This window comes from Curtobacterium poinsettiae (genome assembly GCF_047226435.1).
Taxonomy (GTDB): Bacteria; Actinomycetota; Actinomycetes; order Actinomycetales; family Microbacteriaceae; genus Curtobacterium; species Curtobacterium poinsettiae.
In genome coordinates this window covers 169085-226755 of the sequence record NZ_CP178434.1, presented here as the reverse complement: position 1 = coordinate 226755, position 57671 = coordinate 169085, and the positions used below count along the sequence as shown (strand labels likewise).

The 57671-nt window shown below is 69.5% G+C and carries 53 protein-coding genes, 1 tRNA gene and 1 pseudogene (2 of these 55 running past the window's edge); 29 read left to right on the top strand and 26 right to left on the bottom strand.

The features are described from left to right. A protein-coding gene (locus tag ACL00U_RS01095; protein WP_140449172.1) for a copper homeostasis protein CutC crosses the window boundary here: on the top strand, positions 1 to 64 show its end. It extends 674 nt beyond the left edge of the window; only the last 64 of its 738 coding nucleotides appear in the window; its start codon lies beyond the left edge, outside the window; its stop codon occupies positions 62 to 64. Between the two features lie 108 nt (positions 65 to 172). On the opposite strand, the gene ACL00U_RS01090 is transcribed toward ACL00U_RS01095, so the two are convergent. Beyond that, positions 173 to 1354: a Fic family protein gene (locus ACL00U_RS01090; protein ID WP_412873725.1), complete on the bottom strand. Its 1182-nt coding sequence runs from the start codon at positions 1352 to 1354 to the stop codon at positions 173 to 175. 204 nt (positions 1355 to 1558) lie between these two features. Beyond that, positions 1559 to 2203 carry an ATP-binding cassette domain-containing protein gene (locus ACL00U_RS01085; protein WP_412873724.1) on the bottom strand — a complete coding sequence of 215 codons (645 nt, stop codon included), beginning with the start codon at positions 2201 to 2203 and terminating at the stop codon, positions 1559 to 1561. A gap of 50 nt (positions 2204 to 2253) precedes the next feature. Here ACL00U_RS01085 and aztB point away from each other — a divergent pair, with 50 nt between their 5' ends. From aztB to ACL00U_RS01065, 4 genes are read left to right on the top strand one after another with little or no spacing between them, the layout of a single operon-like run. Further along, positions 2254 to 3147: a zinc ABC transporter permease AztB gene (gene aztB, locus ACL00U_RS01080; protein ID WP_017887599.1), complete on the top strand. Its 894-nt coding sequence runs from the start codon at positions 2254 to 2256 to the stop codon at positions 3145 to 3147. Continuing rightward, positions 3144 to 4352, top strand: a complete 1209-nt coding sequence (locus ACL00U_RS01075; RefSeq protein WP_412873723.1) for a hypothetical protein — start codon at positions 3144 to 3146, stop codon at positions 4350 to 4352. Before aztB ends, ACL00U_RS01075 begins: the two co-directional genes overlap by 4 nt. Next, positions 4349 to 5251 carry a metal ABC transporter solute-binding protein, Zn/Mn family gene (locus ACL00U_RS01070; protein WP_412873722.1) on the top strand — a complete coding sequence of 301 codons (903 nt, stop codon included), beginning with the start codon at positions 4349 to 4351 and terminating at the stop codon, positions 5249 to 5251. The genes ACL00U_RS01075 and ACL00U_RS01070 overlap by 4 nt, the downstream gene beginning before the upstream one ends. A gap of 26 nt (positions 5252 to 5277) precedes the next feature. Beyond that, entirely contained in the window at positions 5278 to 6456 is a 1179-nt protein-coding gene (locus tag ACL00U_RS01065; protein ID WP_412873721.1) for a hypothetical protein, read from the top strand. A 127-nt stretch (positions 6457 to 6583) separates the two neighbouring features. On the opposite strand, the gene ACL00U_RS01060 is transcribed toward ACL00U_RS01065, so the two are convergent. The 4 genes from ACL00U_RS01060 to ACL00U_RS01045 all read right to left on the bottom strand — a co-directional run bounded on the left by ACL00U_RS01060 (position 6584) and on the right by ACL00U_RS01045 (position 11874). Beyond that, a complete protein-coding gene (locus ACL00U_RS01060; RefSeq protein ID WP_259494968.1) occupies positions 6584 to 7921 on the bottom strand; it encodes an ABC transporter substrate-binding protein in 1338 nt (445 codons plus the stop codon). A gap of 61 nt (positions 7922 to 7982) precedes the next feature. Beyond that, complete coding sequence (locus tag ACL00U_RS01055; protein WP_235517738.1) at positions 7983 to 8933, bottom strand: carbohydrate ABC transporter permease; 951 nt, start codon at positions 8931 to 8933, stop codon at positions 7983 to 7985. Continuing rightward, entirely contained in the window at positions 8930 to 9844 is a 915-nt protein-coding gene (locus ACL00U_RS01050) for a carbohydrate ABC transporter permease (protein WP_017887606.1), read from the bottom strand. The genes ACL00U_RS01055 and ACL00U_RS01050 overlap by 4 nt, the downstream gene beginning before the upstream one ends. Next, a complete protein-coding gene (locus ACL00U_RS01045) occupies positions 9841 to 11874 on the bottom strand; it encodes a beta-galactosidase (protein WP_017887607.1) in 2034 nt (677 codons plus the stop codon). Before ACL00U_RS01045 ends, ACL00U_RS01050 begins: the two co-directional genes overlap by 4 nt. 213 nt (positions 11875 to 12087) lie before the next feature. Between ACL00U_RS01045 and ACL00U_RS01040 the strand changes: the two genes are divergently transcribed. After that, positions 12088 to 13110, top strand: coding sequence for a LacI family DNA-binding transcriptional regulator (locus ACL00U_RS01040; protein ID WP_017887608.1), 1023 nt, complete (start codon positions 12088 to 12090; stop codon positions 13108 to 13110). Positions 13111 to 13195: 85 nt separating this feature from the next. On the opposite strand, the gene ACL00U_RS01035 is transcribed toward ACL00U_RS01040, so the two are convergent. Together ACL00U_RS01035 and ACL00U_RS01030 are read right to left on the bottom strand one after the other, a co-directional pair. Next, a complete protein-coding gene (locus ACL00U_RS01035; protein WP_031260007.1) occupies positions 13196 to 13552 on the bottom strand; it encodes a VOC family protein in 357 nt (118 codons plus the stop codon). Positions 13553 to 13637: 85 nt separating this feature from the next. Beyond that, a complete protein-coding gene (locus tag ACL00U_RS01030) occupies positions 13638 to 14252 on the bottom strand; it encodes a GNAT family N-acetyltransferase (protein ID WP_259494964.1) in 615 nt (204 codons plus the stop codon). 232 nt (positions 14253 to 14484) lie between these two features. Here ACL00U_RS01030 and ACL00U_RS01025 point away from each other — a divergent pair, with 232 nt between their 5' ends. Then, entirely contained in the window at positions 14485 to 14946 is a 462-nt protein-coding gene (locus tag ACL00U_RS01025) for a DUF4383 domain-containing protein (protein WP_017887611.1), read from the top strand. A gap of 200 nt (positions 14947 to 15146) precedes the next feature. Then, positions 15147 to 15968: an aldo/keto reductase gene (locus tag ACL00U_RS01020; protein WP_412873720.1), complete on the top strand. Its 822-nt coding sequence runs from the start codon at positions 15147 to 15149 to the stop codon at positions 15966 to 15968. A gap of 71 nt (positions 15969 to 16039) precedes the next feature. On the opposite strand, the gene ACL00U_RS01015 is transcribed toward ACL00U_RS01020, so the two are convergent. The 3 genes and pseudogenes from ACL00U_RS01015 to ACL00U_RS01005 form a co-directional block, all read right to left on the bottom strand. Then, positions 16040 to 16555: a DUF4265 domain-containing protein gene (locus ACL00U_RS01015; RefSeq protein ID WP_262164260.1), complete on the bottom strand. Its 516-nt coding sequence runs from the start codon at positions 16553 to 16555 to the stop codon at positions 16040 to 16042. Continuing rightward, positions 16509 to 17240, bottom strand: a complete 732-nt coding sequence (locus tag ACL00U_RS01010) for an HNH endonuclease signature motif containing protein (RefSeq protein ID WP_412873719.1) — start codon at positions 17238 to 17240, stop codon at positions 16509 to 16511. Before ACL00U_RS01010 ends, ACL00U_RS01015 begins: the two co-directional genes overlap by 47 nt. 114 nt (positions 17241 to 17354) lie before the next feature. After that, positions 17355 to 17471 (bottom strand): annotated as a pseudogene (locus ACL00U_RS01005) (hypothetical protein); the annotation flags it as partial. Positions 17472 to 17529: 58 nt separating this feature from the next. Here ACL00U_RS01005 and ACL00U_RS01000 point away from each other — a divergent pair. Beyond that, entirely contained in the window at positions 17530 to 17739 is a 210-nt protein-coding gene (locus tag ACL00U_RS01000; protein WP_412873718.1) for a hypothetical protein, read from the top strand. A 12-nt stretch (positions 17740 to 17751) separates the two neighbouring features. On the opposite strand, the gene ACL00U_RS00995 is transcribed toward ACL00U_RS01000, so the two are convergent. Continuing rightward, positions 17752 to 18129: a hypothetical protein gene (locus tag ACL00U_RS00995; protein WP_214518877.1), complete on the bottom strand. Its 378-nt coding sequence runs from the start codon at positions 18127 to 18129 to the stop codon at positions 17752 to 17754. A 181-nt stretch (positions 18130 to 18310) separates the two neighbouring features. On the opposite strand from ACL00U_RS00995, the gene msrA reads away from it, so the two are divergent. The 13 genes from msrA (at position 18311) to ACL00U_RS00930 (ending at position 32077) form a co-directional block, all read left to right on the top strand. Beyond that, positions 18311 to 18832, top strand: coding sequence for a peptide-methionine (S)-S-oxide reductase MsrA (gene msrA, locus ACL00U_RS00990; protein WP_017887623.1), 522 nt, complete (start codon positions 18311 to 18313; stop codon positions 18830 to 18832). 289 nt (positions 18833 to 19121) lie between these two features. Further along, a complete protein-coding gene (ppk2, locus tag ACL00U_RS00985) occupies positions 19122 to 20030 on the top strand; it encodes a polyphosphate kinase 2 (protein ID WP_017887624.1) in 909 nt (302 codons plus the stop codon). Between the two features lie 161 nt (positions 20031 to 20191). Beyond that, positions 20192 to 21841 (top strand): APC family permease, encoded by a 1650-nt coding sequence (locus tag ACL00U_RS00980; RefSeq protein WP_017887625.1) that lies wholly within the window; start codon positions 20192 to 20194, stop codon positions 21839 to 21841. 15 nt (positions 21842 to 21856) lie between these two features. After that, on the top strand, positions 21857 to 22696 hold the full coding sequence (locus ACL00U_RS00975) for an urea amidolyase associated protein UAAP1 (RefSeq protein WP_071249809.1): 840 nt from the start codon (positions 21857 to 21859) through the stop codon (positions 22694 to 22696). Further along, positions 22696 to 23406, top strand: a complete 711-nt coding sequence (locus tag ACL00U_RS00970) for an urea amidolyase associated protein UAAP2 (protein ID WP_071249811.1) — start codon at positions 22696 to 22698, stop codon at positions 23404 to 23406. Before ACL00U_RS00975 ends, ACL00U_RS00970 begins: the two co-directional genes overlap by 1 nt. Then, positions 23403 to 27122: an urea carboxylase gene (uca, locus tag ACL00U_RS00965; RefSeq protein ID WP_412873717.1), complete on the top strand. Its 3720-nt coding sequence runs from the start codon at positions 23403 to 23405 to the stop codon at positions 27120 to 27122. The genes ACL00U_RS00970 and uca overlap by 4 nt, the downstream gene beginning before the upstream one ends. Continuing rightward, entirely contained in the window at positions 27119 to 28819 is a 1701-nt protein-coding gene (gene atzF / locus ACL00U_RS00960) for an allophanate hydrolase (RefSeq protein WP_194589842.1), read from the top strand. Before uca ends, atzF begins: the two co-directional genes overlap by 4 nt. A 26-nt stretch (positions 28820 to 28845) precedes the next feature. Beyond that, positions 28846 to 29538: a TetR/AcrR family transcriptional regulator gene (locus ACL00U_RS00955; RefSeq protein ID WP_194589843.1), complete on the top strand. Its 693-nt coding sequence runs from the start codon at positions 28846 to 28848 to the stop codon at positions 29536 to 29538. Between the two features lie 57 nt (positions 29539 to 29595). Continuing rightward, positions 29596 to 30189 (top strand): biotin transporter BioY, encoded by a 594-nt coding sequence (locus ACL00U_RS00950; RefSeq protein WP_194589844.1) that lies wholly within the window; start codon positions 29596 to 29598, stop codon positions 30187 to 30189. 85 nt (positions 30190 to 30274) lie between these two features. After that, positions 30275 to 30856, top strand: a complete 582-nt coding sequence (locus ACL00U_RS00945) for a hypothetical protein (protein ID WP_194589845.1) — start codon at positions 30275 to 30277, stop codon at positions 30854 to 30856. Next, a complete protein-coding gene (locus ACL00U_RS00940; RefSeq protein WP_071249819.1) occupies positions 30853 to 31383 on the top strand; it encodes a DUF6611 family protein in 531 nt (176 codons plus the stop codon). Before ACL00U_RS00945 ends, ACL00U_RS00940 begins: the two co-directional genes overlap by 4 nt. 49 nt (positions 31384 to 31432) lie before the next feature. Continuing rightward, positions 31433 to 31774 (top strand): hypothetical protein, encoded by a 342-nt coding sequence (locus ACL00U_RS00935; RefSeq protein WP_056071586.1) that lies wholly within the window; start codon positions 31433 to 31435, stop codon positions 31772 to 31774. Positions 31775 to 31858: 84 nt separating this feature from the next. Beyond that, positions 31859 to 32077, top strand: a complete 219-nt coding sequence (locus ACL00U_RS00930) for a hypothetical protein (RefSeq protein ID WP_412873716.1) — start codon at positions 31859 to 31861, stop codon at positions 32075 to 32077. 55 nt (positions 32078 to 32132) lie between these two features. Here ACL00U_RS00930 and ACL00U_RS00925 read toward each other — a convergent pair whose 3' ends face one another. Further along, positions 32133 to 33605 (bottom strand): hypothetical protein, encoded by a 1473-nt coding sequence (locus ACL00U_RS00925; RefSeq protein ID WP_412873715.1) that lies wholly within the window; start codon positions 33603 to 33605, stop codon positions 32133 to 32135. Next, positions 33602 to 37342, bottom strand: coding sequence for a hypothetical protein (locus ACL00U_RS00920; RefSeq protein ID WP_056071583.1), 3741 nt, complete (start codon positions 37340 to 37342; stop codon positions 33602 to 33604). The genes ACL00U_RS00925 and ACL00U_RS00920 overlap by 4 nt, the downstream gene beginning before the upstream one ends. Before the next feature lie 238 nt (positions 37343 to 37580). On the opposite strand from ACL00U_RS00920, the gene ACL00U_RS00915 reads away from it, so the two are divergent. Further along, positions 37581 to 38762, top strand: a complete 1182-nt coding sequence (locus tag ACL00U_RS00915; protein ID WP_140449143.1) for an MFS transporter — start codon at positions 37581 to 37583, stop codon at positions 38760 to 38762. Positions 38763 to 38932: 170 nt separating this feature from the next. After that, positions 38933 to 39778: a ScbA/BarX family gamma-butyrolactone biosynthesis protein gene (locus ACL00U_RS00910; protein ID WP_412873714.1), complete on the top strand. Its 846-nt coding sequence runs from the start codon at positions 38933 to 38935 to the stop codon at positions 39776 to 39778. Here the strand turns inward: ACL00U_RS00910 and ACL00U_RS00905 are convergent. Further along, positions 39765 to 40412: a ScbR family autoregulator-binding transcription factor gene (locus ACL00U_RS00905; protein WP_056071576.1), complete on the bottom strand. Its 648-nt coding sequence runs from the start codon at positions 40410 to 40412 to the stop codon at positions 39765 to 39767. The two genes, ACL00U_RS00910 and ACL00U_RS00905, sit on opposite strands and share 14 nt — an antisense overlap. A gap of 3 nt (positions 40413 to 40415) precedes the next feature. Between ACL00U_RS00905 and ACL00U_RS00900 the strand changes: the two genes are divergently transcribed. Continuing rightward, a complete protein-coding gene (locus ACL00U_RS00900; protein ID WP_307357777.1) occupies positions 40416 to 41315 on the top strand; it encodes an NAD-dependent epimerase/dehydratase family protein in 900 nt (299 codons plus the stop codon). Here ACL00U_RS00900 and ACL00U_RS00895 read toward each other — a convergent pair. Continuing rightward, positions 41297 to 42256, bottom strand: coding sequence for an EamA family transporter (locus ACL00U_RS00895; RefSeq protein WP_412873713.1), 960 nt, complete (start codon positions 42254 to 42256; stop codon positions 41297 to 41299). The two genes, ACL00U_RS00900 and ACL00U_RS00895, sit on opposite strands and share 19 nt — an antisense overlap. Positions 42257 to 42354: 98 nt before the next feature. On the opposite strand from ACL00U_RS00895, the gene ACL00U_RS00890 reads away from it, so the two are divergent. Continuing rightward, complete coding sequence (locus ACL00U_RS00890; RefSeq protein WP_140449141.1) at positions 42355 to 42852, top strand: MarR family winged helix-turn-helix transcriptional regulator; 498 nt, start codon at positions 42355 to 42357, stop codon at positions 42850 to 42852. Between the two features lie 52 nt (positions 42853 to 42904). Here ACL00U_RS00890 and ACL00U_RS00885 read toward each other — a convergent pair whose 3' ends face one another. From ACL00U_RS00885 to ACL00U_RS00855, 7 genes are all read right to left on the bottom strand, one after another. After that, the gene (locus ACL00U_RS00885; protein WP_412873712.1) at positions 42905 to 44602 is read right to left on the bottom strand and encodes a phosphatase PAP2 family protein; all 1698 of its coding nucleotides are present in this window, start codon (positions 44600 to 44602) and stop codon (positions 42905 to 42907) included. Between the two features lie 909 nt (positions 44603 to 45511). Then, a complete protein-coding gene (locus ACL00U_RS00880) occupies positions 45512 to 46777 on the bottom strand; it encodes an MFS transporter (protein ID WP_262160739.1) in 1266 nt (421 codons plus the stop codon). Then, complete coding sequence (locus ACL00U_RS00875) at positions 46777 to 47925, bottom strand: ATP-grasp domain-containing protein (RefSeq protein WP_412873711.1); 1149 nt, start codon at positions 47923 to 47925, stop codon at positions 46777 to 46779. Before ACL00U_RS00875 ends, ACL00U_RS00880 begins: the two co-directional genes overlap by 1 nt. Continuing rightward, a complete protein-coding gene (locus ACL00U_RS00870; RefSeq protein WP_042536951.1) occupies positions 47922 to 48443 on the bottom strand; it encodes a peroxiredoxin in 522 nt (173 codons plus the stop codon). Before ACL00U_RS00870 ends, ACL00U_RS00875 begins: the two co-directional genes overlap by 4 nt. Next, a complete protein-coding gene (locus ACL00U_RS00865; RefSeq protein WP_042536949.1) occupies positions 48440 to 49717 on the bottom strand; it encodes an ATP-grasp domain-containing protein in 1278 nt (425 codons plus the stop codon). The genes ACL00U_RS00870 and ACL00U_RS00865 overlap by 4 nt, the downstream gene beginning before the upstream one ends. After that, the gene (locus tag ACL00U_RS00860; RefSeq protein ID WP_263136975.1) at positions 49710 to 51212 is read right to left on the bottom strand and encodes an aminoglycoside phosphotransferase family protein; all 1503 of its coding nucleotides are present in this window, start codon (positions 51210 to 51212) and stop codon (positions 49710 to 49712) included. The genes ACL00U_RS00865 and ACL00U_RS00860 overlap by 8 nt, the downstream gene beginning before the upstream one ends. 1 nt (position 51213) lies before the next feature. Then, complete coding sequence (locus ACL00U_RS00855; RefSeq protein WP_042536945.1) at positions 51214 to 52494, bottom strand: SidA/IucD/PvdA family monooxygenase; 1281 nt, start codon at positions 52492 to 52494, stop codon at positions 51214 to 51216. Between the two features lie 407 nt (positions 52495 to 52901). Here ACL00U_RS00855 and ACL00U_RS00850 point away from each other — a divergent pair, with 407 nt between their 5' ends. Further along, positions 52902 to 53087: a hypothetical protein gene (locus ACL00U_RS00850; protein WP_042536943.1), complete on the top strand. Its 186-nt coding sequence runs from the start codon at positions 52902 to 52904 to the stop codon at positions 53085 to 53087. A gap of 370 nt (positions 53088 to 53457) precedes the next feature. Here ACL00U_RS00850 and ACL00U_RS00845 read toward each other — a convergent pair whose 3' ends face one another. Further along, positions 53458 to 54171 carry a hypothetical protein gene (locus ACL00U_RS00845; protein WP_156155258.1) on the bottom strand — a complete coding sequence of 238 codons (714 nt, stop codon included), beginning with the start codon at positions 54169 to 54171 and terminating at the stop codon, positions 53458 to 53460. Positions 54172 to 54934: 763 nt separating this feature from the next. Next, positions 54935 to 55024: transfer RNA gene (locus tag ACL00U_RS00840), tRNA-Ser, on the bottom strand. Positions 55025 to 55167: 143 nt separating this feature from the next. On the opposite strand from ACL00U_RS00840, the gene ACL00U_RS00835 reads away from it, so the two are divergent. Both ACL00U_RS00835 and radA read left to right on the top strand, forming a co-directional pair. Then, positions 55168 to 56175 (top strand): SGNH/GDSL hydrolase family protein, encoded by a 1008-nt coding sequence (locus ACL00U_RS00835; RefSeq protein ID WP_412873710.1) that lies wholly within the window; start codon positions 55168 to 55170, stop codon positions 56173 to 56175. A 10-nt stretch (positions 56176 to 56185) separates the two neighbouring features. Beyond that, positions 56186 to 57547, top strand: coding sequence for a DNA repair protein RadA (gene radA / locus ACL00U_RS00830; protein ID WP_017887660.1), 1362 nt, complete (start codon positions 56186 to 56188; stop codon positions 57545 to 57547). A 4-nt stretch (positions 57548 to 57551) separates the two neighbouring features. Here the strand turns inward: radA and ACL00U_RS00825 are convergent, their stop codons facing one another. Then, a protein-coding gene (locus tag ACL00U_RS00825) for an SseB family protein (protein WP_017887661.1) crosses the window boundary here: on the bottom strand, positions 57552 to 57671 show its 3' portion. 264 nt of this gene lie beyond the right edge of the window; the window shows 120 of its 384 coding nt (coding positions 265-384); its start codon lies off the right edge, out of view; the stop codon is at positions 57552 to 57554.

Sequence of the window (57671 nt, the reverse complement as noted above, 5' to 3'; positions counted from 1 at the left end):
TTCCGCGCACTTCGTCACCGACGCCGAAGTCGTCACCGCCGCACGGCGCGCGCTCGACGCCTGACCAGTTCTGGGCCCGCAAGACACCGGTGTTCGCCGGTTGCACACCCGCAGACCGCGGTTCGAACGACGAACACCGGTGTTCAGCGGCCCCTGACCGCCTGAGCCCGCGTCACCCCCGGCGACCGGACCGCGCGGCGAACGCGTCGAGCGCCGAGAGCACTTCGTCGTTGCGGTACAGGACGCCGTGCCGGTACTCGTTCTTCGACAGCAGGATGCCGGCGTCGACGAGCTTCTGGAGGTGCGGGTACACGTTCCTCGTCACGACACCCATCTCGGCGGCGAGCACCGTCGCGTTCAACACGGGCTGCCGTGCGACCACGTCGAGCGCGTCCCAGACGCCGGAGTCTCGTCGAGCCTCGATCCGGTCCTGCCAGCTCCTCCGGATCCGTCGGATGTCCTCGACGAGCTCCGTCGCGTTCCCGATCGCGGCGAACGCGGCTTCGGCCACCCGCCGGATGATCGGCTCGACGTCGCCACGGCGGTACGCCGTCAGCGCCTCGACGTAGCCCGCAGTGTCGATCAGGAGGCCTGCCGAGACCGGGACCGTCACGTTGCGCGTCAACTCGTTCGACCGCAGCATGGCCTGCAACAGTGCACGCCCGGTGCGACCGTTGCCGTCGGTGAACGGGTGGATGGTCTCGAACTGCGCGTGGGCCACGGCGACCTGCGCCAGCCGGGGCAGGTCCAGTCGCCGCGCGAAGGCCATGACGTCGTCGACCAGTCCCGGAACCCGTTCCCATGCCGGGGCGACGAAGTCGGCTCCGACCGGGCTGCGACCGTCGGTGCCGATCCACACGGATTCACGCCGGAACGCTCCAGCATCGTGATGGGGGTCGTGTTCGAGCAGGACCTCGTGCATCGCGAGCACGGTGTCGGAAGTCAATTGATCGGACAGTTCGATCGCGGTCCGCATCGCGCGCGTGTTCGAGGCGATCGCGGTGGCGTTGCGCTTGCCGGGGGCACCGATCTCAGCGGCGAACACCTGCCGAGCGCTCGCCGTGAGGTGCTCGATCTGCGACGATGCTGCTGCTTCCGAGCGCAGCAGGAGCGAGGCGAACGAAGCCACCTCACCACCGAGTTCACTGTCGAACCGCACGAGCGCGGTCGAGGCTTCGTCAACGAGGGTCGCCACGTCGTCGCTCAGCTCGATCGGGAGTCCCGCGATCGCGGGCGGAACCGCTGCAGCGTACGATTCCCGAACCGTGCCGCGTCGAGCCGCCCGCGGACCGTAGTCGGCGTCGCGGCGCTCCCAGTCGAGTTCCTCGTACTGCAGCGCGGGCCACGTGGTCACGATCACTCCCTGAAACCAGACTCGGTCCGTCAGATTTTCTGACATAAGCCATCATCTCAGAAAATCTGGCGCCCGTATTCTGAGATCGACACCGTCACCTGCTCCGGCGTCCGCAAGACACCGGTGTTCGCGCGCTGAACACGCGCAGACAGCGGTTCAACGGGTGAACACCGGTGTTTTGCGGAATCGCCCCCACGGGCAGGGTCAGGTCAGCGCGACGATGCGGTCGGCTGCGGCGATCACCGCCGGGTCGTGGGCCGCGTGCACGACCACGACACCGGCTGCGGCCTCGTCGGCGAGCGCCGCCACCACGAGCGCCGCCGACTCAGCATCGACCCCGGCGGTCGGTTCGTCGACCAGCAGCACCCCCGCCCGCTGCGCCAGCCCGAGCGCGACGAGCGTCCGCTGCCGCTGCCCGCCGGAGAGCTCCTCGACCGGCCGGTCGGCAAGGTCCGTGATCGCCATCCGCTCGAGCTGCGCGTCGACGACCGCTCGGTCAGCGCGTCCGAGCGGCCGCCACCACGCGCGGTGCCGCCACCGCCCCATCGTGACGGCCGCGCGGACGGTGAGCGGGAGCGTGGTCGGCGGGACGGACTGGGTCACGTAGGCGACCCCGTCGGACGGGAGGCCCGTCACCCGCCCGGCGGTCGGCCGCACGACGTCCGCGACCACGTCGAGCAGCGTCGACTTGCCGGATCCGTTCGGCCCGGTGAGCGCGGTGACGACCCCGGCGGGGAAGACCGCGTCCACACCGTCGAGGACGGTCCGGTCGCCGAGGACGGCCGTCACCCGGTCCAGGTGGACGGCAGATCGGGGATCGGCGGGGTCGGTCGGCTCGGTCGCAGTCACCTGAGCACGCTATCAGTATCGATACTCGTTTTCATGTAGCGTCTCGGACCGTGACCTGGCTGACCGATCCGTTCTCCGTCGACTTCATGGTGCGCGCCCTGGTCGGCGGCTCCCTGGCGGCGGTCCTGTGCGCCGTCGTCGGCACGTGGGTGCTGGTGCGCGGCATGGCGTTCCTGGGCGAGGCGCTCTCGCACGGCATGCTGCCCGGCGTCGCGATCGCCACCCTGACCGGGGTCCCGCCGGTGCTCGGCGCCGCGGTGAGCGCCGGCGTCATGGTGCTCGGTGTCGGAGCGCTGCGTCGTCGCGCCCGACTGTCGTACGACACCTCGATCGGCCTGCTCTTCGTCGGGATGCTCGCACTCGGCGTGATCATCGTGTCGTCGTCGCGGTCGTTCGCCACCGACGTCACCGCGATCCTGTTCGGGGACGTCCTCGCCGTCACCCGGGCGGACGTCGGCGGCCTCGCGATCGCCGCGGCCGTCGCCCTGGCCGTCGCCGTGGCCTTCCACCGGCCGTTCACCGCGCTGGCGTTCGACACCCGCAAGGCCACGACGCTCGGCCTGCACCCGCGCCTGGCCGAGGTCGTGCTCATCGCGCTCGTCACCCTGGCGGTCGTCGCCTCGTACCGGGCGGTCGGCACCCTGCTCGTCGTGGGCCTGCTGCTCGCGCCCGCCGCCGCTGCCCGCGCGTGGACCCGGCACGTGGCCTCGACGATGCTCCTCGGCGCCGGCATCGGTGCGGCCGCCGTGCTCGTCGGGCTCCTCGTCTCCTGGCACGCCGGCACCGCCGCCGGCGCGAGCATCGCCGCGGTCGCCGTCGGCGGCGTCGTGGTCTCGCGCGCCCTGGCCGCCGTCGTCCTGCGGCGCACCCCGATCCCGACACCGGCGCGCGCGGCCGCGCCGGCAGCACCACGATCCGCCGCACCGTCTCGAGAGGGAGCATGAAGCACTCGACCACCAGCCGCGCCCCCGCGCGCCTCCTGTCCACCATCGGCCTCGCCACCGGCCTGGCCCTCACCGTCACCGCCTGCTCCACGGGCACCCCGTCGGCCGACAGCTCGACCGGCACCGCCCGTCCCCACGGCTACGTGGCGGGCGCGAGTGAGTCCCAGGAACCCCAGGTGCGCCTCCTGGCCGTGTCGGCGACCGGCGCGACCGCGCTGCACGACCTGCTCACCGAGGAGACCACCGAACTCGACGACGTGGACGCACCGGAGCACTCGGCGACCGACGGCCGGTTCCTCGTGACCAGCGACGCCGACCGCACGACGATCGTCGACGGCGGGTCCTGGACCGTCGACCACGGCGACCACACGCACTACTACGCCGCCGAGCCGCGGGTGGTGGGCACGATCGACGGCGGCGGCCGGATCGCGGTGCACTCGTCCGAGACCATGACGACGATCACCTGGCCGGACCGAGCCGAGGCGGTCGTGCTCGACCGCCAGGCACTGGGACAGGGCGAGGTCGACGAGACCGCACGGATCGACGCGCGCGTCCTGCTGCCGATGGGCGAGCATCTCGTGGCGGCCGACGGCGACCGGGTCCGCGTGCTCGACGCCGACGGCGAGGCGACGAACGCCACCGACACCGACACCGACACCCAGGCCTGCACCGACCCCGCCGGCGGGATCGTCACCCGCGCCGGCGGGGTCGTGGGCTGTGCCGACGGGGCGGTCGTGGTGGACGACGCCGGCGAGACGTCGTTCGTCGACCTGCCCGACGGTGCCGAGCGGCCGACGGCCTTCGCCGCACGTGCCGGCCGACCCACCGTCGCCGGGCTGGCGGGCACCACCGGGTTCTGGCTGCTCGACGCGCGACAGGGTTCCTGGCGCCTCGTGCCGACCGAGCGGCCCCTGCGCGCCGTGGTCGCGGTGGACGACGAGGACGAGCACGTGGTCGGCGTCGACGACTCCGGCCGGGTGGTGGTCGTGACCGCCTCGACGGGGAAGGTCGCCACGACGAAGGCACTGGTCGACGCCAGCCCCGACGACGACGCCCCGCTGCTGCAGCTCGATGCCCAGCGCGCCTACCTGGCCGACCCCGCGGACGGCACCGTGCACGAGATCGACTTCGCAGACGGGGCCCGGGTCGCCCGCACGATCGAGCTCCCCGTCGCCCCAGTCGCCTTCGCCGAGGCCGGACTGTGACGCGCACCAGGGCCCTGACCGCGGGCCTCGTCGCCGCAGCGCTCGCCCTCGTCGCCACGGGGTGCACCACCGTCGGCTCCGACCGCCCCCTCGTCGCGGTGACGACGAACATCCTCGGCGACGTCGTCAGCGAAGTGGTCGGGGACCGGGCCGACGTCATGGTCCTCATGCCGCCGGGCGCCGACCCGCACTCGTTCGAGGTCTCCGCGCAGCAGGCCGCACGGCTCCGGAGCGCCGACCTCGTGGTCGAGAACGGGCTCGGGCTCGAAGAAGGGGTCGCGCGGCACGTCGCGGCGGCGGCCGAGGACGGCGTGCCGGTCTCCACCGCCGGGGACGCGTTCGACCCGCTCGAGTGGACCACCGAGGACGACAGCGGCCCCGACCCGCACTTCTGGACCGACCCGGCCCGGATGGTCGACGTCGTCGAGGCCCTCGACCAGGACCTCCGCGACGCCGGGATCGAACCGGCCGGCACGGACGCCTACCTGGACGAGCTCCGCGACCTGGACGACACGATGACGGCCGCGTTCCGCACCGTGCCCGAGGAACGCCGGGCGCTCGTCACGAACCACCACGTGTTCGGGTACCTGGCCGACCACTACGGCTTCCGGGTCGTCGGGGCGGTGATCCCGAGCGGGACGACCCTGGCCTCCCCGAGCGCCGCCGACCTGCGCGACCTGGCCGACGCCATCGACGAAGCGGGCGTCCGGACGATCTTCGCCGACGCCTCGCAACCCGCACGGCTGGCCGAGGTGCTCGCGGACGAGGTCGACCTGCACGTCGAGATCCGCCCGCTCGCGACGGAGTCCCTCACCGAGGACGGCGACGCCTCCACCTACCTCGGCATGATGCGCTCGAACACCGAGGCCATCGTCGACGGCCTGTCGACTGGTAAATGAGAATGAGAATCAATACAGTGAGCGACATGACGAACACGAAGACGCTCCGGGCCGTGTGGCCCGCCGCCCTGCTCGGTGCGGCCGCCCTGGCCCTGACCGGGTGCGCCACGGACACCGACGCCGGGTCCGACACCACGGACACCCCGAAGGCCGACGGGACCCGCATCACCCTGACCTACGACGGCGGCCTGCTCGTCCTCGACCAGGACCTGCAGGTGGTGGCCGACGACGCGATCGACGGCTTCACCCGGGTCAACCCGGCCGGTGACGGACGCCACGTGCTCGTCACCGTGCCCGAGGGCTTCCGGGTCCTCGACACCCAGGCCGAGCCGGCCCTGACCGACGCGGTGTTCCCCGCCGACACCGGCGGCCACGCGGTCGTCCACGGCGACCGCACCGCCCTGTTCGCCGACGGCACCGGGGACGTGACGACGTTCGACCACACCGAGCTCGACGGCGCCGACCTGCCCGAGGTCGAGACGACGAAGTCCGAGGCCGCGCACCACGGCGTCGCGATCGAGCTCGAGGACGGCACGCTCCTGACCACCATCGGCACCGAGGAGAGCCGCTCAGGCGTGCGCGCCCTGGACGCCGACGGCAAGGAGATCGCCCGGTCCGAGCAGTGCCCCGACGTCCACGGTGAGGGTGCCGTCAGGGGTGAGGTCGCGGTGTTCGGCTGCACCGACGGCGCCCTGGTCTACGACGACGGCACGTTCGAGAAGATCGACGCCCCGACCGAGTACGGCCGCACCGGCAACCTGTTCACCACCGAGGACTCGTCCGTCGCCGTCGGCGACTACAACGACGACCCCGACAGCGAGGGCTACCTGCTCGACCAGATCGCCCTGATCGACGCGGCCTCGGGGAAGTACACCGTCGCGGACATGCCCGACGGCGTCGGCTTCACCTTCCGCGACCTGGCCCGCGGCCCCGGCGACGAGGCCGTCGTGCTCGGCGACGACGGTGCCCTGCACACCTTCGACGAGACGACCGGCGAGCCGCTCGAGTCGTACCCGGTGATCGACGCGTGGGACGGCCCGGCCGAGTGGCAGGACGCCCACCCCGCCCTGAAGGTCGCCGGTGACGTCGCCTACGTCACCGACCCCGCCGAGCAGAGGATCCACGCGGTCGACCTGACCACCGGCAAGGTGATCGCCTCGAGCGACGAGCTGCCGGGCGTGCCCAACGAGATCGCGGTCGCGTAGCGACGAGCGAACGAGCGACGGGGTCCGGAACACGACCCCGAGACGCAACAGGAGGCCCGTGGCGATCCCGCCACGGGCCTCCTGTCCGCTGTCAGCGCGTGGACCGCGCGACGTCAGCCGCCGTGCGTCAGCCCTTGACCGGGATCGACTGCGCCTTGAGTGCCGCGATGGTCTTTGACTGCCCGGACTCGAGCGCCTCGCTCAGCGTGCCCGAGCCGGACGCGGCCTGCCCGAAGCCGTCGGAGACGTCCGAGTAGGTCTGCGTCATCGTCGGACCCCAGGTGAAGGGCTGGATGTCCTTCGCAGCGGTGGCGAACTCCTCGTAGATCTTCTGGCCACCGTAGAAGTCGAGCCCCTGGGTCAGGGCCGGCAGCTCGGCGCCGGTGGTCGAGGCCGGGTACAGGTTGGCCTCCTTGTTCAGTGCGGAGAGCGCCTCGGTCGAGGTGTTCAGCCAGACCAGGAACTTCGATGCCTCGGCCGGGTGCTTGCTGCCCGCGAAGACGACGTTCGACGAACCGCCCCAGGCGGCCGACTTGGTCTCGCCGGACTTCCACTGCGGCATCGGGGCGACGGCCCACTTGCCCGAGGTCGACGGGGCACCGCTCGAGATGGTGTTCGCACCCCAGACCGCGGAGACCCAGGTCCAGTCCTTGCCGCTGTCGTAGGCGTTGTTCCACTGGTCGGTGAAGCTCGGCAGGGTGTTCACGAGCTTCTTGTCGATCAGGTCCTGCCAGTAGTCGGCGACCTTCTTCGACGCGGCGTCGTCCAGGTTGACCTTCCAGTCCTGGCCCGAGTTCTCGAACCACTGGCCACCGGCCTGCGAGACGAGCCCGGCGAACTGGTTGACGTCACCCTTGGCGAAGTTGGTGATGTTGCCGCCGAGCTTCTTGATCTTCACGGCGTCCTCGGCGTACTCCTCCCACGTCTTCGGGGCGTCGAGGCCGGCCTTCTCGAACAGGTCCTTGCGGTAGTACAGCGCCATCGGACCGGAGTCCTGCGGCACGGCGTAGACCGACTTCCCCTCGCCGAAGGTGACCTGGTTCCACAGGCCGTCGGAGAAGTCCTTCTTCGCGTCGCTGATGCCGGAGCACGCGCCGATGTCCTCCAGGCCGCCCTGCACGCGGAACGCCGGCAGGGTGTCGTACTCGACCTGCCCGATGTCCGGCGCCTGCTTGGCCTTCAGCTGGTTGAAGAAGTTCTGGTAGGTGCCGCTGTTGCCGTTCGCGACGATCGAGACCTTGACCTGGATGTCCGGGTTGGCCTTGTTCCAGATCGCGACGACCTTGTCCATGTTGGGCACCCAGGTCGTGAAGTCGAGGGTGACCTTGCCGCCCGAGGGCTTGCAGCTGGCGGCCGCGGTGCCGGATCCGCCGCCGGTGCTGCTGCCGCCGGTGCTGCAGCCGGCGAGGGCCACGGTGGCAGCCACGGCGATCGCGGCGACGCTGAGGAACTTCGTTGTCTTCATGCTGTTTCCGTTCGGATGTGGTGTGGGGAGAGCTGGTGCGGGAAGGGGTGCGGGTCGGGGGCTACTTCAGGCCGCCGGAGCCCAGGCCGGAGCGCCAGAAGCGCTGCAGGCTCAGGAAGGCGACGAGCAGCGGGATGATCGAGACGAACGACCCGATGAGCACGAGGGTGCGCAGGTCCGGGTACTGGTTCACGCTCGAGTTCCACGTGTAGAGGCCGAGGGTGACGGGGAACAGCGACGAGTCGCGGAGCATCACGAGCGGCAGGAAGAAGTTGTTCCAGACGGCGACGAACTGGAACAGGAAGATCGTCACGAGCGCGGGCGACATGAGCCGCACGGCCACGGTGAAGAACGTGCGGACCTCGCCGGAACCGTCGATGCGGGCGGCCTCGATGATCTCGTCGGGCACGCTCGACGCCGCGAACAACCGCGACAGGTAGACGCCGAAGGGGCTGACGATGCTCGGCAGGAACACCGACCAGAACGTGTCGGTCAGGTCGACCTGGCTGAAGATGAGGAACAGCGGCAGGGCCAGGGCGGTCGCCGGCACGAGCACGCCGCCGAGGAACACGTTGAACAGGACCTCGCGGCCACGGAACCGGTACTTCGCCAGGGCGTACCCGCACATCGCGGAGAGCACGGTGCCGAGCAGCCCGGCGACCCCGGCGTAGGCGATGCTGTTCAGCAGCCAGCGCAGGTAGATGCCGTCCTGCCGCGTGAACAGCTCGACGAGGTTGCCGAAGAAGTCCTGCACCGAGGTGGCGCTGAACCACAGCGAGAACGTCGAGTTGAAGTTCGCGGCGGTCTTGGTGGACGAGACCAGCAGCCAGAAGATCGGCAGCAGGAAGTAGAGGGTGAAGACCCCCATCACGATCATCGCGGCGCTGCGTGAGATGACGCTCTCACGGGGACCGCGCGCTCCGCGCTGGCGCGGACGGGAGGCCCGGTTCGGCTCGAGCGGTCGGCCGACGTCGCGGACGAGGTCACCTGGGGACGGGGCGTTGACGGTCACTGGGCGGCCTTCCGCTGGGTCAGTCGGAGGAACCCGATCGACAGGACGAACGTGGCGACGGCGAGGACGACCGAGAACGCCGCGGCGAGGTTGAAGTTCGGCACCGAGGACGTCGAGTAGACGAGCATGTTCGGTGTGAACGTCGACGAGATGGTCGAGGTGAACTGCCGGAAGACGGTCGGCTCGGTCAGCAGCTGCAAGGTGCCGATGACGGAGAACACCGCGGTGAGGACGATCGCCGGCACGACGAGCGGGATCTTGATCGACAGGGCGATCCGGAGCTGGGACGCACCGTCGAGCTTCGCCGCCTCGTACACCTCGGCGGGGATCGCGAGGAGCGACGAGTAGATGATGAGCATGTTGTAGCCGACGTAGACCCAGGTCACGACGTTGGCGACCGCCCACAGCACGGTGCTGCCGCCGAGCAGGTCGACCCGCGAGGTCACCGCGGAGAACGGCGACAGGTCGGGGGCGTAGAGGTAGCCCCACATGATCGCGGCGATGACGCCGGGCACCGCGTACGGCGCGAAGAACGCCAGGCGGAAGAACCGCTTGCCGCGCAGCAGCGGGGAGTCGAGCAGCAGGGCGAACAGGAGCGCGAGCCCGAGCATCACCGGCACCTGCACGACACCGAACAGCAGCACGCGGAGCACCGAGCTCCAGAACTCGCCGTCCTGGAACACCAGGGCGTACTGGCTCAGGCCGCCGAAGACCTGCGTCGGGGCGCCGAACGTGCCCTGCCGCTCGATCTTCTGCAGCGACTCCCACACGGCGTAGAGGATGGGGACCAGGTAGAACGCCGTGAACAGGACGGCGAACGGCAGGACGAAGATCGCGATCGCGCGGCGGTAGCGGAACCCGCCGCCCCGGCGTCGTCGGGTCGCGCTGGGCGACTGTGCGGTGGTGGTCATGAGCGGTTCCTGTCGGTGCGGATGATCTGGGTCCCGCCGGGGGCGATGGCGGTGGTGCCGGTGACGGGGCGGTCGGCGACGAGTTCGTGGCCGGCCTCGTGGTGCTCGACGGTGCGGTCGGAGTGGTTCAGCAGGAAGACCCACTCGTGGGTGTCGTCGCGGCGACGGACGACCTCGAGCCCTGGGCGGACGGCGGGGTCGGCGTGCACCCCGGCCTCGTCGAGCACGCGGTGGACGAACCCGCCCAGCGCTGCCGTGTCGAGGACCGTGGACGTGTACCAGGCGGTGCCGGCGCCGTGCTCGTTGCGGGTCACGGCGGGGCGCCCGGCGAGGGAGCCCTCGGCGTAGTCGACGACGCTCGTCGCGCCGCGCAGCTCGACCGGCTCGGACCAGACGCTGCCGGTCGTGCCGTCGGACAGCGCGATCGTGGCGTCGGCGGCGAGCGGGAGGAACTCGTCCACCCGCACGCCGAGCAGGTCGCGGAAGGCGCCCGGGTAACCGCCGGTGCGGACCCGGTCGCGCTCGTCGACGATGCCGCTGAAGCAGCTGACGACGGCGTGCCCGCCGGCGGCGACGTGGTCGGCGATGACGGCCGCGTGCTCGTCGCGCACCAGGTAGAGCTCGGGGACGACGACGAGCGCGTACCCGTCGAGGGGTGCTCCGGGGGCGACGACGTCGACGGTCACGCCGAGGTCCCACAGCGCGGCGTGGAACGCGTGGACCTGCTCCAGGTAGCGGAGCGCGGTGCTGGGGTGGGCCTCCAGGTCGGCGGCCCACTGGTTCTCCCAGCTGAAGACGAGCGCCACGTCGGCGACCACGCGCGACCCCCGCAGTTCGCCGAGCCGCTCGACCAGGGCGCCGAGCGCGACCACGTCGTGCCACGTCGTCGACTCGGTGCCGGCGTGCGGCAGCAGCGCCGAGTGGAACTTCTCGCTGCCCTGCACGGATGCGCGCCACTGGAAGAAGCAGACCCCGTCGGCACCGCGGGCGATGTGCGCCGCGGTGTTCCGGAGCATCTCCCCCGGGGCCTTCGCGACGTTGTGCGGCTGCCAGTTCACGGCACCGGTCGAGTGCTCCATGAGCAGCCACGGGGCGCCGCCGGCCAGGCCACGGGTGGTGTCGGCGGCGAAGGCGAGCTCGACGTGCGGCCGGGGCAGGCGGTGGTCCAGGTAGTGGTCGTTCGCGATGACGTCCATGTCGCCGGCCCACGACCAGTAGTCGAGCGCCGTGATGTGCGCGGCGACCATGAAGTTCGTCGTGACGGGCTTGTCGCTCAGCTCGCGCAGGACGGCGGCCTCGGCGCGGTGGTGGCCGAGGAGCTCGTCGGACGAGAACCGGTCGAAGTCGATGGTCTGTGCCGGGTTCGTGAACGACAGCGTCGCGCGGGGCGGCAGCACCTGCTCCCACGCCGAGTAGCGCTGGCTCCAGAACGAGGTGCCCCAGGCTGCGTTCAGCGCGTCGACCGTGCCGTACCGGGCCTGCAGCCAGCCGCGGAACGCCTGGGCGGAGACGTCGCAGTAGCAGTGCGCGTTGTGGCAGCCGAGCTCGTTCGACACGTGCCAGAGCCGCACGGCGGGGTGGTCGCCGTAGCGCTCGGCGGTGGCGCGGACCAGGGCGAGGGCGTGCTCACGGTAGACCGGGGAGCTCGGGCAGAACGCCTGGCGGCCACCGGGCCAGCGGGTCGTGCCGTCGGCGACGACGGGCAGGACCTCGGGGTGGCGGGTGGTGAGCCACGGCGGCGTCGAGGCGGTGCCGGTGCCCAGGTCGACCCCGATGCCCGCGCCGTGCAGCAGTTCGATGACGGTGTCGAGCGCGGCGAAGTCGTACTCACCCTGCCGGGGTTCGACGTGCGACCAGCCGAAGACGTTGATCGCGACGAGGTTCACGCCGGCCTCGCGCATGAGCCGGACGTCCTCGACCCACACCTCGGGGTCCCACTGCTCGGGGTTGTAGTCGCACCCGAACGCGAGGCCCGTCGAGCCGAGGCCGAGCGCGCCGGTGGCGGTCGTCGGCAGGGTGGTGGTCGTCACGGGGATCCTCGCTGATCGGGGCGACCCGCCGCCTCGGTCGCGTGCGACCCCTTCGACGGCGAAGGCCACCCAGTGTTCTGGGAGCGCTCCCAGGCCGCACCGGGGATCAGGGCCGGAGGTTTCTGGGAGCGCTCCCAGATCAAACACCAGCGGCTGCACCCTGTCAACTGCGAGGCGTTCCGAGGGCTCCTCAGCGGCGGATATGGTTGCCCCATGTCCGAGGTCCGATCCGCTCGTCAGCGCGCCACGATCCAGGACGTCGCGGACGAAGCGGGGATGTCCCGCGGCACCGTCTCACGGGTGCTCAACGACGAGCCGTACGTGTCACCGAAGGCGCGCGAGGCCGTGCAGGACGCCGTCCGACGTGTCGGCTACGTGCGCAGTGCCGCCGCCCGCAGCTTGGTCACCCGGCGTTCCGGGGCGATCGCGCTCATCGTGCACGAACCCTCGGTCGTGGTGCTCGACGACCCCAACATCGGCAACATCCTGATCGGCACGAACGCCGTGCTGTCCGACGCCGACCAGCAGCTCGTCACGATCATGGTCGACTCCGCCCGCGACAGCGAGCGGGTGGTCGAGTACCTGCGCGGCGGCTTCGTCGACGGCGCCATCGTGCTGTCCGCCCGCGACGGCGACCCGATCACCGGGGCGATCGAGGAGATCGGCATGCCCGCGTGCTTCGTCGGGCACCCGTCCGACGCCGCGAACATCTCGTACATCGGCATCGACAACCGCGACGCCGCCGAGCAGATCACCCGACGGCTGGTCGACACCGGCCGACGACGGATCGGGATGCTCGCCTCCGGGCTCGACCGCGACTCCGGCCAGGACCGCCTGGCGGGGTTCACCGCGGCACTCGGCGAGCGCTTCGACCCCGACCTCGTCGCCCGGAACCCCCTGTTCAGCTACACCGCCGGCGCCGAGGGCATGCGCGAGCTGCTCGAGCGGGCCCCGGACATCGACGGGGTGTTCGCCGCGTCGGACGCCGTCGCCGCCGGTGCCATGGACGTCCTGCAGCGCAGCGGCCGGAGCGTGCCGTCGGACGTCGGTGTGGTCGGGTTCGACGACAGCGCCTGGGCGCTGCGGTGCGACCCGCAGCTGTCGACGGTGCGGCAGCCGGCGCGCCTGCTCGGCGAGCAGGCGGCACACCAGGTCCTCGAGCAGATCGGCGGCACCGACGACGGCCCACGCGGTCTGCTGTTGCCGACGGAGGTCGTCTGGCGCGGGTCCGCGTAGTCGGCCACGGAACGGACGGGAGGCCCGTGGCGGCGTCGCCACGGGCCTCCCGTCCGTCCGCGGGTGCGTTCCGCACCCGGCTGGGTCAGCCCTGCGGCGGCGAGTAGAGCTGCAGGTCGTTGCCTTCGCTGTCCTTGAAGGGGATGATCTTGCCCCACGGGTGCTCGCTGATCTCGCCCTGGATGTCCGCGCCGCGCTCCTTGAGCGAGGCGACCTCGTCCTCGATGCTGCCGTCCGGCTGGAACGACACGACGGCGCCGCCGTCGCTCGCCTGGCTGGCGGACTCGCGTCCGTTCAGGCCGATCATCAGACCACCGGCGTCGATCTCGCTCCAGTCGTCGGACTGGTCCTTGACGGTGAGACCGAGCGTGTCGCGGTAGAACGCGACGGCGCGCTCCATGTCGCTGACCGGGACCCAGACTGCTGCGACTCCACTTGCCATGGTGTTTCCTCTCGTCGTGGTGTGCCGTGGACGGTAGGCAGCGCGCGTGCACGCCGGTACAGGGTCGGTGTCCCCCGGCGCCGGGTCAGCCCGCCGCCGGACGCCACATGCTGATCGGGGTCGCCGCGCGGAACCCCGCGATCGGCGCGCCGTCCGCGAACCCGTGCCGTCGGTACAGCCGGCGGTTCACCGGGGTGGACGACTCCAGGTAGGCGCCCCGGGACGACCGGTCGGCGCGTTCGAGTGCGTGCCCGAGCAGCAGGCCACCGACGCCACGACCCCGCGCGGCGGCCGACACCCCGATCTCGGTGAGGTACCAGTGCGGGGTCATCGGGCGGGCGCGCTCCATGCGGCGCAGGTGCGTCACGGCGTGGAGCGCACCGCGGATCCCGAGCGTCCGGAGGAACTCGGGCACCTGTCGAACGAAGGCGCCGAAGCCGCCGGTGTGCCGACCGGGCGCCTGCCAGAACGCGGCGCCGACCACGCGGTCACCGATCGTGGCGACGTCCACCCGACGACCGGTCGTCGGCACCGAGCGGATGAGGGCCGCGAAGAGGCGGGCCAGCACGGCGGGACGGTCCTCGCCGGATCGGGGCGGTCGGAACTCGGCGAGCACCGGGTCGTCGGCGAAGGCCTCGGCCAGGACGGCTGCGGCCGCTTCGAGTTCGGCGGGTCCTGCTGCTCGGACGACGGTCTCCATGGTGACTCCTCGGGTCGAACGACTTGGCCACTTGGCCGACTTCATCTTGGCGGGCCTTCCTGCACGCGTACCGGGCACTTCCCGAGAGGATCGAGGGTAGATCGCGGGCGCTGCCGGTGCGTGAATCGGCCATCGCGGCCCATCGCACCCCTGACCTGCAAACCGACCGTAGAAGCGCTCCGAATGTCATGTGTGCCGCACACTGCGGCGCGTACAGAAAAGAGGGCTGATCATGACCAGCAGCGCAGCAACCGCACGCACCGGCTCCGGCTCGACGTGGACCCAGCGGGGCGCGTTCGTCTTCGGTGTCGTCTTCCTGATCGTCGGCATCGCCGGGTTCATCCCCGGACTCACCATGGACATGGGCTCGATGTCCGTGGCCGGCCACGGCTCCATGGCCCTGCTCCTGGGCCTGTTCCAGGTGTCCGTCCTGCACAACATCGTGCACCTGCTCTTCGGCATCGTCGGGCTGCTCGCCGCCCGCCGTGCAGCCTCAGCGCGCCTGTACCTCGTCGCCGGCGGCATCGTCTACGCGGTGCTCTTCGTCTACGGGCTCTTCACCGCGGGCATGGCCGGTGGCGCGAACTTCGTGCCGCTGAACAGCGCAGACAACGTGCTGCACGCCTTCCTCGCCGTCGCGATGATCGTGCTCGGTTTCGTCCTGCCGCGGATCGGCACGCGCACCGCGCGCTGAACCGCAGCACACACCGGACGGGAGGCCCGTGGCGACACTGCCACGGGCCTCCCGTCCGTCGCTGCCCCCGTTCGCGCCCCCTGGCAGGCATCGCGCCCCCGTGCGTCGGGGCGCGATGCGCGAACAGGGGCGCGATGCGCGAAGGCACCGCGCTCCGCACCGTGACCGTGGCCGAACCCGACCGGCGTACTGTCCGCTGCATGCCCGCACTCATCGACACGTTCACCCTGTCCAACGGTCTGCACATCCCGAAGATCGGCTTCGGCACGTGGCAGATCCCGTCCGGCACTGACGCGTACGACGCCACGAAGACCGCCCTCGAGCTCGGCTACCGCCACATCGACACCGCCCTGGCGTACGGCAACGAGGCGAGCGTCGGCGAGGCCGTCCGCGACAGCGGCATCCCCCGCGACGAACTCTTCATCACCACGAAGCTGCCGGCCGAGATCAAGACGGCCTCGGGCGCCCGCGACGCCTTCGAGGAGTCGAGCAACAACCTCGACCTCGGACACGTCGACCTGTACCTGATCCACGCGCCGTGGCCCTGGAGCGACATGGGCTCCGACCACCGCGACGGCAACGTCGAGGTGTGGAAGGTCTTCGAGGAGCTCTACGACGCCGGCCGCACCAAGAGCATCGGTGTCTCGAACTTCGCCGTCGCCGACCTCGAGGACCTGCTCGGCCGCACGGACGTCGTCCCGCACGCCAACCAGATCCGCTGGTTCATCGGCAACACCCAGGACGAGACGAGCGCCTTCGACCGCGAGCACGACATCCTGACCGAGGGCTACTCGCCGCTCGCCACCGGCGGCCTGCTCGAGAACGAGCAGATCGCCGAGATCGCGGCGAAGTACGACAAGACCGTCGCCCAGGTCGCCATCCGCTACCTGCTCGAGAAGGACGTCCTGCCCCTGCCGAAGTCCACGACCCCGTCACGCATCGCCGAGAACGCCGACGTCGACTTCGTGCTCGCCGCCGAGGACGTGGCCGCGCTCGACGCGCTCGAGGACACCGCGAGCTGACGCGGCCCCACCCCGGACCGGAGGCGCGGTGCCAGCTGGCACCGCGCCTCCGGTCCGTCAGACGGCGGGCTTCAGTTCCAACCGGTTTCGTAGGAGAAGTCCGGAGCTTGCTCGATCTCGTCCAACTGTCGGCGCACCGCCTCGAGGCTCGACAGGCGGACTGCGAACGCGACGAGACGACCGCGGACCTCCACCGCCGCGTCATGTTCCCGCAGAAGTCGCTCCAGCCGCTGAGCGGACTCGCCCGGCTCGACGAACGCGCGGAGGACCCAGTAGTCGCTCCGTGTGACGACCCGGCTGGGGGTCAGTCCGACTACGGGTCGACGCTCGAGTTCCACCTCATCACCCAAGTGCAGCCCGTAGGCGAAGAACGGCACGGAGCACAACCGGTACCTGTCACCGCCGAGTTGCTCGAACGCGAGTTGCTCGTACTTGAGCTCATCGGTCTCGTCACCGATCGTGACGTTCGCGACGAAGTCGGCGCGCTCGCTCCACGCACTCTTCGGATGCAATACCCATTCGTTCGGGTCGATCGCTTCGCTAATGAGAGCCTCCCGTGTACCGCCACGGCGGCGGCCACGCCCCACTGTATCCAGGAGGTGCGTTGACGGGCCATTCACGCGCTCCCTTGGAGGCGTTGCAGAACCCACAGGACAGCTGAGCGTTGTCGAGCGTGGCGTTCCCACCCTTGGCCCGCGGCTGCGCGTGGTCGATCTGCGGTTTGTCGGTCTTCATGCGACAGAAGACACAGGTCGAATCGGGGTTCTCCGCCTTCGCGGCTTGCTTCACCGACTTCGGGAAGACCTTGCCCGCCGTGGGACCGCCGCTGGAGCCGACCTTCGGCAGCACCCACCCTTCCCCGGCTTCTGCAGCGCCGGCCTCCGCTGCTCCGGCACCGGCAGCCGCGCCTCCTTCGACGGTGCTCGCCGCAGCGACGTCGCCCGCCAGGACGCCGGCTTCAGCTGCACCGAACTCAGGAGCGGCGAACCCGCACAGTCCTTCGGTGAGGAGCAAGCAAGCGAGGAACACCACTCCGAGGGCGGCTGCAGACCCGAAGATCACCCACTTCTCGGGTGTCGTCGCATTGGACTTCTTCGGCGGGGGTGGCGAGATCCCGATGCCACACGTCGCACCCCACGTGCAGGTCGGAGCACGTGACGACGCGGCGGTGGCGTAGTGGCCGGACCAGGGCCCGTACGACGCAGCGTGCACCGGCGCCGGCCGTGTCGACGGACGCAGCCAGTTGTTGATCGCCGAGACGATCGTTCGCACGGCCTTCACGATCTTGTTGATCGCCTTCGTGAGCGCGCAGAGCCACGCCGGGCACATGCCGCTGACATCGGGGTTCGAGACCGGATTGTTGCCGCTGTAGCTGTACCCGTTGTTCTGCTGCGGTTGGTCCGGGTTCAGGACCGAGTCGACGGACAGGAACCTCCCGAGGGACGGGTCGTACGCACGGGCACCGAGGTGGGTCAGGTCCGTGAAACTCGATGCCGACTGATTGAGGAAGCCGTGGTTCGACGTCCAGCTGCTCGCACCTCCTCGCTGCTCACCGAACGGTGTGAACCACCGAGGCGAAGGCGTCGCCTACCACGCCCTGGGCGCGGACGAGCAGGCGAGCACCGGGGGGCTCCGCGTCGGTGGCGCAGTCAGCAGCGGCGGCCCGTCGGACACCTGGACCGGCGCGATCGCGATGCCGACGATCAGCCAGGGTGTCGCAACGATGACCCAGCTCCGGGTGTACTCCGTGCAGGGCACCTACGCGTACTGAAGCGGGGCACGATCACCTGATCGACAGATTGATCGCGACGACGCCGAGCACGAAGGTCAGGACGATGACCACGAGGCCGATCGCTGGCGTCACTACCCGTCGCCGCACCGTGGGAACACCGGACGCTCCGATGACCCAGGTCGTGATCGTGACGATGAGTGCGACCAGCGGTACGAGGAACTGCGCGGTCTCCCCGACGGCGTACGAACACTGCAACGTCGCGTCGGAAGCGCAGGGCGTGTACTGCTCCAGTTGCGCGGCGACCATCCCCGGCAGCGAGCCGATCGTCGCGAACACCTCGAGGAACACGAGGGAACAGAGCGCGAGCCCCAGTCCCCACGAACCACGCGGACGGCGCTGCCCCTCGTCGTGCACGGATGACCGCTTCATGTGGCCTGACCGTAGCGCAGGGGTGACACGGAGCACGGACTCGTAGGGTCGAGTCGTACCGACCGCACACCCGGGTGGGTCCGTGCCCCACAGCGGACCTGACGACGGGAACAGATCGTCCCTGTTGCCGGTTGCACCACACGGTGTCGCAGCCAGTGACACGAGAGCCCAGGAGGCCACCATGACCACCACCGAGACCGCCATCCTCGCCGGCGGATGCTTCTGGGGAGCGCAGCAGCTCCTCCGTCGTCGTCCCGGCATCGTCAGCACCCGCGTCGGCTACTCCGGCGGCGACGTGCCGAACGCGACGTACCGCAACCACGGCGACCACGCCGAGTCGGTCGAGATCGTCTTCGACCCGTCCCAGATCTCGTACCGGGACCTGCTGGAGTTCTTCTTCCAGATCCACGACCCGTCGACGAAGGACCGCCAGGGCAACGACATCGGTCGCAGCTACCGTTCGGCCGTCTTCTACACGACCGACGAGCAAAAGCAGGTCGCGCTCGACACCATCGCGGACGTCGATGCGTCGGGCATCTGGCCCGGCAAGGTCGTCACCGAGGTCACCGCGGCCGGCCCGTTCTGGGAGGCCGAGGACGAGCACCAGGACTACCTCGAGAAGAACCCGCACGGCTACACCTGCCACTTCGTGCGTCCGGGCTGGAAGCTCCCGCACCGCGATGAGGCGACCGCGGCCGTCTGACCTGACGAACGCGGCGGATCAGCGTGATCCGCCGAGCAGTTCCAACCAGTCCCCGGGACGGCGATCCGCCGACCCGGGGACTGTCTGCATCACGGGGTGACCGGCCGGCCATGGCTCCGCCATGCCTGTGAAGGACCACATGCGGACGGGAGGCACGGGGCGGGCCCGCCCCGTGCCTCCAGGCCGTCGTCGGGTCGCGTCCAGGGCGAGGCGTGGGGCGGTCGTGCGGATGGCCGGGCCAGGATGGCTCTGGGGCCGACAGCCGATCGGCTCGCAGAGGGAGGACACCGTGGACACAGCACCGTACTCGCAGCCGTTGCGGGAGTACATCGAACAGCTGCGGACCGAGGGGTACAGCGTCGCGGGCGGCCAGACGGCCGACCCGGACCTGATCGACCCGCACGGCAACCCGGTGCTGACCTGGCAGGACGACTACCCGTACTCGGAACGCCTGCCGCGGGACGAGTACGAGTACCAGAAGTACCTGCTGCAGATCGAGCTGCTGAAGTGCCAGTACTGGCTCGAGGACACCGGGCAGAAGGTCGTCGTGCTGTTCGAGGGCCGTGACGCCGCGGGCAAGGGCGGCACGATCAAGCGGTTCACGGAGCACCTCAACCCCCGGACCTCGCGGGTGGTCGCGCTGAGCAAGCCGACCGAGCGCGAGCGCGGTGAGTGGTACTTCCAGCGGTACGTGCAGCACCTGCCGGCCGCCGGTGAGATGGTCCTGTTCGACCGCTCCTGGTACAACCGTGCCGGCGTCGAACGGGTGATGGGGTTCTGCGACGACGACGAGTACGAGTCCTTCATGACCCAGGTGCCGCAGTTCGAGCGGATGCTCGTCGACTCCGGCATCCACCTGACGAAGTTCTGGTTCTCGGTGACCCGGCGCGAGCAGCGGACCCGGTTCGCGATGCGGCAGCTCGACCCGGTGCGGCGGTGGAAGCTGTCCGACATCGACCTGCTGTCGCTCGACCGGTGGGAGGACTACACCGAGGCGAAGATGGCGATGTTCACCCGGACGAGCAAGCGGTACGCGCCGTGGACGATCGTGCGGTCGAACGACAAGAAGCGCGCACGGCTCAACGCGATGCGGTACTTCCTGACGCAGTTCGACTACCCGGACAAGGACGCCGACGTGATCGGCAAGCCGGACCCGCTCATCGTCCGCCGGGGCAAGCGGGACGTCGACATCGAGTGATCCCCCGCGGCGGCTGAACCGCCCGCCGACTCGGAACGTTTACACGCCGCCGCTTCCCGTCACGCACTCGAAACAGACGGGCAACGGCGCCGACACAGGGCCGCAAGACACTTGTCGCACTACCTGTCACCCGACAGGTACTCCGCGAAAGGTCTGCAGTCATGCGTTCTCCGCAAGCACCGCTCCACGCACCGCGCGCCACGTCCGACGTCGACACGCAGGGGCTCGCCCGCCTCGGCTACGAGCAGGAGCTCCACCGCGGGGTCGGCTCGTTCTCCTCCTTCGCGGCGGGCTTCTCCTTCGTCTCGATCCTCACCACGGTCTTCCAGCTGTTCGGACTCGGCTTCGGGCTGGGCGGTGCTGCGTTCTTCTGGGCGTGGCCGCTCGTCTTCGGCGGCCAGCTGCTCGTGGCGCTGAACTTCGCGCAGCTCGCGGCCCGCTGGCCGATCTCGGGCGCGATCTTCCAGTGGTCGAGCCGTCTGGCCGGAGCCCGGTTCGGGTGGTTCACCGGCTGGACGATGATCATCGGCCAGATCCTCACCGTCGCGGTGGCGGCCATCGCCGTGCAGGCCGTGCTCCCCGCGATCTGGGACGGATTCCAGATCGTCGGCGGTCCGGGCGCCGACCCGTCCGTCGCGTCGCCGACCGGTGCTGCGAACGCGGTGGTCCTCGGGCTGGTGATGCTCGCCGTGACCACGATCGTGAACATCACGAGCGTCCGGCTGATGGCCCGCGTGACGAGCTTCGGCGTGCTCATCGAGATCGTCGGCGTGGTCGTGCTCATCGGCGCCCTGTTCCTGCTGCCGCACCGCAGTGCCTCCGTGGTGTTCACGACCGCCGGCTCGACGAGCACCGAGCCGTACGTGTGGGCGTTCCTGGCGTCCTCGCTGATGGCCGCGTACGTGATGGTCGGCTTCGACTCCGCCGGTGAGCTCGCGGAGGAGACCCACAACCCGCGCCGGACCACCCCGAAGACGATCGTCCGGGCGCTGACGGTCTCCGGCCTCGGCGGCGGGCTGCTCATCATCGGCGCCCTGGTCGCCGCGCCGAGCCTGACCGACGGCAAGCTCGCCTCGCAGGGCCTGGCGTGGGTGATCACCTCGACCCTCGGCGACGTCTTCGGGCGGCTCCTGCTCTGCACCGTCGCCGTCGCCGTCTTCGCCTGCACCCTGGCCGTGCAGACCGCCGGCGCCCGGATGGTCTACTCGATGGCCCGCGAGAAGGCGCTGCCCTTCCACCGCACCCTCGCCCGGGTCTCGCCCCGCACCGGCACCCCGATCGCCGCGTCGATCGTCGTCGGGGTCGGCGCCGGGCTGGCCCTCGCCGTCAACATCGGGCAGTCCGCGATCTTCACCGCCCTGTCGAGCCTGTGCATCGCGATGCTCTACCTGGCCTACCTCGGGGTCACCGGGCCGCTGCTGGTCCAGCGCATCACGCTCCGCCGCACGGGCCTGCCGACCGGGGTGGACGAGGACGGCAAGCCGCTGTTCACGCTCGGCCGCTGGGGCATCCCGCTCAACGCCCTGGCCGTGGCGTTCCAGATCGGCATGGCGATCAACCTCATCTGGCCCCGGCCGGAGATCTACGACCTGACCGGCACCTCGTGGTGGCTGCAGTACAGCGCCCTGCTGTTCATCGGCGGCGTGCTGCTCGTCGGCTGGGCGTGGTCGAGCTGGCGGCACCGGGTGCACGGCCCGATCACCCTGGCCGAGGTCCCCACCACCGCGGCGGTGCCCGTCCCCGCAGCCGCGGCTGCCGCGAACCCGGTGGCCGAAGCCCCGGCGTCCGCCTCCGCCTCCGTCGAAGCCTGACCCGGAAGGAACCCCATGCGCGACCTCCACCAGACCGACAGCGTGCTCGCCTCCCGGTCCGACGCGCGTGCCCAGGCCGGCTCGCAGTCCGAGTACATGCCGTACCTGCCGGCGTCGTCGTCGCCGTTCGCCCCCGCGGGCGTCGACCCCGCACAGCTCGTGTGGGCGGAGACGGTGGCACCCGGCGGGTACACGCACAAGGTGCTGGCCCGCGGGTCACGGCTGCGGTTCGACGACCCGACGGGTGACGCCTGCGCCAACGTCCTGGTGTGCAACGCGCTCGAACCGTGGGAGCGGCTCAACGTCGCCGACACCCAGAAGATCCCGTGGCAGGCGTACCTGGGCCAGGGGTCGCCGCTGCTGAGCGGGGACGGCCGGGCACTGGCGACCGTGCTCGAGGACACCTCCGGGCACCACGACGCCTTCTGCGGCACCTCGACCGACGCGTGGAACGAACGGAAGTACGGCGACGCCGCACCCGAGGGACGCTCCCCGAGCGGTCGGTCGCTCTTCGCGAAGGCCGCCGCCAAGCACGGGCTCACCAAGCGTGACCTGCCACCGAGCGTCTCGTTCTTCCAGGGCGTACGGATCGACGACGAGGGGGCGATGACCTTCACCGGCTCGGCCGGAGCGGGCACCCACGTCACGCTCGTCGCCGAGCTGCCGCTGCTCGTGCTGGTCGCCGACGTCGCGCACCCGATCGACCCGCGACCGGACTACGTCGTCGGACCGCTCCGGGTGCACGCCTGGCGCGGGACCCCGACGACCGCGGCCGACGAACGGTTCACCGCGACGCCGGAGCTCACCCGCGCCTACCTGAACTCAATCGACTACGCGGAAGCCCGAGGCCTGTGATGACCGGTACGACGACCCACACCCACATCCGCACCTCCACCGTCCCCGTCGGGGCCGTCCACGACCCGGACGTCGCCCTCGACTGGAGCGAGTCCCTGGTGCCCGGCGCGGTGGTCCGCGACGACCGGGTCGCCCCGCTCGCACCGTGGTCCGCCGTGGTCCGTGCCGGCCAGGTGCTCACCATCGTCGACGTCGGCGGCAACCAGAGCGCCGACTGCCTGCTCTACGACGCCCACGACCCCGACGAGCGGTACAGCGTGCCGGACACCCTCGCCGCACAGGGCAACGCGTACGTCCGGACCGGCACCGTCCTGATGTCGAACGAGGGCCGTCCGCTGATGACCGTCGTCGCGAACGAGATCGACCGGCAGGACACCATCGGCGGCGCGTGCTCGAAGGAGTCGAACACCCTGCGGTACGGGCACCACACCCAGTACCAGCACGGCTGCCGCGAGAACTTCCTGGCCGAGGCCGGCCGCCACGGACTCGGTGCCCGCGACATCGTGTCGAACCTCAACTGGTTCATGAACGTGCCGGTCGAGGCCGACGGCGCCCTCGGGATCGTCGACGGCATGAGCGCCCCCGGCAAGCGGGTCGCGATCCGTGCCGAGCGGGACGTGCTCGTCGTCGTCTCGAACTGCCCGCAGATGAACAACCCCTGCAACGACTTCTCCTGCACACCACTGCGCATGATCGTGGTCCAGCCGTGACCGCCGCGCCCGACCCCACCGGGACCGCCACCGTGAACCAGACCCCCGCGCTCAGCACCGACACCGTCCTCGTCGCGAACCGCGGTGAGATCGCCCGCCGCATCATCCGCTCCGCCAAGGCACTCGGCATGCGCACCGTCGCCGTCTACTCCGACGCCGACCGCGCGGCACCCCACGTCCGCGAGGCCGACACCGCCGTCCGGCTCGGTCCCGCACCCGCCCGCGACTCGTACCTGCGCATCGACGCCGTGGTGCAGGCGGCGAAGGACACCGGCGCCGGACTCGTGCACCCCGGCTACGGGTTCCTGTCCGAGAACACCGAGTTCGCCCGCGCCTGCGAGGACGCCGGCATCCGGTTCGTCGGACCGACCGCCGACCAGATCGTCCGGTTCGGCGCGAAGCACACCGCCCGCGAGCTCGCCGCAGCCGCCGGGGTCCCGATGCTCGCCGGCACCGGGCTGCTCGCCAGCGTCGACGACGCCGTGACCGAGGCCGAGCGCATCGGGCTGCCCGTCATGCTCAAGGCCACCGGGGGTGGCGGCGGGATCGGCATGCAGGCCTGCTCGACGCTCGACGAGGTCCGCGAGGCCTACACGAGCGTCGTCCGGCTGGCGACCGCGAACTTCGGGTCGGCCGGCATCTTCGTCGAACGGCTCGTGCGGCCGGCCCGGCACGTCGAGGTCCAGCTCTTCGGCGACGGCGAGGGCCGCGTCGCGGTGATCGGCGACCGCGACTGCTCCCTGCAGCGCCGCAACCAGAAGGTCATCGAGGAGGCCCCGGCACCGGCGCTGCCCGAGCACGTCCGCGCCGAGCTGCACGCGTCCGCCCGCCGCCTGGCCGAGAGCGTCGGGTACCGCAGCGCCGGCACCGTCGAGTTCGTCTACGACCCGGTGCGCGAAGAGGCGTCGTTCCTCGAGGTGAACACCCGCCTGCAGGTCGAGCACCCGGTCACCGAGGAGGTGTTCGGCGTCGACCTCGTCGAGCTCATGCTCCGCCTGGCCCGCGACGGTGCCGCCGGCATCGACCCCGACGTGTTCGACCGCACCTGGACCCCGAACGGCCACGCCGTCGAGGCCCGCATCTACGCCGAGGACCCCGCGAAGGGCTCACTGCCCTCCAGCGGCCTCGTCACCCAGGCGGTGTTCCCGAGCCCGACCACCGCATCCGGCGAGCGCACCGGCATCCGCGTCGACGGCTGGGTCGAGACCGGCTCCGAGGTGTCCGCGTTCTACGACCCGATGCTCGCCAAGGTGATCGCCACCGGGGAGACCCGCGACGACGCCCTCGACCTGCTGCGCGACGGGCTCGCAGCCACCCGCATCGACGGCATCGTCACGAACGCCGGGCTCCTCCGCGCGCTGACCGACGACCTCGAGCTCCGCACCGCCACGCACTCCACCTCGACGCTCGACGCGACCGAGGACCCGGACCCGCGCATCGACGTCGTCGCGCCGGGCACCATGACGATGATCCAGGACCTGCCCGGCCGGGTGGGGTACTGGCAGGTGGGTGTGCCGCCGAGCGGCCCGTTCGACGCGGCGTCCTTCGCCGAGGCGAACCGCGCGGTGGGCAACCCCGACGGCGCCCCCGCGCTCGAGGTCACCGCCACCGGCCCGACGCTCCGGTTCTCGGCCGCCTCGGTGGTCGCACTCACGGGTGCACCGGTCCCGGTCACCCTCGACGGCGAACCCGTGGCGCTGTGGGAGCCGGTCGAGGTCGGCGCCGGCCAGACCCTGGCGATCGGCACGGCCCCCGGTCCGGGCCTCCGCACCTACCTGGCGGTCCGCGGCGGCTTCGACGTGCCGACGTACCTCGGGTCGACCGCGACCTTCACGCTCGGTGGCTTCGGTGGCCACGCCGGTCGGGCACTGCTCGCCGGCGACGTCCTGCGCCCGGGCTCCCCGGACTCGGACGCCCCGCACCCGGCGTTCCCGTCCGGTACCCGTCTGGGTCTGGTGGGCGGGCCGACCCCGGCCGACCGTCGCACCGCCCTGACCGACGCGTGGGAGATCGGCGTCACCGAAGGCCCGCACGCGGCCCCGGACTTCTTCACCCGCGCCGACCTCGACGTCTTCTACGCCACCGACTACGCCGTCCACCACAACTCGGCGCGCACCGGCATCCGGCTCATCGGCCCCCGACCCGAGTGGGCGCGGACCGACGGCGGCGAGGCCGGTCTGCACCCGTCGAACATCCACGACACCCCGTACGCGGTCGGTGCGATCGACTTCACCGGGGACACCCCGATCATCCTGGGGCCGGACGGGCCGTCGCTCGGCGGCTTCGTCTGCCCCGCCGTGGTGGCCAGCGGCGACCTGTGGAAGCTGGGCCAGCTCCGACCCGGTGACACGGTCCGGTTCGTCCCCGTCCGCGAAGCCGACGCCGCCGCGCTCGACGCACACCGGGCCTCCAGGACGGTGCCGCGCACCGGGAGCGACGGCAGCACCGGAGGCGACGGCGACGACGGCGTGATCGCCCGCCTGGACGCGACCGACGTGCGGCCGAGCGTCGCGTACCGACGCGACGGCGACGACAACGTGCTCGTCGAGTACGGCGACATGACCCTCGACATCGCGCTGCGGATGCGCGTGCACGCGCTCATGACGAAGCTGCAGGAGCACACGCCGAAGGGGATCCTCGACATCACGCCGGGCATCCGCTCGCTGCAGGTGCACACCGACGCGTCCGTGCTCAAGGCGCGCGACGTGGCGGGGCTGCTCCGCGAGCTCGAGGGCGAGATCCCGCCGACCGACCAGCTCGTCGTGCCGTCGCGCACCGTCAAGCTGCCGCTGTCGTGGGACGACCCGGCCACCCGCCTGGCGATCGAGCGGTACATGAACGGCGTCCGGAACGACGCCCCGTGGACGCCGTGGAACATCGAGTTCATCCGTCGGATCAACGGGCTCGAGAGCGTCGACGACGTCTTCCGCACCGTGTTCGACGCGAGCTACCTGGTGCTCGGACTCGGTGACGTGTACCTCGGCGCCCCGGTCGCGACGCCGCTCGACCCCCGGCACCGGCTGGTCACGACGAAGTACAACCCGGCCCGCACCTGGACCGCCGAGAACTCCGTCGGCATCGGCGGCGCGTACCTGTGCATCTACGGCATGGAGGGTCCGGGCGGCTACCAGTTCGTCGGCCGCACCGTGCAGATCTGGAACCGGTTCCGCCGCGGCGGGCTGTTCCAGGAGAACCCGTGGGCGCTGCGGTTCTTCGACCGGATCGAGTGGTACCCGGTCGGTGCCGACGAGCTGCTCGAGCTGCGCGCGGAGACGGACGCCGGACGGGGCTCGTTCGAGACCGTCGAGGGCGAGTTCTCGATCGCGTCGTACAACCGGTTCCTGGCCGACAACGCCGGGTCCATCGCCGACTTCCGGGCGCAGCAGGCGCAGGCGTTCGGCGAGGAGAAGGAGCGGTGGAAGGCGTCGGGCGAGTTCGACGTCCGGGACGAGCCGGCCGCCGTGGTGGCCGACGCCGTGACCGTGCCCGAGGGGTCGACCGCCGTGTACGCCCCGTTCACCTCGACCGTGTGGCAGGTGGACGTCCGCCCGGGTGACCGCGTGGACGAGGGGCAGAAGCTGCTGGCCGTGGAGGCGATGAAGATGGAGTCGATGGTGCACGCACCCGTTCCGGGCCACGTGCTCGAGGTCTACATCAAGCCGGGCGACCAGGTCGCACCGGGCCAGGTCCTCGCCGCGATCGGAGCGGCAGCGTGAGCGGGACCGCCGCCGCGGCCGCCACGACGTCCGCCGCGGCCCGCGTCCGCGACGCCTTCGCCCGCATCGACGCCGTCGCCCGCCCCGAGGTCTGGATCACCCTGCGCGACCGCACCGACGTGCTGGCCGAGGCCCTCGCCGTGGACCCGTCCCTGCCCCTGGCGGGCCTGCTGTTCGCCGTGAAGGACAACATCGACGTCGCCGGCCTGCCCACGACCGCCGCCGCCCGCTCCTACGCCCACGACCCCGCCGCCGACGCGACCGCCGTCGCCCGGCTCCGCGCCGCCGGCGCCGTCGTCGTCGGCAAGACGAACCTCGACCAGTTCGCCACCGGCCTGGTCGGCACCCGCTCGCCCTTCGGCGCGGTCCGGAACGCCTGGGACCCGACGCGGATCTCCGGCGGCTCGTCGAGCGGTTCCGCCACGGCGGTCGCCCTGGGCATCGTCGACTTCGCGCTCGGCACCGACACCGCCGGGTCCGGCCGGGTGCCCGCCGCGCTCGGCAACCTGGTCGGGGTGAAGCCGACGAAGGGGCTCGTGCCGAACACCGGGGTCGTCCCCGCCTGCCGCTCGCAGGACTGCGTCACGGTGTTCGCCCGGTCGCTCGACCTGGCGCGGACGGCGGCCGAGCTGATGGCCGGTCCGGACGGCGTCGACCCGCTCGCACGACCCGACCTGGCCCTCGCCGACCTGCCCGCCGTCCCGCGCATCGCGGTACCGCTGCCGTCACAGCTCGAGGGGCTCGCACCCGGCTGGGCCGAGGCGTTCGCCGCCGCCGTCGAACGGTTCCGCACGCTCGGACACCAGGTGGTCGAGGTCGACATCGCACCCCTGCTCGACGCCGCGTCGCTGCTCTACGACGGCGCGTTCGTCGCCGAGCGGTACGCGGCCGTCGGCGCCCACATCGAGGCCCACCGCGACGAGGTCGGTGCCGACCTCGACCCGTCCGTCGCCGCGATCGTGCTCGGCGGTGCACGACCGACCGCCGCGGAGCTCTTCGCCGACCAGGAACGACTCGACGCGTTCGGGGCAGCGGGTCGCGCCGCCCTCGAGGGCACGACCGCCCTGCTCACCCCGACGACGACGTGGCACCCGACGCTCGAGCAGGTCGCGGCCGATCCGATCGGCGCGAACAGCCGGATGGGTCGGTACACGAACTTCGCGAACCTGCTCGACATGGCCTCGCTCGCCGTGCCTGCCGGCTTCGTCGACGGGCTGCCGTTCGGCGTGATGCTCACCGGTCCGGCGTTCAGCGACCGCCGCCTGGCGGCGTTGGCGGCCGCGTTCGCCGCCCCGACCCTCGACCTGCTGGTCGTCGGGGCGCACCTGCGCGATCAGCCGCTGAACGGACAGCTGGTCGCGTCCGGCGGATCGTTCGTCCGGGAGGCCCGCACCGCGTCCGACTACCGGCTGTACGCCCTCGACACGGTGCCGCCCAAGCCCGGGCTGGTCCGCGTGGGTCCGGTCGCGTCCGGCGCTGCTGCGCCGGGCTCCGGCATCGTCGGGGAGGTCTGGCGCCTGCCCGCCGCCGGCTTCGGCACCTTCGTCGCGGGCTTGCCGGCACCGATGGCGATCGGCACCGTGGCGCTCGACGACGGCACCGAGGTCACCGGGTTCCTGGTCGAGCCGTTCGCGGTCGAGGGCGCCGAGGACATCACCCACCACGGTGGCTGGCGCGCGTACCGGGAGCAGTCGTGACGGACGCCGGCTGCCAGGATGGGAGCATGACCCCCGACGACCGGCCTGTGCGCCCCGGCCGGCCTCGGGCCGTGCCGAACGCCGACTCCGCGATGAGCCCCCGCGACCAGATCCTCGACGCCGCCGCCGCGCTGTTCGTCGAGAACGGCATCAGCGCGACCTCGACCCGGGCGATCGCCGAACGGGTCGGGATCCGGCAGGCCTCGCTGTACTACCACTTCGCCGGCAAGGACGACATGCTCGTCGAGCTGCTCACGACCTCGGTGCGTCCGAGCCTCGAGCTGGTCCGCGGCCTCGAGCAGCTCGTGCCGGAGTCGGCCTCGGCCGCCGGTGCCCTGGCCGCGCTGGTCGTCGCCGACGTGGACACCCTCGCCCGCACGCCGCACAACATCGGCACGCTGTACCTGCTGCCCGAGGTGCAGGGCGAGCGCTACGACGGCTTCCGGGCCGAGCGCGTGGAGCTGCAGGAGGCCTACGGGCGCCTCGGCTCGCGCGCCGCCACCGCGGAGGTCGCAACCGGCGTCTCCCCGTCGCGCCTCGGTGCCGTGCTCATCCAGATCGCCGAGACCGTCATCCAGCTCCGCCGGTCCGGGCCCGTGCAGGACGCCGACCGCGACGCCCTCGTCGCGACCTGCCTGCGCGCCTGCGGCCTCGACGCCGCCGCGGTGGCCGGGGCCCGGCGGGACGCCGAGTCCCTGCTGGCCGCCGTCGCGGTCTGACCGCTGCTCCCGCAGCTCCTGCTCCCCCGACCTCTTTCTTCCCCAGCGAGGAACACCATGACCACGATCACCCCCGCCGCACACCGTCCGCTCGCCGACGCCCTGCTCCCCCGCACCGCGGTCGTCAGCACCGCCCTGGTCCTCGGTGGCGCACTGCTGACCGCCGGAGCCGCGCAGGTGTCCGTCCCGATCTGGCCCGTCCCGATCACCGGGCAGACCCTGGCCGTGCTGCTCGTCGGCAGTGCCCTCGGTGCTCGCCGCGGTGCCATGTCGATGCTCGTCTACGCGCTGCTCGGCGTCGTCGGGCTGCCGGTCTTCGCGGACGGTTCGGCCGGGGTCGGCGTGCTCGTCGGTCCCTCGGGCGGGTACATCGTCGGCTTCGTCGCCGCCGCGGCCCTGGTCGGCTGGGTCGCCGAGCGCTTCGGCGACCGCCCGCTGCGGAACGCGCTGCTGTCCTTCGCCCTGGGCACCGTCGTCACCTTCGCCGCCGGGATGGCGTGGCTCGCGGTGGCACTCGGCCTCGACCTGCAGCAGACCCTGCAGTACGGGCTGTACCCGTTCGTCCTCGGTGGCGTGGTGAAGACCCTGATCGGTGCCGGCGCGATCTCCCTCGGGTGGACCGCAGCGCTCCGCTCGGCCACCCGCCGGTGAGCACTCCGTCAGGACTCCGCCGCCGGCCGTAGGGGTTCCGTCAGGAGCCCTTCCGCGCCGTTCGAGCGCGCGAGAGCGTGTGGTCGTGACACTGACTGCGATCATGCCGACGCTCCGCGCGTCGCTCCCCGATCCGATGGACCCGTCCCTCTGGCCGGCCCACACCGTCGCGACCACCGACGACCTGCTCGTCTCGGCCATCTCGATGGTTCGGCTCGCCGACCTCACCGGCACCCCGACGGTGCACACCGCCGAGCAGTCCCCGCCGCGGTACCGGCCGCGCGACTGGGTGGCCCGCGACGTGAGCGTCGCCGTGGCGTCGGTCACCCGCGTGCGGCGACCGCGCCCCGGCGTGGTGCTCCTGGAACTGGACGCGGTCCTGCCGACCTGCGCCGTGCTCGACCAGGTGCGCCTGATCGGACGCCGGAGCACCGCTCCCCTCTCCCCGATGTACGTCGTCACCCGCTGTGACGGTCAAGCCGACGGTCCGTTCCACCGCCTCCCGGCTCCGTTGCCCGCCGACGTCCGCGAAGGTGACCTGGTCTGCTTCCCGTGCCTGGCGACCGTCCGGCACCGCGACGTCGTCGAACCGGTCCGGGCGGAACTCGCGCCGGTGCGCGCGGAACTCGCGCCCGCCCGGACCGAACTCGCGCCGGTCGACCGATGACGACCGCGCTGCCGGTCCGCACCCGGCTGCTCGACGGCACCCACCTGTGGGGCCGGTACACGATCCGGCCCGTCGGCCGGACGTTGTGGAGCTCGCGGACCCTGGTCGTGTTCCCGCCCGGCACGAACACCGGCGAGCGCCTGCTGCTGCGCGCCTGGCACGTCTGGCCAGCCGTCGGGGCGCTCGTCGCCCTCGCCGCCCTGGTGCTCGCCGTCTCGGTCCCCGCCGTCGGCACGACCACCGCGCTGCTCGTCTACGGCGGTGGCTTCGCGGTCCTCGCCCGTGCCACCCGCGCGCTCCGCCCACGGGTGCGGTCCGTCACCGTGACGACGTTCCTGGGCGACGGCCGCCGCGAGGTCCACGGCGACGAACGCCTGCTCACCGGCTCCCTCGACGCCCTGTCGATCCTGGAGCAGGCGCTCCGGTCGGACCGCATCAGCGCCGTCGACTTCGAGCTCGTCTGGGCGGACGTGTGGAACGCCCTGGAGTCCCCGGACCCGGACCACCGCGCGCAGCGGTCATCCTGAAGCCGGTTCCCGCGCCCCGCGTTTGTATGGGTCCGGGAAGGAGTACGCGATGAAGCACATCCACTACGACGCCACCACGATCCTGGTCGGTGACGACGTCGCCGACGCCGTGATCGAGTACGCCGCGGCCCTCGCCGGAGGCGACCGGGCCGACACCGTCGACGTGCCGGCCGTGGCCGACGACGGCACCATGACGACCACGAAGATCCTGATCGGGCCCGCGAGCGAGATCGTCGTCGCGGACGCGGAAGAGGACGAACTCGAGATGGACAACCGGGAGTTCGTCGGGCGGCTGCGCGCCGCCGCGAAGACCTTCGGGCACAGCGAGCCGATCCACGCGAACACGCGGACGGACCTGGCGGACGCGGCGGAGGCTACGGAAGAGTCGTGACGCTTCCGCGCCGGCTCCACGCCCCGCACAGCGCTGCCGATCGCGGGCGACGACGAGCAGGCCAAGGCCCTGGTCGCCGAGCTCGTGCAGCTGCTCGGGTTCGACACCGTGGACGCCGGGACCCTGGCCGAGTCGTGGCGCTTCGAGCCGGGGTCCGGGGCGTACACGGGGATCTACGCGGCGAGTGCCGAGGGGTTCGCGGCGGACTACCTGGCCGATCAGGGAGCGCCGTTGCCCGCGGAGCGGCTGCGGGACGTCCTGGCGGTGTCGCACCGGGCGGATGTGGCGAACCGGCAGTTCTGACGGGCGGTCGCGCTCGCCCCGACACCTGCTCGGGGCGGAGCTGTTCCGGTCCCGCTCAGCCGGCCCAACGCCCGCTCCCCGGGACCCGCGGCGGTCCTCCGAGTCCACGCTGGCGGAGCGCCCAGTTGATCAACGCGTGGTCCAGCATGAACAGGCGGTTGCCCTCGTCCACACCACCCTCCGAGATCCGCCCGACCACCCACTCGACCGGGCTGGAACCGTCGTAGTGCGCGTCAGGCTCGAACATCCGGTGCACCTCCCCGATCTCGGCGAGCACGTTGAGCGCGTACGAGAACGGGTAGGGCCGGTTCGCGCGGCCAGCGGCGTCGCCCTCGAGTCCGGTGAACGCCTGCACCATGCGGGTGAGCATCTCGTCCGTGACGAGGTCGCGACGACCGGTGAAGTCGGCAGTTTGCACCAGGTACGAGTACGCGATCCCGGACAGGAAGTAGTCCGCGCCGGGGTCGATCGTCTGCCAGGACCCGACGAGGTCGGTGACGAAGCCGTCGAGGTCGGGGATGACCTGGTCGAGTCGGCGAGCGCCCTGCGCCGCGAGCAGGAGGTACAACCCCATGTGCGTCCGTTCGGCGGGTTGCAGAGCGGCGAACAACGCGAGCGCCTGCTCGAAGCGGCCCGCCGCGTGCCGATCGTGTCCGGAGACGGCGACCGTGTTGAGCATCGTGAGCAGCGGGTACACCCGCGGGAACGCCGGCGACATCGGGCTGGGGAACGACGGCTCGCTGCCGATCTCGTCCGCTCGGTCGAGGTACGCGAACACCCGCTCGATGTGCGGGTCGATCCGTTCTGCGTGCCCGAGCAGGGTGACCGCGGACAGCAAGACGGAGCCGCCGCGGCCTCGGAAGAACGGCGACGGGACACCTTCGACGAGCTGCAGCGCTTCCTCGATGTGGTCCCGGCTCGGCGAGACGAGCCGTTCGCCGATGCCGAGGTGCCAGAAGGCGAGGAACACCGCGGACGAAGCGGACAGGCGCTCGTAGTCGCCGTGTCTGCCGGCGTTCTCGTCGGCGATCCCGTCGGGCTCGACGTCGTCGATCATGGCCAACACCTCGTCCGCGACGTCGTCGAACCCCGGCCTGGGCCGGACCAGTGCGCGCGGCCCGAGCACCAGACGGGCGAGGCCACACTTGGCTGCTGCCTCGATGGTGATGCACCCGGCCATCAACCGGTAGTACGGGTTGCGTTCGCTCCGACCAGCGGCGAGCGCGCGCTGGAGACCGGCAGCGAGGGTCTGGTCATCGGCTGGGTCGCCCGGATCGGACGCGCGGAGCACCGTGTCAGCGAGGTGGTGGGCGAACGCGGTGTAGCCGGTACCCGCCGGGACTCGCTCCCGGAGCAGCGCGAAGACCCGGCGGATCCTCGCGGCGTCGGCGGGGTCGTAGTGCACGGGGCGCTGGCCGAGCCCGATGCCACGCACGATCCGACTCCACGGCGTTGCGATGGTGCGGCTCTCGACCGGGAGATCGATGATCGCAGTCCGCGGCGTGGACGTCGTCGACGTTTCGGTCATCGGTTGTCTCCGTTCGGGGTCGAGTACGGCAGTGCGGGCATCGGGATGCCGAGGAACTCGGTCCTCGAACCCTCGAGCATCTCGACTGCCCAGTTGAGCCACTTGAGTCCTTCGACGTAGATGGCGATGGGTCGACGCTGACTGAGCGGTGAGTCCACGAGCGTGCCGTCGACCTCGGAAAGGAAGTGGAACGGTGGCATCGCCGTGAAGTGCGTGCCCATCGTGAAGACGAACCGCACCAGCCAGTAGGGGTCGTCCGGCACCACGGGCATGCCGTGCGCGTCCGCCCCGTACACGGCGGCCATGACCGGCGCGAAACGCTTCGCCATCCCGGCGTAGGCGACCTGATACGGGTTGCCGTCGTGGAAGCGGACGTCCACGACCGGGCTGCCGTCGTCGGCAACGTCGACCGCGAGGTCGAACTGCTCGTAGTGCATCTCGTCGTAGTGCCCGATCGAGTTGTGCCACGGCTTGTTGTCGTACATCGGGTCGTCGCGCGTCTCACCCCCGTCGCTGCGGAAGCCGATGGCTCGCGGATCGAGGAACATCACCCCGATCGAGTCCGCGGTGATCGCGGCGAGTGCAGCATCGACCTCCGGCTGCGGAGCACCACGCTCGATGAGTTCCTGCGCGCGACGCAACGGTGTCGTGTCGGCGAGCTTGACGTTCTCCGTGTTGGTGTCGCCCATGACGAGCGCGTGCACACGCGGCTCCAGGACGTCGAGGTACTCGGGATCGGAGCGGAGCGCGTTCAGCAGCGGGCCGATGTTCCGGAGGCGCTGCCCGTCGACGATCACGTGCTCGGTGTCCAGCAGCGCCGCACCGAACGTGTGCGGGGCCGTGCGCCGACAGAGCGCCAACCGTTCCTCGATCTTCCGGAAGTACTGCTCCTCGAGCGTCCCCCCGGGTGCCGGCGCTCGGTGAACCGAATGGACATCACGGTGCAGAACGCCGATGACCGCCTCGTACACACGGCTGACGACTTCCACGGGAGGCTTCGTGCGCTCCACCCACCTGCTCACTTCCTCCCCCGGGACGTAGGTCATCTCGTAGATCACCTCGCGGAAGGCGTCCGTGTCCGCGACCACGTGCGCGGGAACAGGGAGCTCGCGTGAGGTGATGTTGCCGACCGTCGGGAAGACCCGTCGGAGCTCCAGCGGGAGTGCCTGGAGGTACTCGGCTTGCTTGCGGGCCTTCGCGAACGGCGGGAGCATCACTCCGGTTCCCGACGGGTCCCAGCTGACCGTGCTGAGCGCATCGCTCAACACCTTCCGGACGCGACGCCCGGGGGCGCCGTCACGCTCGACGAAGACCGTCATCGATTCGCTGCCACCCGCACCGAAGCCGACGACGGTCTCACCAGGTTCGAGGTAGGCGTTCACGGTGCTGCTGAGGATCTTGCGGTGCTGCGCGTACCGGAGGACGTGTTCGTGTTCCAGGGATCGGGTCAGCGCCGAACGTTCCTCGGCCTCGTCGAGGTCGATGTTGACTCCACGGTGCCAGATCTCTCCAGGGGACCGGACGGTGATGACGTCAGCGCGGTGCGGGACCGAACGGACACGGTGGTTCGGCAGCGTCGAACCGAGGGACACGACGAGGCAGACACCGTTCAGCTGGATCCGACGCTCGGGGACGTCGAGTGCCCCTTCGACGAGCACGGCTCGGGTCGCATCGATGAGCTCCCGCCGGGTGGTGAGCGGAACGCCCTCGGGCGAGAGCACCGAGATCGATGCGTCCCCGATCTTGTCGGCGAGTTCCGCCAGGTCGTGACGAACGTCCTCACGATCCGGGTTCCGCGCACCGCGGAGGGACCGAGCGACCAACGGCACCACGTCCTCTGGGTCCACCGCACCCGAAACGGCGAGCGCGACCAACCATCCGCACCTGTCGCTGCCGGCCAGGTGGTGATCGGTCTGCGCCAGGAGCGCTGGGCGGTACGTCCGCACGAGTTCGAACAGCGACGAGCGGTGGGCGACGAGGGCCGTGGCAGCGTTGCGCCAGACAGCGCCGATCGGCTCGGGCTCCGGGCCGGATCCGTCGCCCAGCACCTTGGGTCGTGCGACGGCGCCCACGAGACGCGCGTGGATCTGTTCGGCGAGTGGGTGCGCCCGGACCAGCCGCCGCACCGTTCGGCTGAGGTCTTCCGGCCCCGTGTCGACCTGGTGCTCGAAGTGGAACACGGTCGACTCGACGTGCGACGGCGCGGCGAGGTCCCGCACGGAGACGTTCCCGTCGGCGTCGAGCACCTCGAGCTCGGTTCGAGCGTGCCCGAGCTGCTCTGGGCTTCCCGTGAGGTACTTCTTGACGCGCGCACGGATGACGATCTCGCCGGCTGCCACGTCGACGTGTTCACGGTGGGCATGGGTGGTGCCGAACACCTCGAGGAACCGACGGATGCCGATCAGGTCGTCGCGTTGGGGCCGATCAGCGAGGCTGTCCATGGCCGTTCCGATGACCCGCCGGATCCACCGTTCGTGCAGCCTCGACCCGGCCGCGGTCCGGAAGGCCGTGCGGAGGAGGTCGAACTCCACGGGTCCGGGCGTCGCCCCCGTCGTCAGGAGATCACGGAGCGTTGCGCGAAGCCGTCCGGACAGATCGATCGCGTCGAACAAGCCTGCGTCGTCCGCGGTTCCGGTCCAGGGCGCCGAAGGGGTCTCGGCACCGTTCGCGACGAGCAGTTCGAGGGATTTCCCGCCCGGCCCGAGTTCCAACACCATGTCGGCATCGATGGCGCGGATGCGCGCCACGGTCGCTTCTGAGTTCATCGGGCGATCGGTCATCGCCAGGACGGCGTCGCGCACCTCGGCAGCGGTCTGCAGCAGTGCATCACGGTGGTTGGCCACCAGTGGCACCTGCGGATCCGTGAACACGATGCCCTGCTGAGTCATCCAGCTCGCCAGCGCATCGCGGACCACGTGCATGCGCGACGCGTGCGCCAGGAAGGTCGTCGGCTCCTTGAGTTCGACCGTCTCGATGAAGGGGAATCGTTCGAACATCTGCCGGAACCGTTCCATGTACCCGGTCCGCACGTACGCGTTCATCTGCCGCCACGAGTAGCGCTTGTGGATCTCGACGTCGGTGACGGGCACCGTCGCATCCAGGTGGTCGAGCAGATCGGCCAAGTGCTCCGGTTCGCCGTGCAGGGCGATCACGTGCGCGGGCTCTCGGACCGGACGCTCCCCGGGCGCGAACCGCGGGAGATGCTGCCGAAGGCCTGCGATGAAGGCATCGTCCTGTTCGATCGGCGGTGCGTCCTGTTCCGATGCGAGCAGCATCAGCGGTGTGAAGGCCTCCGAGATGCGGATGCCGTCCCGCACGGACAGGGCACCGGCCGCCACTGCGGCAGTGAGGATGCCGAAGCTCTCACCGGTGTACGCGGTGAACTCGATCTCGACGTGCGCGGCAGCGGCCCGCTCGCGGAGGTGACGCTCGAGACCGAGGCTGTGGGCCAGGAAAGCGGCACCGATGTGGCCCTGGCGCCGCAAGCGGTCGGTCGGCATCGAAACGCCGAAGCGGATGCCGTCAGCGTCACGCGGTTCATGGAGCGCCGCAGCAGCCTCCGAGAGCAGCGCTCGGACGGGAGCGCTCGAGGCCGCGAACTGGTCGGCGCCCCGGAACGCGGATCGGCTGCCGAGCCCCGGGAAGAAGCCGACGAGCCTCGCTGGCGGCGCCGTGAGCGGGACCGGTCGAATCGTGTTGGTACCTGATGCTGGCGGCAACGTGCTCTCGATGGTCATGTGCCTTCTCCCTCTTCGGCGATACGACAGCCCCCGGCTGCCGAGATGAACAAAACCGGCCAACCGGCTTGTTTGTCAAGAAAGGTCGGGAGAGTTCATCGCCGCGTTACGCCGATGAAACAAAGCCACGGTAGATCTCTGTGAACTCGTACAGTTGAAGTAGCGATTGGTGCTCAGATTGACAAAACCGGCCAATTGGCTTGTTTAATGCTGTTGCCACCCATCGGAAGGAAGCATCATGCCCATCGGACTCATCGCACTCGCCCTCGGCGGGTTCGGGATCGGCCTCACCGAGTTCGGCATCGTCGGACTCCTGCCGGAAGTCGCAGCTGACACCGGGGTCACCGAGCCCGTCGCTGGCTACCTCGTCTCCGGCTACGCTCTCGGCGTCGCAGTCGGAGCAATCGCGCTCACGGCGCTCGTCTACCGCCTCGAGCGCCGCAAGGTCTTGATCGGACTGATGGGGCTCTTCATCATCGGGAACCTGCTGTCCGCGATCGCACCCGACTACTCCGTGCTCCTCATCGGGCGGGTCATCGCCGCGCTGTGCCACGGAGCGTTCTTCGGCATCGGCGCCGTCGTCGCCGCGGACATGGTGCCGGCGAACAAGAAGGCCGGCGCGATCTCCCTGATGTTCGCTGGCCTCACGGCAGCGAACGTGCTCGGCGTGCCACTCGGTACGTTCCTCGGGCAGCAGCTCGGATGGCGGTCGACGTTCTGGGCGATCACGATCATCGGCGTCATCGCACTCGTCGGCATCCGCGCACTCGTCCCCATCACGCCGGGTGCGACCGGCTCCAGCCTCCGGACTGAGTTCGCCGTCTACCGACGCCCGCAGGTGTGGGTGTCAGCGGCAGCGAGTGTCTTCGCGTTCGGCGCCGTCATCGGCGCGTTCACCTACATCGCGTTCACCCTGACCGAGGTCACCGGCTTCTCCCAGAGCGCCGTCCCGTGGCTCCTGGTCCTGTTCGGCGTGGGAACCTTCATCGGCAACTTCGTGGGCGGGAAGCTCGCCGACCGGGCGCTCAACCCGTCGCTCATCGCGATCCTGGCCGTACTGACCGTCGTGCTCGTCGTCTTCGCGCTCACCGCGACGAATGCCATCGCGACCGTCGTGCTGCTGCTCCTCCTCGGCACCGTCGGACTGTCCACCGCTCCGGGCCTGCAAGTCCGCATGATGGCCTTCGCGGGGGACGCTCCCACGGTCGCTTCCGGGACGAACATCGCCGGGTTCAACATCGGCAACGCGATCGGCGCATGGCTGGGCGGCGCGACCATCGGCGCTGGCCTCGGGTTCACCTCGCCCCTCTGGGCGGGTGCTGGTCTCGCCGTGGTCGGCGTCGCTGTGCTCGCCGTCGGATCGATCCGACGCACCCGGAACGTCCCGACGTCGACCGCCCCGGTCGTCGTCACGCAGTGATGGACCGACTCGACTCCCCCGGCTGACCTCGGCCGGTCGACGCCCGCGCCGTGGGACCCGGCGCGGGCGTCGTGCACTCGCACCCCGCATCCCGTGTCCGGAGCGCCACAGAAGAACGGAACGCCATCATGCCTGTCGGAGAAGCACCACTCCTCACCCACGCACAGCTCGTGCCAGGGCGCCTCGTCCATCGCCGGGCGCTGTCCGACGTCCTCGTCACCGAAGCGCACGCCCTGGGCGATGACACGTTCATCGCAGGAGCCCAGTGGCCCCGCAACCACCGCCTCTTCGGGAGATCTACCGACGTCGACGTCTCCCTCGTCGCGGAGACGGTCCGACAGGTCACGATCTTCCTCGCGCACACCGAGTACGAAGTCCCTGCCGGGGACGCCTTCCTGATGGGGGCCATGCAGGTCGCCACCGTGAACCGGGTGATGAACGAGGTGGGGCCGGATCTCGCCGTCACCATCCGAGCGACGGAACTCCGTCGCTCGGCGCGCGGGCTCGCGTCGTTCGTCGTCGAGGCCGTGATTCGCGACGCCGACGGTGAGGTCGCCCGGGGGAACGCCAGCGCGCGCATCCTCGATCAGCGGACCTACGCCAGGACACGTCGGGGCCGCACCGCACCGCTGGTCGTCAACGGTTCTGGTCCGGGGCGAGACACACTCGACGTGATCGCCCCGACTCCGCGACCCGGAGTCTCGATGCTCGTCGTCAACACCGCGGAGACGGCCTTCTTCGATCATCCGCTCGATCACGTTCCGGGGATGCTCCTCATCGAAGCGGCCCGTCAAGCGATCCGAGCTGACGGGGGTCCGGCGCTGGCCGGCCTCGATGCGGTGTTCGACGCCGTCGTGGAGTTGGACGAGCCGTGCGTGATCGTCGTCGAGCGGCATCGCGATGACTGGCTCGTGCGCTTCGAGCAAAGTGGGGAGATCCGGACGTCGATCATCGGGCGCCGCGCAGCATCGAGGGCAACATCGGAGGCGGCGCTCGTCGAGGTCAGCGCCGGATGAGCGAGAGCACTGCCGAGCACGAGTCCGATCGCTCGGGCACGACGATCCCGGGCAACAGGATCTCCCACATCTCACGAACGCGCTCGAACAGGTCCTGCCGATCGTGCAGGGTGTCGGACACCAACTGCACCCCTGTGTACGCCGGAACGACGAAACGGGCAAGCCGTACGGAATCGATGTCGGGCCGCAGATCGCCCTGCTCCACGGCCAAGGCGATCAGGTTCTCGAACGTCGCCATCCAGTCACGGTACGGCGCGACGTTGGAGAGCGAGCTCGCTGAGCCGTCGGTGGTGAGGCGGATACCAGCGCTGACGACCCCGTCGCTGACCAGTTGGCGGGCAAGACCGGTGCACATGCGGATCATGGCCTCGAAGGCCGAAGACGCCTTCGCGATGGCCACCTCTGCGTCGACTCGCGCGACCCGGTGCTGCTCCACGATGACCGCGTCTGCGATCTCTTCCTTGGAGCGGAAGTGGAAGTACATGGCGCCGCGGGTCACTCCGGCTTCGTCCGCGATCTGGTCGAGCGAAGCGCCCGCGTACCCTCGGCGCTCGAACACCTTGGCTGCACCGCGGACGACAGCGGCCCGCGTCTGCAGCGCCCGCTCCTGCGTCGGCTCGGTCCTGGTGCTCATCTGATGTCGATCGTAGCTGACGGCCGTCGGGAAGCGACCAGACCGACGGGCGCGAAACGGGTTGCCGTCACCGGCAGCACGGGATTCATCGGTCGGCACGTCGTCTCGGCGCTCAGGGCGCGCGGGATCGAGTCGATGGCATTGGATCATGCCACGTTCGATGACGAAGGTCGACGACGACGAGCGTTCGAGGGGGTCGATGCGGTCGTGCACTGCGTCTCGGCGGTTTCCGGCTCATCCGCGGCGATCCGTGCAGCGAACGTCGATGCGACCCGGGTTCTCGTACGGTCCTCACGCGCCGCCGGCGTGGACCGCGTCATCGCCGTGTCGACGGCTGCGGTCACCGGGATCGGACCGCATCGTGGAGCCTCGGGCACTGCTACACCGCACACGTCGTCGCCGGTCAGCCGCGCTCGCGCGGAGGGCGAACAGATCCTTGCCGAGGCCGGCGCGATCATCGTCCGCCCGAACATCGTCTGGGGCGCTGGCGATCGCTGGGCGGTGCCGACGATCGCACGCATCGCCGCAGGGTCGAACGACGAGACCTCGACCTGGCAGGCAGTCGTGTCCGCGGTCGGGGTGCGTGACCTCGCAGAAGGCCTTGTCGGCATCGCGGCGAGCGCCCACGCGACGCCGATCGGGCCCCTGGTCCTGCATGCGGACGCGCCGACGCCGATCCCGGTCAGCGCCATCGTGGAGTGGGTCCGGGAACACGTCCTGACCTCCGCCGAACCGCGCGGACCGCTGCCGCGCCTGAGCGATCACCAGCGCTCGATGCTCGAAGTCGACAACTGGTTCGACGGGTCGGCGTTCTGGCGAGCAGCGGGTGTCCCCGCGCCAGAGCCGTTCCAGCCGCTGCCGACCGACGCGGAGTGGTACCGCGATCACATCCTCACGACGTAGCCGTCGAGGTCGTCTTCCCCGGTCCCGGTGCTGCGACCTCGTGGCCGCCCGCTCTGCGGGCCCCGGCTCGGAGGCCCGAGCTGCCCGCCGAGGGAGCCGAGGAGCGCGACGACGAAGCCGACGATCTGCAGCGGCGACAGCGCCTGGCCGAGGACGACCCACCCGAGCACCGCAGCGGTCAACGGGCTGAGGACGCCCAGCAACGCGATCCGGGCCGACGGCAGCGCCCGTGCGCCTCGGAACCAGACGCTGTAGGCCAGGGCCCCACCGACCAGCGTGAGCCAGGCGTACCCCACGTACCCGGCGGCGGTCGGTTCCCACGGTCCGCTGTCGACGAACGGGAGGAGCGGGGCGATCACCACTCCCCCGGCGATGAGTTGCCATGCGGTCGAGGTCAGGGGGTGCGTGCCCTCCGGGGTGCCCCACCGACGAGTGAGCAGGAGCCCCAACGCCATGGACACCGTCCCGAGCGCCGCCGCCCCGAGCCCGAGCACGTCGAACACCGCATCTCCGCTGAGGGAGACGAGCGCGACGCCCACCAGGGCCACGACGCCCCACACCACGTGGGCGATCGCGGGCCGCCCCCACCGCAGCGCCACGGTCAGTGCCACGACGACGAGCGGCTGGAGCGCACCGACGATGGCCGCCAGGCCTCCCGGCAACCGGTCGGCCGCGACGAACAGCAGCGGGAAGAAGCACCCGATGTTGAGCATGCCGAGCACGAACGTCCGGAGGCGCCAGCCCCGCGGTGGGACTCCCGGCCGGAGCGCGAGCAGCAGCAGACCGGCGGGGAGTGCACGCAGGACGCTCGCCGTCATCGGGTGATCAGCGGGCAGGAGCTCCGTGGTGACCACGTAGGTGGATCCCCAGACGATCGGCGCCACGGCCGCGGTGAGCGTGATGCCGGCCGACGCGGACGTGGATCGGGAGCGGTCGGTCATCTGCACACCGTGTTTCCTTCAGGCTGAACTTCTCAACGTTGAGACATTATGGCCCCGATAGGCTCGCGTCAAACAGTTCAGCGTGAAGGAGTGCTCCGATGGAGGATGCCGTCGATCGAGTCCTGGCCCAGTGGAGCCGGGAGCGACCAGACCTCGACGTCCGCGCGATGGCCGTCATCGGGCGGATCGGGCGCGCCGAAGCGATCCTCGACCGCAGGGTCGGTGCCGTCCTCGCCGAGCACGACCTGCTGCCGGGCGAGTTCGACCTCCTCGCGACCCTCCGACGTGCGGGATCACCGCACCGACTGGCCGTCGGACAGATGCTCGCCTCGACGATGGTGACCTCCGGGGCCGTCACGAACCGCTTGAACCGGCTCGTCGCGAAGGGCTTCGTCACGCGGCAGACCGACCCCTCGAACCGACGCAGCGTGCTGGTCACGTTGACCGATCACGGGCTGACGGTGGTGGACGCAGCGTTGGCCCGGCACGTCGAGAACGAACGGGAGCTCCTCGGCACGCTGAGCAGCGACGAGGAGCAGCAGCTGGCCGGGCTCCTCCGGAAGCTGCTGCTCGGCCTCGGTGACGGGGCGGACTGAGCACAGCCCGCCGTGGCCACCGGCCCCGGAGAGTCGCCTGACGCGCTCCGTCTCAGGCGGCGCCGTGGCCCCGGCCGTGGCCGTGCTTCGTCGCGTTGGCGTTGACGAGGTGCAGTTCGTTGCCGTGGCGCTCCAACACGGGCTTGTACCCGGCGGGCAGGCCGGCGACGCGGACCCTGCTGAAGCTCGAGCCCTTCGCGATCCGGTCCGCCGTGATCAGGACCACGTCGTTCGCCACGGCCGTGCCCTTGGCAACGTGCACCCGCAGCGTCCCGCCGAACGACGCCGTGCCATCGACGCGCATGGCTGGACGGGACCCGGAGACGCTCAGCGACAGTGCGGCGTGCGAGCGCTGCGTCAGGTTGCCGCCGATTCGGATCACCCTGGTGCTGGCATCGGCGAGCGTGCCGGAGACAGTGGTCACCGACCCCTTGCCCAGGGCAGCAGCGGAGTTGGCGGTCAGCGTCCCACCGCGGACGATGGTGCCCCCGGTGTAGCGGTTCGAGCCGGCGAGGGCGAGGGTGCCGGTGCCGCGCTTCGTCAACGACCCGGTGCCGCCGATGGCGTTGCGCCAGGTGTCGGCGGCGTTCAGGCCCTTGTCGGCGGCGTTCATCGAGACCGAGACCGCACTGTCGAACGCTCCGTAGCCGGACGCTGCCGAGAACAGATCGAGTCGCCCCCACCCTTCCGCATCGTCCAGCAGGGGGTAGCCCGACGGCAGCGCGGTCGTCCGGAGCACCTCTCGGATCTGGGCGTCGCTGAGGTACGGCAGGCGGGTCCGCAGGAGCGCTTCAGCACCCTTCGGCACCGTGGCCGGGGTGGTCTTCGCGCCGGTGCGCGTGAACCCGTACGTCAGACGCCCGCGGTAGTCCTTCTTGTCCGCTGCGTAGTCCGCGTACCGATCGACCGCGCTCGGGCCGGCTGCGGCGAGGACCTTCTCCGCCTGCTGGTGCGCCTGCTGCTCGAGCTGCGTGTTGGCCGGGTCGTTCAGGACGGCCGCTGCCAGCGCAGTCGCCAGGACCCGTCCGCCCATGACGTCGAGCGGCGAGTGCATCCCCGCGACGATCCGACTGTTGCCGATCTCCGAGCCGTTGGTGAGGAGCTCGGTGTACTTCTCCGGGTACGCGTACGCGAAGGCCAGAGATGCCAGGTAGCCGGCGTTGGTGTGTCCACTGGGGAAGCCGCCGTCGGTGGCGGGCGTCGGGGACTTCTCGGGGACGAGCTGCGGCAGCACCTTGACGTCCTGGCTCTGCCGGTACGGCCGCGGGTACTGGTAGTACTTCTTCGCGTTGCTGGCAGAGGAGTAGTCGCCCCGCAGCGTGTTCACCAGCTGGACGACGTCGCCGAGCTCCGAATCGGTGTCCGCCCACGAGCCCTTCGCGTTGCCCTGGTCGACGTACTGCTTCGTCGTGGCGTCCGCCGGGATCTCGTCGGGGATCGTCGTGCCCGCGTTCGTCGCGGTCCGCACCGCGTCGGACAGGTCACCGAAACCCGCGATGGCCGAGTAGCTCTGGTTCCGTCGGTCGATCAGGTACGCCTCGTGCCCCTGCGCATCCGTGCGGGTCTGCGTGGTCCGCGCTGCCTGCGCGATGTTCGAGTCCAGGATCCGCTGCGCTGCAGCGCTGGTGGCGACGCCGTTGTCCCACGACGATCCCGGGCGCCACAGGTTGCCGAACTGCGACAGCACCCCGGTCGCGGCGTTCGTCTCCGGCGTCGTGGCCGCAGGGGTGTTCGTCTTGTAGGTGCCCACGAAGTACCCGTAGGCGCCTGGACGCGGCGCGGTCCGCGATGTCGCCGCAGATGCGCCCGCCGGAGCGATCAAGGACACGGCGCACGCCACCGCCAGGACCCCCATCACCGTGCGGGCCCGACGTCTCGGAACAGCGATCAGGAACCGGCGCATGGCGTTCTCTCCACTCGAAGCGTGGTCACACGATTCGGTGACACAAAGCAGAAGCGTGGCGCAGGCGCGTGAACCGGAAGTGGCACCTGCGTGAATCGCTGCCGTACTCGCTGCTGCTGGTCACGACGGAACCACGCCGGGTCCATCGCCGAACAACAGAAGAGCCTCAGCTCCCCGTCTGACCGGGGATCTGAGGCTCTTCTGGATGGCGGGTCGTTTGCAAGTCGCGCGGAGGCCGGAGTTCATGGGCATCCGCGGTGTTTGGTCTGCCGCTGCCAGCTGGGTTTCACCTGGGTCTGACTCGATTTTCCCTCCTCAGAGGAAACCCTGGTCAGTCCTGATCAGCATCGGTCGCCGCGCTGTCGGACTCGCGCGCGATGGTGCTGCATCACGCTGTCCGCTCCGCAGAGGTCGGAGTTCATGCGCGCTACGTCGTCGGGTACCGAGTTCCACGAGCTCTCGGAACACCGACGCCACGCGCCTTGACAATCGGTACCGGCGTAGGCCGCTGTGTGACGGCTCTATCCCTGTGCGCCACGGCGGTCCGACAGCCGAGGAGCGTGACGCGTTGCGCCGGCGTCGGTTGACCGCAGACGAACCCCACCTGGCGACATGGGGACTGACTTGGAGGACGGAGTCGGTGGCGGTCGGAGCGGTTGAATCTGCGCTGCTTCTCACGTTCATCGGCTCTCGTGTTCATCGCGGCAAGGGTGAGGTCAGTCGGTGCACCTTCGCGCACGACAACCGGATGGCCGGTCAAGGAAGCTGCGGACCGATGTGATTCAACGTCTTGTCGAGGTCCTTTCTGACGGACCACAGCTGTGTTGCGTAGATGATCGTGCCTGCTGCCATCGCGAGGACGATGGTGATGAGCGCCCAACGCGGCCCACAAGTGGCAATCAGGGCCGACGAAAGCAGACCGCCGAAGCCGAGCGCACCGTATGCGAAGAAGCGGTAGACGGCTCCGACTCGGCTTCGCATGTCGGCGGACGCTCGGTGCTGGCGCACTGATACCGCGATGACGTTGTAGACGACGAGCCCGGCACCGTATGTGAAGAAGACAACCACGATGGTTGATCCGCTCGTGACGGAGTGCCCACTGACGGTGATCAACAGGAGGGGTGCGAGGGTGGCGGCACCCATCCACCCGAGCATCGTCGCCGTGGGGCGCCGCGGGCCACGGCCGCGCATGATCGCTGCTGCGAGAACAGCTCCCGCCCCAGATGAGGCAAGGAGCAAACCCAACATGCTCGCACTGAGGTTGAGTTCACGATTCCCGTACACCAGGAAAGTAGTGATGAGCGCCTGTTCGAGCAGGTTGAATGCGGTCCCCGCAGCGAGGAGACGGACGAGCACCCGATCGCTGAAGCTGAACCGGATTCCCTCCCACAGACGTCCGAAGACGTTCGGCCGAGAGCCTCCGGTCCGTTCCGGTCGGGGCGATGCGGCTCGTGCCGGGGCGAAAACGGCGCAGGCAATTGCGTACGTGGCTGCGATCACGAGAAGCGCGACGAACGGCTGGCTGAGCCCCACGAGGAAGCCAGCCAGGGACGGCCCCACGACCTGCGCTACGGAGTACGTGAGTTGCACGCGACCGTTCGCCGCGATCAGCCGGCTCGGTGCAACGAGTTGCGGAACGATCCCTTGAACGGCGACATCGAACGCCGCGGTGAACGTCCCCGCCACGAACACACCCGCGAGCAGCACCGGCAATCCGAGTTGGTCGATCGCCGCAAGCCAGCCGAGGATCCCAAACACCATTGCCCGACCCGCATGGCCGACGAGCATCGGAGTCGATTTCGATGTGCCGTCGATCCAGGCCCCGAACAGCAACGTGAAGAGCATCACCGGCAAGAATTGAGCGAAGGAGATGAGCCCGATCTGCGCGTTCGGGATGTGCATGGCGAGAGCGATCAGCGGCATCGCGGCCTCGCCCACACGAGCGGCCATCTGCGAAGCGGATTGGCTCCAGGCAAAATGCCCGAACGCGCGGTCGACCGTGGCGCGGGGCCGTGCGCCCATCACTCGACCGTGATGCGCACAGCTCGGGCAAGCCGCTCTGCTCGCTCCGCGGCCTCATCCGCGCTCGCCGCCGCGACGACGACACGACCCGCCCGAGAATCAGACGTGAGCACAGGTGGGACGCGGTCACCCACAGCGACGGTGACGACAATCTCCGCGTCGGCGGGCGTCGAGGGCAGCGTGATCCCGGCCACGTTGCCAGCGGACGCGACAATGAAACGGACGGCAGCTGCTGACGATCGGCTGGGCCGAAGGTCGGGGGACCCACCCAGCGCTGTGTTGATCGTCTGCTCGAGAAGATCGACTCCTGTGGACATCCGAACGAGGTCACGGATCTTGTCGCCCCCGATTCGATCATGCGATTCGATGATCCGCGGGCCACGGTTGGTGAGTTTCACTTCAGTGTGCGATGGCCCGGTCTGGAAACCAACGAGCGTCAAGAACTCGCGGACGTAGTCGACCATCAGCGATCGATCGGCATCAGTGATCCGGGCTGGGATGACGTGAGCGACTTCGACGAACGTTTCTGCGTCGGTCTGCTTCTCGGTCACGGCCACGACATGGTGCGTCCCCTCGACGGTGAAGCCTTCGACGCTGAACTCCGGACCGTCGAGGAACTCCTCCACGATCCACGGGCCGTCCCCGGTGTCCGTCATCCGGTCCCAGACCTCCGCGAGGTGGTTGTTACTCTCCAGGCGCAGGATCCCGACGCTCCCCGATCCGCTCACGGGTTTGACGATGAGCGGCGAGCCGGCCTCGTCCGCTGCAGCCTCGAGATCCGCTCGACCGTCGACGTTCCAACTCCTCACCGCGAAGCGTCCGTCAGCTGCCAAGCGCGCTCGCATCGCCGCCTTGTCGCGGAGCGTCGTCCCGACGCTCGGCGGGTTACCGATCACTCCGAGCTCGCTCGCTAGCCGAGCTGCGAGGACCAGCCCGGTCTCGGTGAGCGAGAGAACCGCCGCAAACGGCTCCTGATCATGGGAACGTCGAACTCGCTCGACGATATCGTGCTCATCCGCCTCGATTCGGGCGAGGACCTGCCCCAGGTGTTCCCTCTCGCCGTCCACCACGACGGCGAGCTCGTACCCGCGGTCCGCGATCCGGGCCTCGAGTGCTGGAGTGCCAGCTACGACGAGAACCCGCGTCACGCGGCTCCTCCCATTTGGTGGACGGCTCGGAGAACGTCTTCGACGTGGTGCGAGGGATCGTCATCGGCAACTAGCACGTCGACGACGACGCCACTGACGATCAAGAGCGTCACACGCCGGTAGAGCACGGAACCCTCGAACTCGAACGTGGCAAGTCCGAGTGCGTCGCGGAGCACCAGTCCCGTGTCACTGACCAACGGGTACGGCAGATGCAGGCGGGATGCAGCCTCGAGCTGATAGTCAGTCGTCTGGGTGGAGCACCCCACCACATCCCACCCGATGCCAGCGAACTCGTCGCGGAGATCCCGGAACGAGCATGCCTCGGCAGTGCACCCCTTCGCCCCCGGGATCGCAGCCCACGCCGGTGAGTCCGATTCTGCAGGATCGCCGGTCCTCGGATAGACGAAGACGACACGATGAGCGCCCTCATTCGATCCAAGGTCGAGAAGACCGCCGGACGTTGACTCGAATGACTGGGTGGGTAGCCGCCGGCCGATGAGATCGTCACGACTGGTCATACGAGGGCCTCCGCAGGCTTCCGGTCCGGGATTCGTTCAACTTCTAGGCGGTACGCCGCCCGGACTTGTCGGATCCGGTCGTTCACGGTCGCCGCCGATGTGTCCGGGACGTCGAGAAACACGATCCCGGTTGTCGACGAGCTGTGCATGCGCGAACTGATCGTGTCTCCGACAGAGGCGTGCATGTCCACGAGTCGAACGCCGTCGATGTTCGCGAAGTCCTCGGCTGTGGACAGTGCAACAACCCTCCCGGGCTCCGTCGGGAGGCTCGTCCACATCAACATCGCCGGGTGGGACCCGTCAGCCGTGAAGGAGACCGGGCGTCCGAGTGACAGCAGCATGAAAGCTTCCCACAGGTCGACCCCAGTCGAGAGTCGCGCGCTGTCGACCACGCCTGCACCCCCGGGGCGGCAGGCGATCTCCCCGAGGAGAATTCCGTCGTCGGTCACCAACGCCTCCATGTGTGTGACAGCGTCTCGCACACCGAGAACGCTCACCACCCGCTCGTGGAGTGCTCGGACCTCGCCGGAGCGGCGGTCAGTGGAACTGATGGTCGAGGCACCCACCATCGTTCCGATACCCCCGATAAGTGGTGCGTGGTACTGCGAAGCGATCGCGAAGCGGACCTCGCCGTCGATGATCACGCCGTCGCAGGTGATCTCTTGCCGGACGGGCAGGAAGGCCTCCACGGCGAGGAGCTTGGGAGGATCCACCAACACCCCGGCCGACTCTGCGTCCAGCAGTGCGTCGAGGTCCGCTTCGGACTCGAGCACGTGTGTGTTCATCGAACCGGTTCCGAAGGCGGGTTTCACGATCACCGGGAACCCGAGCTCCTGGGCTGCCGCACGTAACTGCTCGGCACCGACAGCGCCGCGGAACGGGGCGACCGGGACGCCGGCAGCGAGCAGGCGTTGTTTCATGGCGACCTTGTTGGTCAGCAGGTTCGCGGTCTCGAATGGCACGCCGGGGAGGGAGAGGATGCTCCGGACGAAGCCGCCAGCCGGCATGCTCCGTTCCGATGGCGACACGACAGCCCGGACGCCGTGTTCAGCAGCCAGTTCGAGGACTATCTGCAGGACGGCGGCCGCGTCGCCGACGTCGTGAACGAAGTGCAGTGGGGTCGATCCGGGGTACAGGTCGCGGTACGCCACCTCAGTGATGACATGCACCGAACCTGCTGGGACGTGCTCCGTCAAGCGGCTAAGGGCCTCGACCTTTCCGGTGTTGATGAGGACGATGACGCCGGCGCCGGCGCCGGGTTCACGCTCATGCATGGACGGACTCCTTATTGGATGTGTTTCGATCCAGAGCGCCCAGGCCGCGTTCCAGGAACCAGAGCGTCCCGACCATCGTGCTTCCCCAGCTGTTTCGACTCGGTAGTGCTTCGGGGTACCGAAGCCACCCAATCAACGCGTTGGCGGCGCCGATCAAGAGCCGAGCTCTCGCGACATCGAGGTCCACTTCCCCGATCGACGCGATGCGTTTCACGAGGCGATCCTCAAGCGCAGAGATCCGTTCCGAGTCAGGCGGGGCCCCCTGGAAACGCACCGTTCCGTCTTGGACATCGAATGCGTGGAACGGTGTCCGATCCGAGCCGGTCTCGACCGCTCGAAGTACTGCGCTCATCGGCCAGACGCTGTGGAACAAGGTCGCGAAGTCGTACGCAGGATCGCCGCGCCCTTCATCAGGTCGGCGATTGCCGTCCCAAACTGTCCGCGGGTCGATGAACACGGGTTCACCACTCTCATTCTGAAGCAGATTCTTCAGGTGCGGGTCACCGTGCACGATGCTGTTCCGTACGGGCATGATGGCCGCAGTTCGGCGCAGCATCGGCACCAATTCGTGGAGGCCTCGGAGACGTTCGCCGTCCGGACCGATCCACGGATTCGCCAGCAGCGTGTCGAGGTTGGTCTCGGGGAACGCTCGCCGAGCGGCCTGCTCGAATCCGGGATGCTGTGGGATCGTCTCGAACCGCTCCTGGTACACGTACTTGGCGACGAAGGGCTCACCAGGAGCGTCCGTCGTTTCGTGCAGCGATGCGAGTGCCTCGATGAAGGGGGCGATGATCGTGTCGCTCTCGGCGTTCAGTTCGGTGCGGTCGTCGTCTGCGAACAGCGCCTCGTCGAGTGTTGCTGGGCGAGCGGCGTCCATGAAGACCACCGCTACCGGCGGGTCCACGATCATGCCTGCAATGGTCGGAAACAGCGAGGGGCCCTTTCCGAGCTCGTCCCCCACACGGCTCATGAAGGCGACCTCGGAAGAGACGATGTCGGTCGGGCCGACCTTCGCGACGAATGCCCCTCCGTCGGTTTCGACCCTGGCGATGAGGGCCGAATCCGCACCGGGACGGTACCGGTCCGAAACGCAGGCAATGCCGAGTCCGCAGCCGGCCGCCCAGTGCGCGAGCAACGCGTCTTGGACGGTGGTCACCACCTCGACGTCAGGAACGCGGGCAGACCAAGACCACCGGCCCACCAGTGAACGATCGGGCGCGATCAGCACACCCCGATGACTCACGGACCCCTCACGCCCTTCGACCTCCGAGTGTTCCCAGACGGTTCCTTCCGGCATGCGGGCGACCGAGACCTGTGCACTCCCCGGGAGGTCTCGCGTCGAGGCGACCGCGACCTCGACGCCGAGTGCGCCGAGTTCGACGGCGATCGCGCTAGCCCAGGTCTCAGTTGATCGGCCGGCTTCGGTGACGACGTCTCTGGTCTCGTCCACCACCACGGCAGCCAAGACCAGTTCCCACGTCTGATCCTTCTCCACCTCAGGCCACCGGCTCAGGCAGTCCGAGGGACGCGGACGCCTCTGTGGCGCTCTCGATGATCTCGGCCGCACGGTGAGGCATGAGGCTCAAGAGAACCTCGCTGAAGCCGTGAGTTGCTTCGGCGTAGCCCTGGAGGAAGACCTTCGGGCCGTTGAGATCGGTGGTCTGCACGCTGTAGTCCCGGTTCAGCTGGTACCGACCGGCGTCGTCGGTTTCAAACAGGTCGGCAGCACCCTGCAGCAGTGGGAGGGGCGTCGGGTACCGATAGCCCGTCGCGAGGATGACCGCGTCGTAACGCTCCGAACGCTCCGCCCCGTCTTCGACCGAACGGTAGCGGACCTCAGCATGTTCAGGCGTGGAAGCCCCACCGACGTACTGGACGAGGCGGTCGAAGCGGTAACGGTCGCTCCCGACGACCCGTGCTTCGTACCGGGTTCGGTAGATCCGCGGAATGAGGTCGTAACTGGCACCCGAGTGGGCGGCTGACGCGTAGTCCCGCAGCACCAGCGCCCGCGCTTCCGCGGAAGTCGAGTAGAACCAGTCCGGCATCTCGGGGGAGAACAGCTCATTGACGAAATGGGTGTCGTCTTCGGGCCGCATTGCGAATCCGCGGAGGGACACCGTAATCGATGCTTCCGGGTACTGACTGCTGAGGAAGACGAAAAGGTCAGCGGTGGTCTGCCCCGCGCCGACGATGTTGAAGCGGTAGGGCGCGAGTCGGTCCGGGAACTGTTGTTCCAGTCGTCGTTTGCTCTCCGACGCGTGGAACAGCCGGTCGCCGGTGGCCGTGCCCTCGGGCAGATAGGGCGTTCCTCCGTCTGCCACCACCAGGTTCTTCGTCCGGACCGTCTGCTCGAGCCCCGTTGTCTCGTCTCGAGTCGTGACGTCCAAGCGGCCGCCTGCCGCTGCGACGATGCCCACGACCCGGCTTCCCCACCGCACACGGTCGCTGAACTGGTCGGCGACCCACGCGTAATAGTCGTTGAACTCCGTGCGGGACGGGTAGAAGGTGCGCAGGTTGATGAAGTCAGGCAGGCGCCCCTTCGCCCGCAGGTACTCAAGGAACGAGAAGGCACTACGGGGATTGCGCATGGAGACGAGGTCCTTGAGGAAGGACACCTGCATCTCCGCCTCGGGGAACATCAGGTCCGGATGCCAAGCGAACGACGACTTCGCATCGTGAAACTCCACCCGAAGTCCGGGCTGCAGCTCAAGCCCCGCAATCGCCACCGAGATGTTCGACGGCCCGAAACCGACCCCGACCAGATCTACCTCTCGCATGAGGTCCCCTTTCCTCTCGCAGCGTCGAGAGATCGGTCGCACCACTGCGCCTCCCCCGAGACGAGCCGGTTGCCACGACATGAACAGAAGGTGAACGGCTCGCAAACGCAACCGTAGCATCGTGTACAGAACGATCTGTGCCTTAGACGGCTGCTGTCAGGTCTCTCAGCATGGCCGATGCGCCTCTTGCCGGCGCTCTGGCACCTGCCCTCATCCGCGGGCAGAGGCGCAGCAGCCCGATGCCACTGGGCGACGGAGCCGTCGTCCAGGAAGCCGCTCGGATCGAACGCTATCGCTTGAAGGGGGCGCGCTCGACGAGGTTCGATGATGTGTGCCCGCTCGCCGTCGATGACGAAGACAGCCCAGGACCCTCCCGGCCGCTCATCGGGAGTTCAGGGCGATCACAGGTGACGGCACGCACCGCGCTGCGCGGCGACGCCGCAGTCGTGACGTACCCGCGGCCCACGCCGCCCAAGCCCGACGGGCGGACGCACACGACGGACAGCGCTGCCATCGGCACCGCGCTCGAGCAGTTCCGTTCACGCGCACCCCTCCGTCAGAGCAGCACGACGGCGGTGAACGCCAACCCGTAGACGGAGAGGAAGCCACACCGCTACGCATCGAAGCGCTCGAAGCCGATTGGACGTTAAGGCGTCCGCGTAAGAAGTCCCGCTACGAGGCCCTCCCACCCGATGCCGTCTACCTACAGGCAATACGCAAGGACCTCGCCGCTGCAGTAACCGACACCGGCCCGACTGCCGAGGATCTGTCATGGCGAGATTCTCGCAGAGATCGACTGCCTCAGCGGCTGCCTGCATCCGCAGGCATACTCAGTATCAGGTCACTTCAAGTGATGCGACTCACACCAACGGTAATGGCACTTATCACAACTTCTCGGCGTAGGCCCGGGTAGGAGAATCCGTATATTAAGACCCAGGGACAGCACGCCTTCAACTGCTCCGATCAAATACCATCGGGAGGAGAGTTCCAACCACCCTTTTCAGAGAGCTCGCTAACGCGTGGCTTCCCCTTCTTTGCGCCGCTATACGATAAACGGAAGCTTCTCGATACGCCCTTTTCATCTTGGAACGTCAGAACCCAAGGAACACCTTGCGTAGTTCGAGACTTGTTCCAAGCTCGGAACCCACCCGACAGCCTTGAGACCGTCCACCGCCCCACTTGCCCGCCTTGCTGCCACCAACGCACGAGGTCCGAAATGACAAACAATGGAACGTCGCCTGGACGGTAATATCGACCATCCTCAGTTTCAAGCAATGAGAGTTTTATACCCTCGGCCGGTTCGTCCCCCTCGGGTGCACCCGCTTGGCCCGAAGCGTCTTCCGCTGTAGGTAACTCTGGAGACGCCAGATCGGCCCGTACTGCCTCGTTCATCGTAGTCTTGAGCTCGTCGAAGCCCGCGGCCACCGTCGATGAATAGTCGACCGACCGCTGAGTGAGCAAACTCAGCTTACGCAACAGCGTCGCCTGGTTGCCGCCTTCCAAACGAGCGGTTTCTTCTTGTACTACAAAAATGAGCAACGCAACGCCCGCCGCCGCGACCGTTGCTGCACCAAACACCAATCCCAAACCATTCCACAGCCAGTTGGTGTTCGCGCGCTGAAACAGAAGGTACCAGGCGGCAATAGCCAGAACCACCGCCGCCAAGATGAGCAGCACGAATGCCGTACCACGGAGCCACTGCCTCCCTTCGACCGGCCGGGAATCTTGCTCCCGCGGAACGAGTGCCGTACGCCCACCCCTCCCGGAGAGCTTTGTGACAACGCCCTGCTCAAGCAAAGAATTACGAGCCGCCCAGTACTCGGAGTCAGACAGGCCGAGGGCCTCTCGGAGTTCTCGGTTGGTTCGAGGAGTGCCATCTGCGGGAAGTAGTTCAACCAAACGGTCAGAGATGGCCTCCTTGCTTGACGCTCCCGTCTTCCAGAACCCCTTACCGCGCCGCTTTGTTATCAAACCGCTTCCCCTCCCAGAATTAAGACATAAAAATGCGTTCCTCATGCCTATCACGAACCACAATTCCTCGCGGAACGATTTAGCATTGCCGCCGCGACGACTCGCTAGCAGCTAGACAAACGTTTCAGTGCCGAAGAGTTTTCGTCACTCTCGCATCCAGCACACGCGGTCGTCGCCACAGGCGGTAGATCAAGAACGCCCCCACTGTCGACGCCAGCGGCCGACCTTGCCCATGCGAGCATAGATGACGCACACTCATTCATGGACCGGGGCATACCCGGCACGAGGGCGACGAACCAGATAGACGGCTCGGCACGGGAACAGTAGAGCTTTGGGGACGCCCTGAGGTTGCGGTGGCTCACACCTGCCACGAGAAGCTCCGTTACCGCCTGGTTACCGGCAAAGCCGCCGGGGCGAAGCGAAAGAGCCCCAGATGCCCGTCGTGACGGGGATCTGGGGCTCTTCGCGTTGGCGGTACCGGTGGGATTTGAACCCACGGTGGAGTTACCCCCACACATGTTTTCGAGACATGATCCTTCGGCCGCTCGGACACGGTACCGGGAAAGAGTTTACACGATCCAGGAGGCCCGTGATGACACCCCGGGTCGGATCGCCCTCCACAGGCGGTCACCTGCAGGGCTCTCCCCACACCCACAGGTCCCCCTCGTCTCGGGTACGACCGGCGGGCGTACCGTCCACGGCATGAGAACCCGCACGCTCATCGCACTCCTCACCTCCGTCGTCGGCAGCCTCGGCGTCGTCGGTGCCGCAGCCCTCGGTGCCCGCGCTGGTGTGAAGGGCCAACGGGCAGCGGCGCAACGGGTCGTCGACATGCTCCCGATCCACGCCGACTGGTGGCGGGAACGACAGCAGCACGAGGGGCAGCTGCTCTACGTGGCGATCGGTGATTCGGCAGCGCAGGGCGTCGGCGCGACCGCCCCCGGCCGCGGCTACGTGGGGCTCCTGACCCGGCGCATCCGGCACCGCTCGCACATGTCCGTGCGGGTGGTGAACCTCAGCGTCTCCGGTTCGACCACGTGGGGCGCGAAGCGTGACCAGCTGCCGAAGCTCCGGCACTACGCGCCCGACATCTGCACGGTGTCGATCGGGGCGAACGACATCGCCGACTTCGACCCGGACAAGTTCGAGCGGAACATCCGGGCGATCTACGGCGCGGTCCCCTCGCACGCAGTGGTGGCCGAGTTGCCGTGCATGTTCGTGCCGGACCGGGAGCGCAAGGTGGCGGTGGCAAACGAGATCGTGCACCGGGTGGCCGACGAGTTCGGGCTGACGGTGGCGCCGCTGCACACCATCACGAAGCGCGTCGGTGTCCGCCGCACCTTCTTCAACAGCTACGGCGACCTCTTCCACCCGAACGACCGCGGCTACGAGGTCTGGGCGAGCGCGTTCGAGCCGGCGGTCGACGCCAGGGTCGACACCGTGGCGGCGATCCGGCACTACCTGTCCGTGCGCGAGGCCGAGAACCTCGGTCGCGAAGCCGGCGCGGTCGCGAACGCCCGCGCCGAGCAGGACACCGACGGCGCCGAAGCGCTCGACCACGCCTCACGGCAGGCTCCGGGACCGGTCGAGCGCCTGCGCCACCGGATGACGGGGTCCATCGCGGTACCCGACGACGGCGACGAGTCAGGCGGACACGGCGGACCGGACGAGCCGGGCGACCGCGCCGGTGATGTCGGCCGTACGGCCTAGCCTCGACGACATGGCGCGCCCGCAGTCCCTCTACCGTTGCACCGAGTGCGGCTGGACCAGCATCAAGTGGGTCGGCCGGTGCGGTGAGTGCCAGACCTGGGGCACCGTCGAGGACAGCTCTGCGGCGTCGGCGAGCACCCGGGGCACGTCCGCGGTCGCCGTCACCGGTGCCCGGGCCGCACGACCGATCACCGAAGCCCGCGGCACCTCGGTGCAGCGTTGGCAGACCGGCATCGGCGAGTTCGACCGCGTCCTCGGCGGCGGCGTGGTGCCGGGTGCGGCCGTCCTGCTGAGCGGCGAGCCGGGTGTCGGCAAGTCGACCCTGCTGCTCGAGGTCGCCTCGCGAGCCGCGGCCTCGGGCAAGCGCGTCCTCTACGTCAGCGCCGAAGAGTCCGTCGACCAGGTCCGGCTCCGTGCCGAACGCACCGGGGCGATGCACGACGACCTGTACCTGGCGAGCGAAGTGGACCTCGGCGTCATCATCGGCCAGATCGACCAGGTGCAGCCCGACCTGCTCATCGCCGACTCCGTGCAGACCATCTCGTCGAGCTCGATCGACGGCATCGCGGGCGGCACGTCCCAGGTGCGCGAGGTCGCCTCGACCCTGATCCGCATCGCGAAGGACCGCGCCCTGCCCGTCCTCATCGTCGGCCACGTCACGAAGGACGGCACGATCGCCGGCCCGCGGCTGCTCGAGCACCTGGTCGACGTCGTCTGCCACTTCGAGGGCGACCGGCAGACCGCCCTGCGCTTCGTCCGGGCGCTCAAGAACCGCTTCGGCCCCACGGACGAGGTCGGGTGCTTCGACATGGGCGGCGACGGCATCCACGAGGTCCCCGACCCCAGCGGCCTGTTCATGTCGAAGAACACCACCCCGGTGTCCGGCACCTGCGTCACCGTCGCACTCGAAGGGCGTCGAGCACTGCCGGTCGAGGTGCAGGCCCTCATCGTCCCCAGTTCCGCGCCACAGCCACGCCGGGTCGTGAACGGTGTCGATGCCTCGCGTGTGGCGATGCTGCTCGCGGTCCTCGAACGACGCGCCGGCCTGAAGCTGTCCGACGCCGATGTCTACGTGTCCACGGTGGGCGGCATGAAGCTCACCGAGCCCGGCGCCGACCTGGCGATCGCGCTGGCCCTCGCGAGCGCCGCACGAGACCGTCCGTACCCGCACACGCTCGCAGCCGTGGGCGAGATCAGCCTCGCCGGCGAGATCCGTCCGGCCACGGGCACGAAGCAGCGCGTGAACGAGGCCACCCGCCTCGGGTTCACCACGGTGCTCGGCTCGGATTCCGGGCACCTGCGCGAAGCCCTGCGGGTGGCCTTCTCGATGACGCAGTCCCCGCGCGAACGCGAGCTCGACCGCGCGTTCTGAGGCGCTACGCGCGCAAAGCGGCCAGCAGGTCCGCCGGTGCAGCCTGCATGGTGTGCGGGCCGGCGATGTCGAAGAACACGCCCTCGAGCATGTCGAGGTGGGCGGCCAGGAACTCCTCGAGCCG

Coding starts and splice junctions, on each gene's coding strand:
- ACL00U_RS01075 (WP_412873723.1), top strand. CDS start 3,144: ATGAAGCACTCGACCACCAGCCGCGCCCCCGCGCGCCTCCTGTCCACC.
- ACL00U_RS01065 (WP_412873721.1), top strand. CDS start 5,278: ATGACGAACACGAAGACGCTCCGGGCCGTGTGGCCCGCCGCCCTGCTC.
- ACL00U_RS01060 (WP_259494968.1), bottom strand. CDS start 7,921: ATGAAGACAACGAAGTTCCTCAGCGTCGCCGCGATCGCCGTGGCTGCC.
- ACL00U_RS01050 (WP_017887606.1), bottom strand. CDS start 9,844: ATGACCACCACCGCACAGTCGCCCAGCGCGACCCGACGACGCCGGGGC.
- ACL00U_RS01040 (WP_017887608.1), top strand. CDS start 12,088: ATGTCCGAGGTCCGATCCGCTCGTCAGCGCGCCACGATCCAGGACGTC.
- ACL00U_RS01035 (WP_031260007.1), bottom strand. CDS start 13,552: ATGGCAAGTGGAGTCGCAGCAGTCTGGGTCCCGGTCAGCGACATGGAG.
- ACL00U_RS01030 (WP_259494964.1), bottom strand. CDS start 14,252: ATGGAGACCGTCGTCCGAGCAGCAGGACCCGCCGAACTCGAAGCGGCC.
- ACL00U_RS01025 (WP_017887611.1), top strand. CDS start 14,485: ATGACCAGCAGCGCAGCAACCGCACGCACCGGCTCCGGCTCGACGTGG.
- ACL00U_RS01020 (WP_412873720.1), top strand. CDS start 15,147: ATGCCCGCACTCATCGACACGTTCACCCTGTCCAACGGTCTGCACATC.
- ACL00U_RS00995 (WP_214518877.1), bottom strand. CDS start 18,129: ATGAAGCGGTCATCCGTGCACGACGAGGGGCAGCGCCGTCCGCGTGGT.
- msrA (WP_017887623.1), top strand. CDS start 18,311: ATGACCACCACCGAGACCGCCATCCTCGCCGGCGGATGCTTCTGGGGA.
- ACL00U_RS00980 (WP_017887625.1), top strand. CDS start 20,192: ATGCGTTCTCCGCAAGCACCGCTCCACGCACCGCGCGCCACGTCCGAC.
- ACL00U_RS00975 (WP_071249809.1), top strand. CDS start 21,857: ATGCGCGACCTCCACCAGACCGACAGCGTGCTCGCCTCCCGGTCCGAC.
- ACL00U_RS00970 (WP_071249811.1), top strand. CDS start 22,696: ATGACCGGTACGACGACCCACACCCACATCCGCACCTCCACCGTCCCC.
- ACL00U_RS00955 (WP_194589843.1), top strand. CDS start 28,846: ATGACCCCCGACGACCGGCCTGTGCGCCCCGGCCGGCCTCGGGCCGTG.
- ACL00U_RS00950 (WP_194589844.1), top strand. CDS start 29,596: ATGACCACGATCACCCCCGCCGCACACCGTCCGCTCGCCGACGCCCTG.
- ACL00U_RS00940 (WP_071249819.1), top strand. CDS start 30,853: ATGACGACCGCGCTGCCGGTCCGCACCCGGCTGCTCGACGGCACCCAC.
- ACL00U_RS00935 (WP_056071586.1), top strand. CDS start 31,433: ATGAAGCACATCCACTACGACGCCACCACGATCCTGGTCGGTGACGAC.
- ACL00U_RS00925 (WP_412873715.1), bottom strand. CDS start 33,605: ATGACCGAAACGTCGACGACGTCCACGCCGCGGACTGCGATCATCGAT.
- ACL00U_RS00920 (WP_056071583.1), bottom strand. CDS start 37,342: ATGACCATCGAGAGCACGTTGCCGCCAGCATCAGGTACCAACACGATT.
- ACL00U_RS00915 (WP_140449143.1), top strand. CDS start 37,581: ATGCCCATCGGACTCATCGCACTCGCCCTCGGCGGGTTCGGGATCGGC.
- ACL00U_RS00905 (WP_056071576.1), bottom strand. CDS start 40,412: ATGAGCACCAGGACCGAGCCGACGCAGGAGCGGGCGCTGCAGACGCGG.
- ACL00U_RS00900 (WP_307357777.1), top strand. CDS start 40,416: ATGTCGATCGTAGCTGACGGCCGTCGGGAAGCGACCAGACCGACGGGC.
- ACL00U_RS00895 (WP_412873713.1), bottom strand. CDS start 42,256: ATGACCGACCGCTCCCGATCCACGTCCGCGTCGGCCGGCATCACGCTC.
- ACL00U_RS00890 (WP_140449141.1), top strand. CDS start 42,355: ATGGAGGATGCCGTCGATCGAGTCCTGGCCCAGTGGAGCCGGGAGCGA.
- ACL00U_RS00880 (WP_262160739.1), bottom strand. CDS start 46,777: ATGGGCGCACGGCCCCGCGCCACGGTCGACCGCGCGTTCGGGCATTTT.
- ACL00U_RS00870 (WP_042536951.1), bottom strand. CDS start 48,443: ATGACCAGTCGTGACGATCTCATCGGCCGGCGGCTACCCACCCAGTCA.
- ACL00U_RS00865 (WP_042536949.1), bottom strand. CDS start 49,717: ATGCATGAGCGTGAACCCGGCGCCGGCGCCGGCGTCATCGTCCTCATC.
- ACL00U_RS00855 (WP_042536945.1), bottom strand. CDS start 52,494: ATGCGAGAGGTAGATCTGGTCGGGGTCGGTTTCGGGCCGTCGAACATC.
- ACL00U_RS00835 (WP_412873710.1), top strand. CDS start 55,168: ATGAGAACCCGCACGCTCATCGCACTCCTCACCTCCGTCGTCGGCAGC.
- radA (WP_017887660.1), top strand. CDS start 56,186: ATGGCGCGCCCGCAGTCCCTCTACCGTTGCACCGAGTGCGGCTGGACC.